Origin of the sequence: Corynebacterium nasorum (assembly GCF_022347325.1) — a bacterium.
Classification (GTDB): Bacteria; Actinomycetota; Actinomycetes; order Mycobacteriales; family Mycobacteriaceae; genus Corynebacterium; species Corynebacterium kefirresidentii.
In genome coordinates this window covers 171,339-220,430 of record NZ_JAKRDU010000003.1, presented here as the reverse complement: position 1 = coordinate 220,430, position 49,092 = coordinate 171,339, and the positions used below count along the sequence as shown (strand labels likewise).

General features: G+C 59.0%; 49 protein-coding genes (1 of these 49 cut by a window edge). 19 read left to right on the top strand and 30 right to left on the bottom strand.

Going from position 1 to position 49,092, the window contains the following annotated elements; translation table 11 throughout:
- Positions 1–109: 109 nt before the first annotated feature.
- Positions 110–2,032, bottom strand: a complete 1,923-nt coding sequence (gene dnaG / locus MHK05_RS04705) for a DNA primase (RefSeq protein WP_239205146.1) — start codon at positions 2,030–2,032, stop codon at positions 110–112.
- Between the two features lie 211 nt (positions 2,033–2,243).
- On the opposite strand from dnaG, the gene MHK05_RS04700 reads away from it, so the two are divergent.
- Entirely contained in the window at positions 2,244–2,705 is a 462-nt protein-coding gene (locus MHK05_RS04700; RefSeq protein WP_239205144.1) for a guanyl-specific ribonuclease, read from the top strand.
- A 2-nt stretch (positions 2,706–2,707) separates the two neighbouring features.
- Positions 2,708–2,941, top strand: coding sequence for a barstar family protein (locus MHK05_RS04695; protein ID WP_239205142.1), 234 nt, complete (start codon positions 2,708–2,710; stop codon positions 2,939–2,941).
- 150 nt (positions 2,942–3,091) lie between these two features.
- Here MHK05_RS04695 and MHK05_RS04690 read toward each other — a convergent pair whose 3' ends face one another.
- The 4 genes from MHK05_RS04690 to MHK05_RS04680 form a co-directional block, all read right to left on the bottom strand.
- Complete coding sequence (locus MHK05_RS04690) at positions 3,092–4,384, bottom strand: deoxyguanosinetriphosphate triphosphohydrolase (RefSeq protein ID WP_239205140.1); 1,293 nt, start codon at positions 4,382–4,384, stop codon at positions 3,092–3,094.
- A gap of 50 nt (positions 4,385–4,434) precedes the next feature.
- Positions 4,435–6,198, bottom strand: a complete 1,764-nt coding sequence (locus tag MHK05_RS04685; protein ID WP_239205138.1) for an FtsX-like permease family protein — start codon at positions 6,196–6,198, stop codon at positions 4,435–4,437.
- A complete protein-coding gene (locus tag MHK05_RS11900; protein WP_366918322.1) occupies positions 6,195–6,767 on the bottom strand; it encodes an ABC transporter ATP-binding protein in 573 nt (190 codons plus the stop codon). The genes MHK05_RS04685 and MHK05_RS11900 overlap by 4 nt, the downstream gene beginning before the upstream one ends.
- A gap of 202 nt (positions 6,768–6,969) precedes the next feature.
- The gene (locus MHK05_RS04680; RefSeq protein ID WP_239205136.1) at positions 6,970–7,557 is read right to left on the bottom strand and encodes a YdcF family protein; all 588 of its coding nucleotides are present in this window, start codon (positions 7,555–7,557) and stop codon (positions 6,970–6,972) included.
- 54 nt (positions 7,558–7,611) lie between these two features.
- On the opposite strand from MHK05_RS04680, the gene MHK05_RS04675 reads away from it, so the two are divergent.
- On the top strand, positions 7,612–9,636 hold the full coding sequence (locus MHK05_RS04675) for a TPM domain-containing protein (protein ID WP_239205134.1): 2,025 nt from the start codon (positions 7,612–7,614) through the stop codon (positions 9,634–9,636).
- 60 nt (positions 9,637–9,696) lie between these two features.
- Here the strand turns inward: MHK05_RS04675 and MHK05_RS04670 are convergent, their stop codons facing one another.
- Genes MHK05_RS04670 through MHK05_RS04660 form a run of 3 tightly spaced genes read right to left on the bottom strand, consistent with a single transcriptional unit; the run spans position 9,697 to position 12,034 of the window.
- A complete protein-coding gene (locus MHK05_RS04670; RefSeq protein WP_239205132.1) occupies positions 9,697–10,143 on the bottom strand; it encodes a hypothetical protein in 447 nt (148 codons plus the stop codon).
- On the bottom strand, positions 10,143–10,652 hold the full coding sequence (locus MHK05_RS04665; RefSeq protein ID WP_239205130.1) for a hypothetical protein: 510 nt from the start codon (positions 10,650–10,652) through the stop codon (positions 10,143–10,145). Before MHK05_RS04665 ends, MHK05_RS04670 begins: the two co-directional genes overlap by 1 nt.
- Before the next feature lie 2 nt (positions 10,653–10,654).
- The gene (locus tag MHK05_RS04660) at positions 10,655–12,034 is read right to left on the bottom strand and encodes a glycine--tRNA ligase (protein WP_239205128.1); all 1,380 of its coding nucleotides are present in this window, start codon (positions 12,032–12,034) and stop codon (positions 10,655–10,657) included.
- A gap of 184 nt (positions 12,035–12,218) precedes the next feature.
- On the opposite strand from MHK05_RS04660, the gene MHK05_RS04655 reads away from it, so the two are divergent.
- A complete protein-coding gene (locus MHK05_RS04655; RefSeq protein WP_049361562.1) occupies positions 12,219–12,509 on the top strand; it encodes an ArsR/SmtB family transcription factor in 291 nt (96 codons plus the stop codon).
- Positions 12,510–12,579: 70 nt separating this feature from the next.
- The gene (locus tag MHK05_RS04650; protein WP_049361563.1) at positions 12,580–12,999 is read left to right on the top strand and encodes a Fur family transcriptional regulator; all 420 of its coding nucleotides are present in this window, start codon (positions 12,580–12,582) and stop codon (positions 12,997–12,999) included.
- Between the two features lie 110 nt (positions 13,000–13,109).
- On the opposite strand, the gene MHK05_RS04645 is transcribed toward MHK05_RS04650, so the two are convergent.
- The gene (locus MHK05_RS04645) at positions 13,110–13,772 is read right to left on the bottom strand and encodes a CPBP family intramembrane glutamic endopeptidase (RefSeq protein WP_239205126.1); all 663 of its coding nucleotides are present in this window, start codon (positions 13,770–13,772) and stop codon (positions 13,110–13,112) included.
- 138 nt (positions 13,773–13,910) lie between these two features.
- Here MHK05_RS04645 and MHK05_RS04640 point away from each other — a divergent pair, with 138 nt between their 5' ends.
- Complete coding sequence (locus MHK05_RS04640) at positions 13,911–14,360, top strand: hypothetical protein (RefSeq protein WP_239205124.1); 450 nt, start codon at positions 13,911–13,913, stop codon at positions 14,358–14,360.
- Positions 14,361–14,363: 3 nt separating this feature from the next.
- Positions 14,364–14,558, top strand: coding sequence for a type II toxin-antitoxin system RelB family anti-toxin (gene relB / locus MHK05_RS04635; RefSeq protein WP_239205122.1), 195 nt, complete (start codon positions 14,364–14,366; stop codon positions 14,556–14,558).
- A gap of 24 nt (positions 14,559–14,582) precedes the next feature.
- On the opposite strand, the gene MHK05_RS04630 is transcribed toward relB, so the two are convergent.
- The 4 genes from MHK05_RS04630 to MHK05_RS04615 form a co-directional block, all read right to left on the bottom strand.
- Positions 14,583–15,338, bottom strand: coding sequence for an isoprenyl transferase (locus tag MHK05_RS04630; RefSeq protein ID WP_259825551.1), 756 nt, complete (start codon positions 15,336–15,338; stop codon positions 14,583–14,585).
- Positions 15,339–15,348: 10 nt separating this feature from the next.
- The gene (gene recO, locus MHK05_RS04625; RefSeq protein WP_049361567.1) at positions 15,349–16,065 is read right to left on the bottom strand and encodes a DNA repair protein RecO; all 717 of its coding nucleotides are present in this window, start codon (positions 16,063–16,065) and stop codon (positions 15,349–15,351) included.
- 6 nt (positions 16,066–16,071) lie between these two features.
- Positions 16,072–17,109 (bottom strand): GTPase Era, encoded by a 1,038-nt coding sequence (gene era / locus MHK05_RS04620; protein ID WP_200288786.1) that lies wholly within the window; start codon positions 17,107–17,109, stop codon positions 16,072–16,074.
- A 182-nt stretch (positions 17,110–17,291) separates the two neighbouring features.
- Positions 17,292–17,438, bottom strand: a complete 147-nt coding sequence (locus tag MHK05_RS04615) for a hypothetical protein (protein WP_239205120.1) — start codon at positions 17,436–17,438, stop codon at positions 17,292–17,294.
- Here MHK05_RS04615 and MHK05_RS04610 point away from each other — a divergent pair.
- Positions 17,437–17,820, top strand: a complete 384-nt coding sequence (locus MHK05_RS04610; protein ID WP_239205118.1) for a hypothetical protein — start codon at positions 17,437–17,439, stop codon at positions 17,818–17,820. The two genes, MHK05_RS04615 and MHK05_RS04610, sit on opposite strands and share 2 nt — an antisense overlap.
- A gap of 75 nt (positions 17,821–17,895) precedes the next feature.
- Here MHK05_RS04610 and MHK05_RS04605 read toward each other — a convergent pair whose 3' ends face one another.
- The 8 genes from MHK05_RS04605 to hemW all read right to left on the bottom strand — a co-directional run bounded on the left by MHK05_RS04605 (position 17,896) and on the right by hemW (position 25,937).
- Positions 17,896–18,912: a formamidase gene (locus MHK05_RS04605; RefSeq protein WP_200288784.1), complete on the bottom strand. Its 1,017-nt coding sequence runs from the start codon at positions 18,910–18,912 to the stop codon at positions 17,896–17,898.
- A 276-nt stretch (positions 18,913–19,188) separates the two neighbouring features.
- Positions 19,189–20,037: a pyridoxal kinase PdxY gene (gene pdxY / locus MHK05_RS04600; RefSeq protein WP_200288783.1), complete on the bottom strand. Its 849-nt coding sequence runs from the start codon at positions 20,035–20,037 to the stop codon at positions 19,189–19,191.
- Between the two features lie 51 nt (positions 20,038–20,088).
- Positions 20,089–20,706, bottom strand: coding sequence for an rRNA maturation RNase YbeY (gene ybeY, locus MHK05_RS04595; protein WP_200288782.1), 618 nt, complete (start codon positions 20,704–20,706; stop codon positions 20,089–20,091).
- Positions 20,703–21,683, bottom strand: a complete 981-nt coding sequence (locus tag MHK05_RS04590; RefSeq protein ID WP_239205116.1) for a PhoH family protein — start codon at positions 21,681–21,683, stop codon at positions 20,703–20,705. The genes ybeY and MHK05_RS04590 overlap by 4 nt, the downstream gene beginning before the upstream one ends.
- 23 nt (positions 21,684–21,706) lie before the next feature.
- On the bottom strand, positions 21,707–22,468 hold the full coding sequence (locus MHK05_RS04585; protein ID WP_239205114.1) for a 16S rRNA (uracil(1498)-N(3))-methyltransferase: 762 nt from the start codon (positions 22,466–22,468) through the stop codon (positions 21,707–21,709).
- Entirely contained in the window at positions 22,468–23,619 is a 1,152-nt protein-coding gene (gene dnaJ / locus MHK05_RS04580; RefSeq protein WP_200288779.1) for a molecular chaperone DnaJ, read from the bottom strand. Before dnaJ ends, MHK05_RS04585 begins: the two co-directional genes overlap by 1 nt.
- Positions 23,620–23,688: 69 nt before the next feature.
- On the bottom strand, positions 23,689–24,738 hold the full coding sequence (hrcA, locus tag MHK05_RS04575; protein WP_239205112.1) for a heat-inducible transcriptional repressor HrcA: 1,050 nt from the start codon (positions 24,736–24,738) through the stop codon (positions 23,689–23,691).
- 59 nt (positions 24,739–24,797) lie between these two features.
- Positions 24,798–25,937 (bottom strand): radical SAM family heme chaperone HemW, encoded by a 1,140-nt coding sequence (hemW, locus tag MHK05_RS04570; RefSeq protein WP_239205110.1) that lies wholly within the window; start codon positions 25,935–25,937, stop codon positions 24,798–24,800.
- 147 nt (positions 25,938–26,084) lie between these two features.
- Here hemW and MHK05_RS04565 point away from each other — a divergent pair, with 147 nt between their 5' ends.
- The 3 genes from MHK05_RS04565 to MHK05_RS04555 all read left to right on the top strand — a co-directional run bounded on the left by MHK05_RS04565 (position 26,085) and on the right by MHK05_RS04555 (position 29,629).
- Positions 26,085–27,479, top strand: coding sequence for a hemolysin family protein (locus MHK05_RS04565; RefSeq protein WP_239205108.1), 1,395 nt, complete (start codon positions 26,085–26,087; stop codon positions 27,477–27,479).
- On the top strand, positions 27,479–28,537 hold the full coding sequence (locus MHK05_RS04560) for a CNNM domain-containing protein (protein ID WP_239205106.1): 1,059 nt from the start codon (positions 27,479–27,481) through the stop codon (positions 28,535–28,537). Before MHK05_RS04565 ends, MHK05_RS04560 begins: the two co-directional genes overlap by 1 nt.
- A 219-nt stretch (positions 28,538–28,756) precedes the next feature.
- Positions 28,757–29,629 carry a hypothetical protein gene (locus MHK05_RS04555; RefSeq protein ID WP_239205104.1) on the top strand — a complete coding sequence of 291 codons (873 nt, stop codon included), beginning with the start codon at positions 28,757–28,759 and terminating at the stop codon, positions 29,627–29,629.
- Between the two features lie 241 nt (positions 29,630–29,870).
- On the opposite strand, the gene MHK05_RS04550 is transcribed toward MHK05_RS04555, so the two are convergent.
- The 3 genes from MHK05_RS04550 to MHK05_RS04540 all read right to left on the bottom strand — a co-directional run bounded on the left by MHK05_RS04550 (position 29,871) and on the right by MHK05_RS04540 (position 34,524).
- Complete coding sequence (locus tag MHK05_RS04550; RefSeq protein ID WP_239205102.1) at positions 29,871–31,394, bottom strand: hypothetical protein; 1,524 nt, start codon at positions 31,392–31,394, stop codon at positions 29,871–29,873.
- A 365-nt stretch (positions 31,395–31,759) separates the two neighbouring features.
- Positions 31,760–32,440 (bottom strand): hypothetical protein, encoded by a 681-nt coding sequence (locus tag MHK05_RS04545; RefSeq protein WP_086588326.1) that lies wholly within the window; start codon positions 32,438–32,440, stop codon positions 31,760–31,762.
- Between the two features lie 251 nt (positions 32,441–32,691).
- On the bottom strand, positions 32,692–34,524 hold the full coding sequence (locus tag MHK05_RS04540) for an AMP-dependent synthetase/ligase (protein WP_239205100.1): 1,833 nt from the start codon (positions 34,522–34,524) through the stop codon (positions 32,692–32,694).
- A gap of 94 nt (positions 34,525–34,618) precedes the next feature.
- Here MHK05_RS04540 and malQ point away from each other — a divergent pair, with 94 nt between their 5' ends.
- Positions 34,619–36,742 carry a 4-alpha-glucanotransferase gene (gene malQ / locus MHK05_RS04535; protein WP_239205098.1) on the top strand — a complete coding sequence of 708 codons (2,124 nt, stop codon included), beginning with the start codon at positions 34,619–34,621 and terminating at the stop codon, positions 36,740–36,742.
- Positions 36,743–36,792: 50 nt separating this feature from the next.
- Here the strand turns inward: malQ and MHK05_RS04530 are convergent, their stop codons facing one another.
- Together MHK05_RS04530 and MHK05_RS04525 are read right to left on the bottom strand one after the other, a co-directional pair.
- Positions 36,793–37,032 (bottom strand): hypothetical protein, encoded by a 240-nt coding sequence (locus tag MHK05_RS04530; protein WP_239205096.1) that lies wholly within the window; start codon positions 37,030–37,032, stop codon positions 36,793–36,795.
- A complete protein-coding gene (locus MHK05_RS04525; RefSeq protein ID WP_049361586.1) occupies positions 37,025–37,240 on the bottom strand; it encodes a hypothetical protein in 216 nt (71 codons plus the stop codon). Before MHK05_RS04525 ends, MHK05_RS04530 begins: the two co-directional genes overlap by 8 nt.
- A 38-nt stretch (positions 37,241–37,278) precedes the next feature.
- Here MHK05_RS04525 and MHK05_RS04520 point away from each other — a divergent pair, with 38 nt between their 5' ends.
- Complete coding sequence (locus MHK05_RS04520) at positions 37,279–38,577, top strand: carboxylesterase family protein (protein WP_239205094.1); 1,299 nt, start codon at positions 37,279–37,281, stop codon at positions 38,575–38,577.
- Here MHK05_RS04520 and idi read toward each other — a convergent pair whose 3' ends face one another.
- Entirely contained in the window at positions 38,578–39,114 is a 537-nt protein-coding gene (idi, locus tag MHK05_RS04515) for an isopentenyl-diphosphate Delta-isomerase (RefSeq protein ID WP_239205092.1), read from the bottom strand.
- Complete coding sequence (locus tag MHK05_RS04510) at positions 39,111–39,659, bottom strand: hypothetical protein (protein WP_239205090.1); 549 nt, start codon at positions 39,657–39,659, stop codon at positions 39,111–39,113. The genes idi and MHK05_RS04510 overlap by 4 nt, the downstream gene beginning before the upstream one ends.
- A gap of 181 nt (positions 39,660–39,840) precedes the next feature.
- On the opposite strand from MHK05_RS04510, the gene MHK05_RS04505 reads away from it, so the two are divergent.
- The 3 genes from MHK05_RS04505 (at position 39,841) to brnQ (ending at position 44,558) form a co-directional block, all read left to right on the top strand.
- A complete protein-coding gene (locus MHK05_RS04505) occupies positions 39,841–41,730 on the top strand; it encodes an ABC transporter ATP-binding protein (RefSeq protein WP_239205088.1) in 1,890 nt (629 codons plus the stop codon).
- Positions 41,731–41,821: 91 nt separating this feature from the next.
- The gene (locus MHK05_RS04500) at positions 41,822–42,952 is read left to right on the top strand and encodes a MalY/PatB family protein (protein WP_239205086.1); all 1,131 of its coding nucleotides are present in this window, start codon (positions 41,822–41,824) and stop codon (positions 42,950–42,952) included.
- A gap of 205 nt (positions 42,953–43,157) precedes the next feature.
- Positions 43,158–44,558: a branched-chain amino acid transport system II carrier protein gene (brnQ, locus tag MHK05_RS04495; protein WP_239205084.1), complete on the top strand. Its 1,401-nt coding sequence runs from the start codon at positions 43,158–43,160 to the stop codon at positions 44,556–44,558.
- Positions 44,559–44,872: 314 nt separating this feature from the next.
- Here the strand turns inward: brnQ and MHK05_RS04490 are convergent, their stop codons facing one another.
- Positions 44,873–45,706, bottom strand: coding sequence for a DUF1266 domain-containing protein (locus MHK05_RS04490; protein ID WP_239205082.1), 834 nt, complete (start codon positions 45,704–45,706; stop codon positions 44,873–44,875).
- 133 nt (positions 45,707–45,839) lie between these two features.
- On the opposite strand from MHK05_RS04490, the gene MHK05_RS04485 reads away from it, so the two are divergent.
- The 3 genes from MHK05_RS04485 to MHK05_RS04475 all read left to right on the top strand — a co-directional run bounded on the left by MHK05_RS04485 (position 45,840) and on the right by MHK05_RS04475 (position 48,980).
- Positions 45,840–46,400, top strand: coding sequence for a hypothetical protein (locus MHK05_RS04485; RefSeq protein WP_239205080.1), 561 nt, complete (start codon positions 45,840–45,842; stop codon positions 46,398–46,400).
- A complete protein-coding gene (locus MHK05_RS04480) occupies positions 46,400–47,221 on the top strand; it encodes a flagellar basal body-associated FliL family protein (protein ID WP_239205078.1) in 822 nt (273 codons plus the stop codon). Before MHK05_RS04485 ends, MHK05_RS04480 begins: the two co-directional genes overlap by 1 nt.
- Positions 47,222–47,960: 739 nt before the next feature.
- On the top strand, positions 47,961–48,980 hold the full coding sequence (locus MHK05_RS04475) for an LLM class flavin-dependent oxidoreductase (protein ID WP_239205076.1): 1,020 nt from the start codon (positions 47,961–47,963) through the stop codon (positions 48,978–48,980).
- On the opposite strand, the gene MHK05_RS04470 is transcribed toward MHK05_RS04475, so the two are convergent.
- A protein-coding gene (locus MHK05_RS04470) for a hypothetical protein (protein ID WP_239205074.1) crosses the window boundary here: on the bottom strand, positions 48,977–49,092 show its final stretch. The gene runs 421 nt beyond the window's last position; the window shows 116 of its 537 coding nt (coding positions 422–537); the start codon falls outside the window, past its right edge; it ends in the stop codon at positions 48,977–48,979. The genes MHK05_RS04475 and MHK05_RS04470 overlap by 4 nt on opposite strands.

Sequence of the window (49,092 nt, the reverse complement as noted above, 5' to 3'; positions counted from 1 at the left end):
TGAACTACCAGCCCGAACCAACGACGCAAACCGCGCCACAACAACAGAATCCGGAACCCATTTCGACTCCACACAATCACCTAACCCATGTCAGGTGTTTCCACGACCACTAGAAATCAAGAGGCGTGCCGCGGAAGGCGCGGTCATTGAGATCGCGACGGGCTTGCTCTAAAGCGACGAGGTCAGCAAAAAGCGAGTTATAGCTAGCCTCATCATCAGAGGGACGCATGCGGCCAAGACGAGCCTTCAGCTGGGCAATTTGATCTCCCACCACGGTTTCTTGCAGGCGGGAAAGCACGGAGTCAGCGTATTTTTCGGGGCCGACGTCGGTTGGCAAAATGGCCTCTACGGCAAGCTCCGAGACGAAGTTGCGGCCGGTGAGATCCTGCATTTCCCCGGCCACCGCGGCGATCCACTCCACGGCCGGCATGGTGGCGCCCTGAGCTGCGCCACCCACGGTAGAAATGGCTTGGCGCACGAGGCGGTAGGCGTCGTTGGTATAGGCGTCGGCAGTAATGCCATCGAAATAGGAACCTGCCACCTGCGGCATCTGCAAGGCCAGCTTGAGGGCCTCGCGCTGAGGCCACAGGTGGGTCTCCTTCGGGCTCGGCGGATGGATCATCGGCACGTCCTGCTGTGCCGGCTGCTGCTTCGCATTGTCGAAGCGACGAATGGTGGGCTTTTCGGCTTTCTTGGGCTTGCGTGCCTCCGCGCGCACCTGCCGGAGAACCTCTTCCGGATCCGGCCAGCCCACCCAACCTGCTAGACGCCGGGCATATTCACGCTGCAAAGGTTGATCACGGATCTGTGCGACCACGGGTACCGCGCGGCGCAGGGCCTGCAGGCGCCCCTCGGCGCTGTCAATGCTGTATTCCGCGATGACGGACTGGATAACGAACTCGAACATGGGGATGCGGTCCGCGATGAGCTCGCGCACGGCGGCATCGCCTTTGTGCAGACGCAGATCGCACGGATCCATGCCGTCGGGCGCTACGGAGACAAAGGATTGACCGGTGAACTTTTGCTCGCCGTCAAAGGCGCGCATGGCGGCCTTCTGCCCTGCCTCATCGCCGTCAAAGGTATAGATGAGCTCGCCATTGAAGTAGGAATCATCCAGCATGAGTCGGCGCAGCACCTGCAGGTGCTCGCCGCCAAAGGCGGTACCACAGGAAGCAACAGCGGTCTTGACGCCTGCGGCATACATGGCCATGACATCCGTGTAGCCTTCTACCACCACGGCTTGGTGGTTTTCGGCGATATTGCGCTTGGCCAAATCGAGGCCAAAGAGCACCTTGGACTTGCGGTAGAGCATGGTCTCAGAGGTGTTCATGTACTTGCCGAGCTTGTCGTCGTCGAAAAGCTTGCGGGCGCCAAAGCCAATGACGTTGCCGGAAAGGTCCTTAATCGGCCACAGCAAACGACGATGGAAGCGGTCGATGGGACCACGCTTGCCCATCTTGGAAATGCCAGCTGCTTCCAGCTCTTCAAAGGAAAAGCCTAGGCGCAGCAGGTGTTTGGTAGCCGTATCCCATCCCTCTGGGGCATAGCCGCACTCGAAGTCATAGATGACCTCGCGGGAAAAACCGCGATCCAGCAGGAAATCGCGGGCTGTAGCCGCTTGTGGGGTCTCCAACTGCTGGCGGTAAAACTCGTGGGCGGCTTTATTGGCAGCGATGAGGCGCTGCCGCGTGCCCGGCTTCTCATTGCGCGCGCCCGTAGAACCGCCCTGGTAGTTGATGTGATAGCCGATCTTCTGCGCTACCGCTTCAACCGCTTCTGGGAAGGAGACCTGCTCCATTTCCATCAGGAAGCTGAATACATCGCCACCCTTGCCGGTGGAAAAGCAGTGGTAGTAGCCGCGCTGCGGGCGCACGTGAAAGGACGGAGTCTTTTCATCCTTGAAGGGGCTAAGGCCCTTAAGCGAATCGTGCCCGGCGGGCTTGAGCTGCACGTACTCGCCGACGATTTCTTCTAAAGGCGCGCGTTCACGGATAGCTTGGATATCGCTGTCCGGAATTCTGCCTTTTGCCATGCGTACAGACTACCCCGCGCGCGGTGGGAACGCTTAACTGCCTAGGACAGGAAGGTGCCCTTCGCCAGGGTTCACAGTTTGGGCGCAAATTACCCTCTGTTGGGGTACTTTACCCACGCTGTTACCTACCCCCGTGACGGGGGAATTTTTGACCTCTCTATTGGCCCAGGGCGATTTATACTTTTAGCGCCGCACCTGCAACAATAAAGGTATGCCCAAGTCCAAAGCGTCCAAGAAATCGCTCCCCGTTGCCCTCGGTGGCCTTGCGCTTGTCGTCGTAGCAAGCTACTTCGGCTTCGATCTCGGCGGCGATGGTGATTCCGCTGCTTCCTCCACTTCTGAGTCGACCCAAGCGGCCGCGACTGGCGACGCCGATACCTGCACGATGTCTTCCCTACCCGCCGAGGCCAAAGACACCGCAGACGATATCTTGGCCGGTGGCACCTACGACTACCCGGATAATGACAACGCCCGCTTTGGCAATTACGAGGGCCGGCTGCCCCAGCAGGACAAGAATTACTACCGCGAATACACGGTAGAAACCCCCGGCAGACACAACCGCGGCGCCCGCCGCATTATCACCGGTGGCGGCAGCGAGACCGACCCAGACGTGTGGTACTACACCGATGACCACTATGAAAGCTTCTGTTCTATTCCGGACGCAGAGGAGTAATCATGCGACGCATCCTCATTACTGAACACATCCGCACCCGCGCGGACTTCTTTAACGCACTCGGCCGCACCCGCGGCTGCGAAGACTGCAGCCCGCGCAACCTCGATGACCTAGCGGATTTCCTACGCGAGCAGCGCACCAGCGTCATCGTTGCCTCCAATATGGATATCGAAGGCGAGGACCTAGCGGCGGTAGCTAGCGTGCTCGAGGACCAAGGTGTCGCGTTGGTGCGCTAGCGACTCGGGCCCTGGGGTTGGAGCTGAGGCGTTAGGTCCATAGATATGAGGCCGAATTGAGGGTTTTGAGCTCTCAATTCGGCCTTTTCGCGCTCAGATCGGCCTGATGACTCTCGACCTAACTCTAGCGCGGTGGTGGGCAAGCCAGGTTTAGCTGAGGAACCCAGACAGCTCCGCACTCCGGCGGGCCAAGCGCTCGAGGCGAGACTCGGTCATAGACGCAATTTGGTCAATGATGGCGCGGTCGCGGGCGGCGTCAGTTTCGGCTTGCTCCCACCACAGCCGGAAGGTGGCATCGAGGGAGCCAGGGGCGCCGGCGACAAGGTAATCGTAGACGCGGTAGATGCGCTCGCGTTGACGGTCCTGGCGGGCAAGGTGGGCGGGCTCATCCATGACATAGAGGACCGCGATGGTTTTAAGCAGCTTGACCTCGGCCTCGGCTTTTTTAGGCACGACGAGGTCACCGTGCATGCGGCCAAGGGTATTGGAGGCGATGAGCTCGGCATTGGCTTCGCTGGTGGCACCGACGGTCGCGCCGACATAGCGGCCTACGAGCTCAGAGGTCATCTTCTTCAAATTGGCATAGTCGCGCAAGGAGTAATCAAAATCGCCGATGGCGTTGATGACGCTTAAGTTGCGCAGGCTATCGGCCGCCTCCAAGAGCTCATCGGCGGTGCCGCCAAAAGCTTTAGCGCCCTTTTCTGCCAGCTGGGCTAGCTCAACTAGGTCCCACAGAACATTGAGGGAGATGCGCCGGGAAATAATGCCGTCTTCCACATCATGCACGGAGTAGGCGATGTCATCGGACCAGTCCATGACCTGAGCTTCGATGCATTTGCGATTATCGCTATGGCCCTCACGCAGCCACTCGAGCAGATCCGCGTCCTCGTCATAAGCACCGTATTTGCGGTTGGCGCTGCCATCGGGATTGGTTTTGGTCCAGGGGTATTTGCAGGCACCGTCGAGGGCGGCGCGGGTGAGGTTGAGGCCGAAGCTGCGCGGCACGCCGCTGGCATCGTCCACGATGATCTTGGGCTCTAGGCGGGTGAGGATGCGCAGGGTCTGCGCGTTTCCTTCAAAGCCGTTGAGGGCGACCTCATTGAGTGCGTTTTCGCCATTGTGCCCATAGGGCGGGTGGCCGATGTCATGGGTAAGCCCCGCCATATCGCATAGATCAGGATCGAGTCCGAGTCCAGCACCGATGCTCCGCGCAATTTGGCCCACCTCCAGCGAGTGGGTCAGACGGGTGCGTGGAGTATCGCCATCGCGCGGCCCGACGACCTGAGTTTTATCGGCCAGACGCCGCAAGGCTGCCGAGTGCAGCACGCGGGCGCGGTCACGGGCAAAGACGCCGCGATGTTCTTCCACGGTATGGAAGGCTGAGCCCTTCGGCTTTTCATCGGCCAGGCGGGCGAAGTCGGCGGCGGAATAAGAATAGGACACGACCCAAGCATATTCCGTGAACTGGCCTTTTGGGTGAGCAACGTGGCCGCCTAGTTTTTAGCAGGCCGCGGGCCTTTCACAAAGTTGCTGCCCACCGCTGCCAGGCCCACAACCACCACCAAGAAAAATATGAGTCCAAATGGGACATCCGGAAAGTGCAATACAAGTTTATGCGCTATATAAGAGTCCATATACGTGCTCAGTAGAGCAGCTGCTCCTAGCGACAAAGCCAACGCAAAAGCCGAAGGCAAACAATTGGCCAATTTCCTGTTTCTGTGCGCTTCTGCAACTGAGACGCCTTGTTCCCAAATGGTTTTAGTGAAGCGGATAAGCCGACCTTGTTGTGCTAAGGCCAGTCCGAAGATGAGAACTGCTCCCCCAACAATCACATAGGCAAACAACGGAATAAATTCGCTTGTACCGGTACCGTTTGGACCGTAAAGCAACGTTGAAGGTAGGTTTTCTGCCCATTGCTGAGCGCCTACAACCTCCATCGCTTGGCTGTCGCTCAATTCCACTTGCTTCGAAAAAATGGCTACAGCATAACCTTCGTCTTGCCTTTCGCCCGTTCCCCAAGAAGGATCTGCTTCAGAATTAAAGGTTTTATCCCATGGCCGCATCCACGTTTGGTCAAACGGCGATCGGGGTTCCGTCTCAACTACCTCTCGGTCATTAACCAAGGAACTTACTGTTCCGTCCCGATCTTCTACCAGCGCAAAGACAGCGCCTTCTTCCATGGTGGAAGGTTGGAGCTCTTCCGAGTCTTGGTCAGCAGGCACCCAGCTAAGAACTCCTAGGCAATCTGCGGCGTGATCCTGACAAATGTTTTGGGCAGTGGATGTGCTGATAGTTTGTTCATCCTGCGGCGACCCTACATACACGTTCTTCACATTGTCAGCTAATTCTTCCCGTGCTGAGTAGAGTGCCGAATCATTCGCAATAAAAGGAATGATGGGAAACAAGATAAAAATACAAGAGACCCGCAATATGGTGGTGGCGATAAAAGATCGCGCATATCGGACTCCCAAAATCGGAGGATTCCATCCCCCAAACTTGAGGGAGAGGTATTCGGCGGAATATAAGACAACCGCGTAGACAAATACAGAGGCAGCACTCACCAAGAAGGGCACGCAGTAGACGAAAATAAACGGCCACCTACTAGATGGATCCGCTTGGGGCATCGCCACAAATCCCACTAGCAATACAACACAGGCTGCTATCCCCAGCGGATATCGAAGGAGTTCTGCAGCCCGCGGATTCCTTGGAGTTGGATCTATGCGAGTTGGGCCTTGGCTCAAATCCTCCAAAACTCTCGTTTCCTGTTGGAAAGGAACGAAGCTCAGACAAACGATAGCGCACCATGAGATCACAGCGACGAGTAGTGGTGAAGGGAGTCCTTGAGGAAGATCAATGCCAAAACCCGAATACAGAACCAGGAAGATTGGCTTCATCAGCACTGGAACCAGAACTGCGCTAACTATTGAAAAGAAAAAATAAACCGTAAGTAGCTCAAGGAATAGCACTCGGCGAATTCGTTTTAATGTTAACCCAAATAAACGAAGCGCCTCATAGTGGTGGCGCCTCCCCTCCACCACATGCCTAAAGCAGTATTTGAGCGCCAGAGCAAAGGGAATGATCGATATGAAAGCCGAATACATCAGCCCCATTGACATAGATTCGGCTACCTTGTCCGCCGCTACTGTGGAGACTAACAGACAGACAAAGAAGAAAAGCACAAACGAGGTAGCTAGTAACGGGATACTCTCCACAAAAGTGCTCTTACGGATCCTCGCTTCCACAGCGCGAAAATTCATTGGTTTACCCCGAGTTCCAAAACCTGATCACAAAACTGCGCTAAACGATCATCGTGGGAAACTACCAAGGCGATTGCGTGGTTTCTTACTGTGTAATTATGCAGATATCGCAACACTGAATATGTGTTGTCCTCATCCAAGGCACTCGTCGGTTCGTCTGCGAAAACGAGTTGGGGCTTTTTGGACATTGCAGTTGCTATGGCCGCGCGTTGGCGTTGTCCCCCTGAAAGCTCGTGCGGTAGAGAGGCTCCGTATTCACTCATATTGAGTTGAGCTAGCAAAGAGCTATTAGCGTCCGAGTCCGCAGTGGCTCCGCTTAGCCCTTGTGCGAAGGAAAGGTTTTCGTCGATTGTCAAACAGGGCACTACGCCGGAATCTTGAAACACTATTCCCATCGATTTAGCTCGAAGCCTATCTCTATTTCGAGCAGAAGAGCTCCATAAATCATGTCCGAAAATACTGACGGTTCCTGATGTTGGCTTCTGGAGTCCAGAGATAACGCGAAGCAGCGTGGATTTGCCGGACCCAGAGGCGCCTCGAATCCAAGTGAGGGTACCTGGCTCATGCACAGAGTCGATAGAGAATAGCGGGCTACTTTTCCTGCTTAGCTTTACAGACAGGTTCTCCAGTTTTAACACGCTTTCCTCCTGAGGCTTCGTAGCATTTCAGCGCTGACCAACATGGCTCGGTGTTATTTCCTGATGTAGTGGAAAAGAAACCCTTCTCCCCTAGAAATGCATCGGCAGCTTAAAAAATATCATGCGATGCTTCTTATCGCCGGGGAAAAGAATCCCTATCTTCCTGCTCAATCGTCTGATGCCGCAGCTTCTGATTCGGGCGCAACACCCGCTCCACGCGGTAGAACCCATTGCGCAGTGCGGCGGCACCGCGCGGGGGCAAAAGTCCTGCTACCAGCGCGTAGGCCACGCCACCGGTTTCGTGGGCAAGATAGCGCCACCAGGGTGTGGAAAAGCGTGCGGCAGGGTAATACGGCGTGCCGGATACGGTGGCTTTTAGTCCTTCCTGGCGGGCGATGAGTGCGGTGCGCAGGCGGTGGAGGGGATCGGTGATGATGGTGGCGTCGGCAAGCGCGAAGGCTTCCTTGACCGCCTTCAGGGAGCTGCGGGTATCCATCCCCTCCTCCACCGCGTGGACGGTCAGGTGCGGGAAATGCTCGCGCAGAAAGGTGCGGCCGACGCCGGCCTCGGTAAACCTATCGCCGGGCAGCTTGCCGCCCACGGTAATGACTTCCAGGCCCACGGCCGTGGCTAGCTCGCCGGCGTGGCGCAGGCGTCCGGCAAGGATGCGGGAGGGCCGGCCGTCATATTGGGCGGTGCCTAAAACAATTACGTACTTCACTGCCCCATTACACTACCCGCCGAAGAGCTAAGTGGAGCCGGTAAAGTGGTGGGCATGAATTTGAGTGCACGTTTGGGCCGCGCGGCCATCGCCGCTTTCATCTTGGGCTGCACCTCCATCGGTGCGGGGCCTGCCTTTGCCGCTGAAAACACCATCGTGGCGCAAGGCACCGGTACGGCCACCCTCACGGAGAAGGTTACCGATGACGCGGGCGTTTTAAGCACCCAAGAAAAGGCTGAGCTGAGAGAAAAGATTGGCCAGCTGCAAAAGGATGAGCACCGGGTCCTCTTTGTCTACATCACCAATAAGCTAGATACGGATCCGGAAAGCTATGCCGCCCAAGTGGTCAAGGACAAGGGGGAAAACTCTGCGGTGTATGTCCTGTCCGTCGATGACCGCAAAATGGGCGTGCAGACCGGCAAAGCTTGGCCCAAAGGCCGGCTCGACCAGATGTATGACGCTGCCTATGACAAGCTGACCAGCGATGAGTACGGTGCTTCCGCCCTCGCGCTTGCCGACGCCGCCCTGGGCAACACCAGCAGCTCCAACTCTTCCGATTCTTCCGGCCTAGCGTGGCTGGGCGGTGGCGCGGCCGCCATTGTCGCCGCCGGTGGCGGAATCATGTACTACTCCCGCCGCAATACTAAGAAGAATAAGGCGCAAACGCTCGAGTCGGCCCGCGAAATCGCCCCGGGCGATACCGATCAGCTCAACCGTTTGTCACTTGAGACCTTGGACCAGTTGGCGCAGGAAGAGTTGGTCTCGACCGATGAGTCCATTCGCCGCGGCAAGGAGGAGCTCAATATCGCGCTTTCGGAGTTTGGTCCAGAGCGCGTGCGCCCGTTTACCAAGGCGATGAACCACTCTACTTCTACCCTGCAAAAGGCCTTCCACCTACGCCAGCGCCTCGATGATGCCGTTCCGGAGTCCCCGGCCGAACGGCGCCAGATGCTCGTGGACATCGTCTCTTCCTGTGGTCAGGCCGATGATGCCCTGGATGCGCAGGCCGCGGAATTTGCCCAGATGCGCGACCTACTTATCCACTCCGATGAGAAACTGGACGAGCTCACCCAGCGCACTGTGGGCCTGCGCGCCCGCCTACCGGAGGCCGAATCCACGTTGGCTCGGTTGAAAGGCAACTATGACGAGCACGTTTTGTCCTCCATTGCCGATAACCCGGAGCTTGCCGCCGCTTCGCTTGATGAAGCAGAAAAACTGCTAGAAAAGGCCCGCGGGGTCCAGGCCCAGCCGGCCGGTCAGCAGGGCCCGCTGGTGGGGCTCATCCGCGATAGTGAACATGCCTGCGCGATGACGGATCGCCTAATTTCCGGCGTGGAAAACGCGGAGGAGAATATCGCCACCGCCCGCGCTAACCTCGAGTCCCTCATTGCCGAAGTCGAAGGCGAAATCGACGAAGCCCGCGAGCTCGAGCGCCAAGGCAAGGCGCAGGGAACCACGGCGGATTGGAACGCGCTCGAGGAACTGCTCGGTCGCGCTGGCTCCGCAGTCACTGAGGCCAAGGCCCAAGGCCAGCAGGATCCATTGGGCCAGCACACCGCACTTACTTCTATTGACACGCAGCTGGATGAGGCGCTTGACCGCGTGCGGGAAAAGACCTCCACCCACGCGCGCCAACTTGATCTCTTCCGCCAGCAGATTTCCGTGGCGGAATCTAATATCCAGGCTGCGGAGGACCTCATTTCCTCCCGCGGGCGCATCATCGGCTCGGGCGCACGCACCGCGCTTGCCGACGCCAAACGTCTCCACGCCCAAGCCCTCCACACCGAGCGCAGCGATATCCGCGCCGCCCTGCAGTCCTCCCGCGAAGCGGTAGCCGCGGCCCAGGCAGCGCTGCAGCGCGCCAAGGATGACATCGACGAACACCGTCGCCGCCAGCAGCGCCAGCAGATGGGCAACGCGGCCGGCAATATCGTCACCGGTATGGTCCTGGGCCAAATGCTCGGCGGCGGCCGCGGCTTTGGTGGCGGTTTCGGAGGCGGCGGCTTTGGTGGAGGCAGCTTTGGCGGCGGAGACTTCGGCGGCGGCGACGGAGGCGGCTTCCGCGGCGGCTCCGTCTAGCCGAGCAAAGGCCGCCCCGTCTCACTCTCCGTGGGCGGCGCCTTCGTTGATTGCGCCGGACTAGGTGCGCAGGGTGCGCGGGGTGGCGTCGAGAAGCGCGCAGGCATAGCTCAAAAACATGGCGTCTAGCTCCGGAAGCTCGCCGACGCCCACGCTCACGCGGAGGCCCGCGCCGGCCGGGGCGGTGCTGGCAACCTCGGCGCCCGAGCGGCGAGCTACGATGCGGCGCTCGCGGCGGAAGGGGTTGCGGCGTTCTAGCAGGTACTCGCGCTCCCCGCAGGCCGCACGCAGGCGGGTGACGGTAATCCCGGCCTGGGAGACCGAGAAATCCTCGCCCACCGCGGTCCGCGCGCGCAAGAAGAAGCGCGGGGAGGAAGAATCCAGCGAGGATTCTAGGGAAAGGCGCTCCCCGCCCGCTGTGATGAGCACACCGTCGCGCACGAAAGCCAGTTGCTCCCCTGCGGCGTTGGTGAGCGCATCCGCGCGCCAAGTCCACTGCGCAGTCATTAGAAGATGAACAGCGCGAGGATGGCAGCGATGGAGGCGAGGACCAAGGTGATGATCCATGCCCAGGCCTTGCCTTGAGTATTGGCATCAAGGATGACGCGGGTAAACCAGCTCAAGCCGGCGACTTCGGCGGTGGTGAGTCCTTCGGCATCGTGCTCGAATTCGAGGATGGACTTGCGCACCCCAGAGTTGCGGGAGGAGAACTGGCCTACCTTGTCATCATCGACATCATCGATGATCCAGTCGCCGCTATTTTCATTAACGAAGTGAAAAGTGCGGCCGTTAAGCGATGCCTCTAGGCGCTTATCGCGGCCGGGGCGGCCTGCGAGGCGGTAGATGGAGCCATCGGCAAGCGTGGCAGAGGCGCCTAGATCACTGACCTCGGTGCGCCAGAAGTGGCTGTCGACCTCCGCGGAATGCTCCGAGAATACGCCCAGCTGCTCCGGGCCGTCTTCGGCCAAGAGCACGGGTTTTGCGCGGTCAGAGCGATCCCAGCTGGTGTAATGCATCCCTAGCACCCAATCAGGCGAGCGGCGAGGTAGGCCTCGAGGTCATCGAGCTTCACGCGCTCCTGCTCCATCGAGTCGCGCTCGCGCACAGTTACGGCATCATCATCGAGGGTGTCGAAGTCGAAGGTGACGCAGAACGGGGTACCGATCTCATCCTGGCGGCGGTAGCGGCGGCCGATGGCGCCGGAGACGTCAAAGTCCACGTTCCAATAAGCGCGCAGCTTATCGGCCAGCTTGCGGGCAGGCTCAGAAAGTTCTTCCTTCTTCGACAGCGGAAGTACGGCTACCTTGATCGGCGCTAGGCGGCGGTCCAAACGCAGAACCACGCGCTTATCGGTGCCGCCCTTGGCGTTCGGGGCTTCTTCCTCGTCATAGGCATCCACCAAGAAGGCCATCATGGAACGGCCCAGGCCGGCAGCCGGCTCGATGACGTACGGGGTCCAGCGCTCGTCATTGGCCTGGTCATAGTAGGACAGGTCCTCGCCCGAGCCCTTGGCGTGTACGGACAGGTCATAGTCCGTGCGGTTGGCCACGCCTTCCAGCTCGCCCCACTTGGAGCCCTTGAAGCCAAAGGCGTACTCCACGTCCACGGTGCGCTTGGAATAGTGGGAGAGCTTTTCCTTCGGGTGCTCGTATAGGCGCAGGTTTTCTTCCTTGATGCCCAGATCTACGTACCAGTTGTAGCGGTCATCAATCCAGTACTGGTGCCACTCTTCGTCCTCGCCTGGCTTAACGAAGAACTCCATCTCCATCTGCTCGAACTCGCGGGTACGGAAGATGAAGTTACCTGGGGTGATCTCATTGCGGAAGGACTTGCCAATATTCGCAATGCCAAACGGTGGCTTCATGCGCGAGGAGGTCATCACGTTCTTGAAGTTGACGAAGATGCCCTGTGCGGTCTCCGGACGCAGGTAGTGCAGGCCCTGCTCGTCATCGACTGGCCCCAGGAAGGTCTTGAGCAGGCCGGAAAAGGCCTTTGGCTCGGTCCAGTCGCCCGGCTGACCGGTTTCCGGGTCATTGATATCTGCCAGTCCGTTTTCTGGCTCGTGGCCGTGCTTTTCCTCATAAGCTTCAATGAGGTGGTCGGCGCGGTAGCGCTTGCCCGTGTGGCGGGATTCCACCAGCGGGTCAGAGAACACCTCAACGTGACCGGAAGATACCCAGACCTGGCGCGGCTGGATGACGGAGGTATCTACACCCACAACGTCTGCGCGGGACTGGACCATGTGGCGCCACCACTGGCGCTTGATGTTCTCTTTCAGTTCCACACCAAGAGGGCCGTAGTCCCACGCGGAGCGGGAACCGCCGTAAATTTCACCTGCCTGGTAGACCAAGCCGCGGCGCTTACACAGGTTTACAACGGTATCGATGACGGATGCCATAAGTTTTCGGACTCCTCTGGTAGGGGACAGTCTTGACAATCTCGTTCAGTCTAACCCGTAGCACTCTCCTGCGGTGGGATTGGGGCATGAATTTAATTTGAAATATATACAAGCTATTGCACACATCGGGTAATATAAGGGTGACCGACAGGTAATAGGTATTTAATTGAAGGTGACATTCCCTATGACGACCACTGATACGGCGATTAATACTTCTGCGGCTGCCGGCGTGATCGCTGCCCTCGATTCGCCCCTACGCATCGCCATCATCTCCCGCTTGGCTGAGCGCGATCACTTTGTACACGAGATCGTTAAAGCCACCGGCAAGTCCCAGCCGCTCATTAGCCAGCACCTGCGCGTCCTCAAGCAAGCGGGCATTGTTGACTCCGAGCGCAGCGGGCGCGAGGTGACCTACTCACTCATTGCGCCGCAGGTATTGGACTTGCTTGCCGACGCCGCAAGGATCGCCTCCTAGCCCTTCCCTCCTTGCATATAAAGCCGCCCGACTATGCAGTTGTTGAAAAAGAATTGATAATATAATGGTCATGGCTTTACACGACAGTATTCCCAAACTAGGAGCGCGCAATACCAAGCAGCGCACCGCAGTCGTCGAGGTGCTGCGGGATATGGAGAAATTCGCCTCCGCCAAGGAGATCTATCACGAACTCCAGGAGCGGGAGGAAAAGGTGGGTCTGACAACCGTGTACCGCACCCTGCAGTCCCTAACCGATATCGATGCAGTGGACGCGCTCCACATGCCCAATGGCGAAACCCTCTACCGCCATTGCGAGACCGACGCCCATCACCACCACTTGGTATGCACCAAGTGTGGCCGCACCGAGGAAATCGACGGTGGCCCCATTGAAAAGTGGGCGACCTCCGTGGCCAAGGAGTACGGCTTCGAGCTCACCGGCCACGATGCCGAGGTCTTTGGCATCTGCAGCAACTGCGCCGCTTCCGCCTAAGCATCCCCACTCCGCCTAGTGAAGCCGCTCCTCCCCTAGCCCCAGTCTCCACTCCGGAGCCTGGGGTTTTCTTGCGCGGCCCGACTGTGGCAGCGCCTTCCACGCCAAGACTATAGCGCCGAGACCGCAATCAACTGCACGACCACATTATTGACCAAGTGCACAATAAAGCCTGCGCGCAGCGAATTGTGGAAGCGGGTCACTAGCGCGCACCCCATCCCCAGAAAAGTCGCATACACAATGACCGGCGGCGCAATATGGGCGACACCAAACAACAACGAGCTGAGGATCACGCTGGCAAAGGCTGGGACGCTGCGATCTAGATACCCCATCAGCAAGCGGCGAAACACAATCTCTTCCGCCAGCGGCGCCAGCAAGAGATAGCACGCCAAAGACACGACGACCATAACACCGCGCCCATCAGCTGCAGATGTATTGTCCGAGGGCGATATCCCCAACAGTGGCCCCACAATCGCGGCTGCGACCCCCGCCGCCAGAATCACAAGGGGCACCTGCCACAGCAAGTGCCAACCACGCCTACCCAAAGGCAGAAAGCCCAGGCCAATCCCCCGATGCTTGAGGTAGTACACCAACGCAGCCGTCGGCACCGCCACCGAAAGAGCAAGCGCAGCGGGCATAATCGTGCCCAGTCCGCCCGCAGCCAAGCCAGACTTCATCATGACAAAAACTGTCACTACCAATAAAACATCCATGGCACTGATGGCCACGATTCCGATAAGTGCGTCTTTTAGTCTGATGTCGTCTTCTGCCATGCCTCCACCCTAAAAGGCTGCCACTCATCCTTAAGAACGAATCTCACCCAAGAAGTAAAGCACCCTTTACAGTAAAGGACGCTTCACATAAGATGAGTGTCAAGCACGCTTTACAACCACTTATTTCAGGAGGCCTCCTTGCAGACCACCCGCTTTGGCCGCCCCAAGTTTGGTGGCACCCAAACCAAACTCCTCACACTATCCGTTGCGGCTGGCGCGGGCCTCGCTGCAGCCGCCGGCGCCATCGTGGCCGCATTCGTACACGATGATTCGCCGCTACTAGCGTTTGCCGTGTACGCACTGTGCCTATTTCCTGTTGCTACGGCGGCTAGCTGGGGATTCATGGTGGATCGGTCCACCATCCGCGGAGCAACACCCGATCCGGAAAACTCCATCGAATCCCATTGGTATTCGCAGGCCTCCGAAAACACCTTGCACGCCATGCTCCTGGGCATCGGTGGCTTGGGCGTTGTCTCTACTTTTTGGGATTTCCACGTTTCGGGCTCCATGCTCACGCTCATCCTAGGAGTCTTTGTCACCGGAACCTTTGGCATTAGCTACTTTGCCCACAAGCGGGCAGCGAGTTAAACCATGGACAACCGGCTCAAAGAGATTCGCGAGAGCCAAGGTCTCTCGCAGCAAGGATTGGCCACCGAGCTAGGCGTATCGCGCCAAACGGTCATCAGTATTGAAAAGGGGCGCTACGATCCTTCGCTCCCCCTCGCATTTCAGATCGCGCGCCACTTTTCCTGCCGAATCGAGGACATCTTTATCCCCGAGGTATAAAGCACACCACTTTGGTGCTGCGCGTTACTTCTTAACGCCACCGAAGCGGCGGTCGCGCCGCGCGTATTCCTCGATGGCGGCAAAAAGGTCCTCCGGAGTGAAATCCGGGAAGAGCTTATCCTGGTAAATCATCTCCGCATAAGCCGACTGCCACAGTAGGAAGTTGGAGGTGCGCTTCTCTCCGGACGGGCGCAGGAAGAGATCGACATCTGGCATGCCCGGGTCATAGAGATGCTGTGCGATGGTTTCTTCCTTAATATCGCGCGGGGTGAGCTCGCCGGCTGCAACCTGCTTGGCGATGTCCCGAAAACCATCCACCAGCTCTGCCCTACCGCCGTAGTTCACGCACATGGCCAAGGTCATCTTGGTGTTATCCTTGGTCAGCTCTTGGGCGGCCTCGAGCTCCTTAATCACTGAGCGCCATAGGCGCGGGCGGCGCCCAGCCCACACCACGCGCACGCCCCGCTCGTTGAGCCACTCGCGCTGGCGGCGCAGCACGTCGCGGTTAAAGCCCATAAGGAACCGGACCTCCTCGGGGCTGCGGCGCCAATTCTCCGTAGAGAAGGCATATGCCGAAAGATAAGGAACGCCGGCGGCCAGGCAGGCATCGACGACGTCAAGAAGCACGGCTTCGCCGCGCCTATGCCCCTCGGTGCGCTTCATGCCCTTCTCTTGGGCCCAGCGGCCATTGCCGTCCATAACCAGCGCAATATGGCGCGGCATGAACTCATCCGGGATATTCGGCGGGGTCAAAGTGCGGTTCGGGTCTGGCGTAATCACGGGCTATATTCTACTGCTCCATTACCTGCAATGCGGAAACATTGCGCTCCATGTGCCACTGCAGGTGCGCCCGCGCTAGGCGATGCCCCTCCTGCTTTTGCGCATTCGTGGGATTCGTCGGGTAGTTATGCGCTAAAAGCCACAGGTGATGCAGCGTTTCCGGATCCACCTCGGCTGCACCCGGCGGCCGGCATTCGTGGCACGCCGCCCCGCCAACTGCCGGGTGAAAGGCGTGGTGCGGGCCGGGCCGGTTGCACTGGGCACAGTTGAAAAGGCTCGGCGCCCAACCGGCATGCGCCATCGCCTGCAGCAAGAAGGCATCCAGAGTCATGGTTGGGTCCGCAGTTTGCAGCCGCTCCAAGGTCGCGGTGACGGATTCGTAGAGGTAGGGGTCATGGGCTGCGTCGGCAAAAGCCAGGCGCTCGGCTGACTCCAGCACCGCGCAGGCCGCCGTGTAACGCTCATAGTCCTCGATGAGGCGCGCGCCAAAGTAATCCACCGTATCCGCTTGGGAAATGGTGGCTAGGTTCTTGCCCACGTACAGCTGAACATCAAGGTTAACGAAGAGCTGCAGGCGTGAGCCAAAGCGCGACTTGGCACGGCGCACGCCCTTGGCCACCGCGCGCACGAGGCCGTGATCGCGGGTGAGTAGGACAATGACGCGATCGGCCTCACCAAAATCGTAGGTGCGGATGACCACTGCGCGGTCACGATAGTTCTCGCGCATAGTGGTTTAAAACCCGAGCCTACCCAGCGACTTCGGGTCAGACTGCCAATTTTTCAGCACTTTAATGCGCAAGTCTAGGTATACGTTCTGGCCCAGCAACTCGATGATTTCTTTGCGAGCATTGCCCACAATGCGGCGGAAGCGCAGGCCATCCTTGCCTTCGATAATGCGCTTTTGGCCAGGCCGCTCCAAATACAAAATGGCGTGGATATCCAGCACACCCTCACGGGTGCGCGATGGCAACATCTCATCCACCTGCACCGCCACCGAGTGCGGCAGCTCCGCCTTCAAGCCGGATAATGCAGCCTCACGAATGAGTTCCTCGATGCGCTTTTCCTGGCCTTCATCGGTGATGTGATCATCTGGGTAGAACTTCGGGCCTTCTGGCAGGTGATCCACGATGACCTGCACCAGCTCATCAAGCTGTACACCTTCCTTGGAGGACACCGGGATGACTACCGCATTCGGGTCATCTTGGGAAAGTAGCTCGTGCAGGGCCAAAAGCTGTGCGCCTACCTGGTCTTTGCTGGCTTTATCCAGTTTGGTGACGATGCCGATGATCGGCGTCTTCGGCGCAATGGAGCGCACGTTGTCCAGGATCCAGCGGTCACCCGGGCCAATCTTCTCATCGGCCGGGATGGTCAGGCCAATGACATCCACATCGGCGTAGGTATCCTTGACTACCTCATTGAGGCGCTCACCCAACAGGGTGCGCGGGCGGTGTAGGCCCGGCGTATCCACGACGATTACTTGGGCATCTTCGCGGTGTACCAAGCCACGGATGGTGTGGCGGGTGGTCTCCGGCTGGTCAGCCGTAATCGCAATCTTCTGACCTACCAGGGCATTGGTCAGCGTCGATTTACCGGTATTCGGGCGGCCGACAAAGGACACGAAGCCGGAACGGAATCCTTCCGGGGTGTCGGTGTACTGCGAATAGTCAAGCGGGGCGGCCGCATTCTCGGCGCCTTCCGGCACGGCATCATCGGGGTCTTCTGGAAGACCCTCGAATGCCGCATCAAACTGTGCATCAAAATCAGAACTCATTACCCGCAATAATAGCCCACAGAGCCAAAATCTCCGATTAGTTCACGGCCAATTTCTACCAGCGGTACAGAATAGGGCTAATCTATGGAGAAACCTCTTCTCCCCAGCACAAACCGTGCTGCCTCCCCGGAAAGGCTCCTCCATGCCCCGCACCTCTCCTACGCTCATTTTGAGCGCTGCTCTTACCCTCTTCCTCTCCGCCTGCTCCTCCCCGATTCCGAGCCATCAGCAGAGACGAGCACTACCTCTGCGACGACCTCTTCTTCGTCCGCCACCAGCTCTTCGAGTACGGCCTCTTCTGCCACTACCAGCAGCAGCGAAGAGAGCATGTCTGAAGAACCTGCAAATAGCGTAGCTCCCGAGCCGGAGACCCAGGCCCAGGCTGCAGTAGCGGAGCCGGAATTGCTGTATTGCGATCCGGGAAACCTGACCATCCTCGGTACATTTTCTGACGGCACGCAAAGGCCCACGGATCTGTGTGACACACCCGCACACCGCCGAGCTGCACGCGCAGAAGGAGTGTGCGGAAACCCCAGCGGCCGATACGAATTTCCTGAGGAATATGCAGAGCTGTGCCATTATGATCCGCCCGAGTACCAGTCTGATGGGTCGGACTGGTCAAATTCACCGAACGAGTCGATTCCTGGTTACGATTCGCCTGAGACCACTACCTTTTCCGGCGCTGCTGAATCTGAATCGCCCGAATACTAAAGGGCAGCTTCCGTCCGCCTAAAAGCCCTGCGCCCGTCGAAACGGGTGCAGGGCTTAGGTGTGTTTTAGCGGCGCTTACTTAAACTCGTCCGGCAGCGGGCCAAGCTGCGGGCCGTCCGGGTAGTACTTCCAACCGTCCTTGATGCGGACGTCGTCAGCCCAAGGAAGCTTGTATTCACCCTTGGCCAGGTCCTCGACCCAGGTGAGATAGTTTTCGGTCTTGCCGCCGGGGTAGCCAACGTAGCCGCGGTTGCCCAGGTTGAAGATGTTGTTTTCAAGGCCCCAGTTGATGCGCGCCTTATCGGCCAGTTCTGGGAAGATTTCAGCGGTGACGATTTCACCGGGGTTGCGGTGACCCTCAGAAATCATGTGGCCATCGTAGTTGCAGACGTTGCCCTCACCGAAGTAGTAGAAGGTGTTGTCATAGCCAGCCAGGTTCACCGAAGCAGTGAACATGAGGTTCTGGAAGGCATTGGTCTTATTAGTCATGATCCACTGATCCTGGGTCTGCGTGGAGTAGCCAGAAATGCGGATATAGACATTGGCGCCCTTATAAGCGGCCTCGCGTGCCAGCTCGGGGAACATGCCATCGTGGCAGATATTCACGGCGAGCTTGGAACCCTTGGGACCGTCACATACCGGCATACCCAAATCGCCTGGGTACCACGGTTCGATAGGAGTCCATGGCTGGAGCTTGCGGTAGTGCAGCGCAATTTCGCCATCGGAGTTGATGATGATGGCGGTATTAAATGGTGGCTTTCCTTCCTCATGGTTGGGCTCCATGATGGAGAAGACGCCCCAAACGTCATTTTCCTTACAAGCCTGCTTGAACTGATCTACCTTGGGATCATCGAGACCAATGAGGAATTCATCATAGGACCAAATCTTGGTGTTGAGACCGGAGGAAGAATATTCCGGAAAGACAATGAGATCGAGGTCTGGGTAGCCCGCCTTGGTGGAGGCGACCATGCGACAGATTTCATCCACGCTGGCTTGGACGTCCTCTGGGGTGTTAACCACGGGGACGGGGTACTGAATGAGTGCCATCAAAAGGCCGTCGGGAGAGGCGCTGATGCTTCCGGTACTAGACATGGTGAGCTCCTTCTACTTGATGAGAACGTGACTTCCGCCATATTAATAGGGCATAATGCGCCATACCACTTTTAAGCAGGCGTGGGTGTCTCATATGAGAGACTCGGAAAGTAATACAAGGAGCAGATAAAGAAAGCCGAGCTGAGGCTGCATCCTCAGCTCGGCCAAATCAAGCTAGACCTAGCGTGGCATTACGCCGCAGTGTTGCGCTAGGCAACCTAACCTCTCACTGGATAGGGTCCGCAACAATGGGCTTTCCGTAGAGATTGCCCAGGCCTAAAGCTCCTCCGCGTGGAACTGCATGCGCGGGTGTGCGAATACATCCTGAGACTGGATGAGCTGAAGCTCAGCAGTCTCGGCCTCGTAGGTGTTTTCCAGCAGGTCGTAGACAGAGGAGGCGGTGCGGCGCAAGGACTCCTTAACGTCGCTGGTCTCGGTGTAGTGGCCGGTAAACAAGGCGGCGGTGACATCGCCGGAGCCGTTACGCTTAAACGGCAATAGTGGCGTGGACACTAGGAAGGCGCGGTCGCCGTCAACGGCGAGCATCTCAATCTGGCCCTCTGGGGTCTCGGGACGCTTGACGGAGGTAACCAGAACGGTCTTTGGACCGATTTCCTGCGCCTTCTTCACCGCGGCGAGGGTCTGATCGAGGGTACCGACCTCGGAATCGGTGAGGTAGCCCAGCTCAAATTGGTTGGGGGTGATGATATCGGCAACGGGCACAACGCGGTCACGCAGCAGCGGCGGGATCTCATCGGAGACAAAGCAACCGGACTTAGCATTGCCCATTACAGGATCGCAGGCGTAAAGCGCCTTGGGGTTAGCGGCCTTAATGCGGCGGACGGTTTCCACGATGGCGTCGGCAATGTCGGCGCCGCCCTGGTAGCCAGACAGAATGGCGTCAATCTGTGGGAAGGCACCGCGCTTTTCAATGCCATCGATAATGGAGGTGACATCGCTGGCCGGAATCATCGGCCCGCCCCAGTCACCGTAGCCAGTGTGGTTGGAGAAATTCACCGTGTGGACCGGCCATACTTCATGGCCGGCGCGCTGCAGAGGAAAGACGGCCGCAGAGTTGCCAACGTGGCCGTAGGTGACGTGGGACTGGATGGAAAGGATAGTCATAGGTTTCCATTGTGCTACGCGGCGCACGCGCTCACAAAAGAAAGCGAAAAATTATTCTTCCGGGCGATCTTGTGGTTCTCCCACCGCAGGGATGCCCCCACCAGGAACCTGCTTGTCCAGGTTGGCGCGTTCGGCGGCATCGGGAAAAGCCTTCGGCCCGGAAGGCTTGGGCTGATAAGCCACGCCACGATCGGCCACATCGTCGTACCAATCCGCAAGCAGCTCGTTTTGGCGGCCGAACATTTCCTTTTCCTCGGCCGGAGTGGAGTGGTCATAGCCCAGCAGGTGCAGGCAGCCGTGGACCGTAAGCAGGGCAAGCTCGTGACCTAGGGAGTGCCCAGCGGCATCGGCCTGGCGCAATGCGAATTCGGGGCACAACACAATATCGCCCAACATGGCCGGGCCTGGATCGGCGGCATCCGGGCGGCCGCCACCAGCAATCGCACCGGGGGTGAGCTCATCCATGGGGAAGCTCATGACATCAGTAGGGCCCTCCAGATCCATCCAGCGCACGTGGAGATCCTCGATAGTCTTCAAATCCACGCAGGTAATTGTGCACTCGGCATCGGGGTTGATGTCCATGGCGCCGAAGGCATAAGAAGCGACGTCAATCAGCATCTCCTCGTTGACGCCCTCGAAGCCGGATTCATTGAGAAACTCGATACTCATTCCATTCCCTCGTATTCTGCGGCTTTCTTATTATCAAAGGTCTCATAGGCATTGACGATGCGCCCGACCAGCTGGTGGCGCACCACGTCTTTCGCTCCCAAGTCCGCAAAGTGAATATCCTCCACGTTGCGCAGGATGCGGCGCACGATGCGCAGGCCGGAGACCTGGCCATGTGGGAGGTCTACCTGGGATATGTCACCGGTGACCACGATCTTGGAGCCAAAGCCCAAGCGGGTGAGGAACATTTTCATCTGCGCGGGCGTGGTGTTTTGAGCTTCATCAAGGATGACAAACGCATCGTTCAATGTGCGGCCGCGCATATAAGCCAACGGAGCGACCTCGATGATGCCGGCCTCCATGAGCTTAGGGATCATCTCTGGATCGAGCATGTCCCGCAGGGCGTCGTATAGCGGGCGCAGGTACGGATCAATCTTGTCATTGAGCGTGCCCGGCAAAAAGCCCAGCTTCTCCCCTGCCTCCACAGCCGGGCGGGTGAGAATAATGCGCGAGACCTGCTTGGTTTGCAGAGCCTGCACCGCCTTGGCTACCGCGAGGTAGGTCTTGCCGGAACCGGCCGGGCCGATACCAAAGACCACCGTATTATCGTCGATGGCCTGCACGTATTCGGACTGGCCCACCGTCTTTGGGCGGACGGCCTTGCCACGGCGCTTGACGATGTCCGCCGCCAGCGCCGCCGAAACCGACTGCGGCGCCTCTACCGCCACCATGTCCATCGTGTGCTTGACCGTATCGGTGGATACGGCGTGGCCACGGCGGGCGATGGCTTCGAGCTCGTCGAGGATCTTCGCGGCGCGGGCCACCTCATAATCGGGACCGGTGATAGTAACGACATTGCCGCGGGCAAAAAGGTCCGCATCCAGGCGGTTATTGAGCACGCGCAAGTTATCGTCCGCGCTACCCAGCACGATGCTGACGTAGGCGGAATCTAGCTCACATTTCTTCGTGATGATAGGCACGTGCTTTAGGCTACCAGCGCCGGCTACCACCGCTGGGTGCGCATGCCGATTGCCGCCAGCGCCACCATTGCCGCGCTGGCTGTGCGCAGCACCTCCGGGCCGAGCTTGATAGGCGTGGCGCCGGCCTCCTTGAGGCGATCGAGCTCGGCGTCACCGATGCCGCCCTCGGGGCCGACGAGCAGAACGACATCGTCTGCGAGCGTGACATCCTTGATGGAGGCGGTGGCTTCTTCATGCAGGACAAGCACGGTGGGTGCAGACGCCGAATCGCCGGCGGCACGGTCGCGGCTGAGTTCTTGGACGAGCTGCGGGGTGGTCAGCGGGCCGCGCACCTGGGGGATGCGGGCGCGGCGGGATTGCTTGGCCGCAGAATCTGCGGCCGCCTGCCACTTGGCCACCGCTTTGGGTGCCTTCTTGCCGTCCCATTTGGCCACGCAGCGGTCTGCCTGCCAAGCAATGATTTCATCGGCGCCGGCTTGGGTGGCCAGATCCACGGCGAGCTCGGCACGCTCGGACTTCGGGATGGCCTGCACCACGGTCACCCGCGGGGCGAGAGCAGGTGCGGTGTCGATGGATTCGACTAGCCCTTCCAGGGAGTCCTTACCCGAGGTGGCGGTGATGGTGAGGGTGAGGCGGATACCGGTGCCGTCGATAAGCTCGAGGCGCTCGCCCTCCCCCATGCGCTTGACCGTCACGGCGTGGCGGGCCTCCGGGCCGGAGAAGCTGAAGGCCTCGCCGGTGCGCGCGGCGGAAAGGTCCGGGTGGATGAAGACGGGGAGCGACATTAGCGGCGGAACTTATCGCGGATGCGGCTGAAAAAGGATTCCTCCTGGCCATCGCCGGTGGTGCGCACGCGCGCGCCCTCGTCGCGGGAGTTGCGAATCTTCTCCAGGGACTCGCGGGTCTTGCGGTCCAGGTCCTTTGGCACGACGACGTCCACATGGGCAAAGAGGTTGCCAAAGCCATCGGTGCGCAGGCGGGGCATGCCGGCACCGTCGACCTTGATGGACTCGCCCGGCTGGGTGCCTGGTTCGATATCGATGGTGAGCTCTTCGCCATTGAGCTGGTCGATGGTGAAGTTGGTGCCCAAGGCTGCGTCAATCATCGGCACGCGCACGGTGAGGTTCAAGTCATCGGCATTGCGCTGGAAGACGGGGTGCTCCTCCGTGTGGACCTCAACATAGAGGTCACCGGCTGGGCCGCCGCCGTGGCCGACCTCGCCCTGGGACGCCATGCGGATGCGCATGCCGTCGTTGATGCCGGCCGGGATATTAACGGTAATATCGCGACGCTTCTTCACGCGGCCGTCGCCGGCGCAGTGGTTGCATGGATCGGTGATGACCTCGCCAAAGCCCTGGCACTTCGGGCACGGGCGGGTGGTCATCACGTTGCCCAAGAAGCTGCGCTGCATCTCCTGGATTTCGCCCATGCCATTGCAATTATCGCAAGTAACCGGCTTGGACTTGGACTCAGAGCCGGTGCCGCCGCAGGTATCACACAGCACGGCGGTATCCACGGTGACCTTCTTCTTCAAGCCGGTATAGGCCTCTTCCAAGGTAATGCGAGTGCGCAGCAGGGCATCATTGCCCGGTTGGACGCGGGACTTCGGGCCGCGGGAGCCGCCAGCACCGCCGCCAAAGAACTCGGCGAAGATATCGCCGAGGCCGCCGCCACCGAAGCCGCCAAATCCACCCGCACCGGCGCCACCGCCGCCTTGTTCCATGGGGTCGCCGCCCATGTCCACGATCTGGCGCTTTTGCGGATCCAGTAGGACCTCCTGAGCCAGCGCGGCATCGCGGAACTTCTCAGCCGCGGTTTCATCATCCGGGTTTAGATCCGGGTGATACTTGCGGGCCATTTTGCGGTAAGCCTTCTTAATCTCCTGGTCAGTTGCGTTTTTATCAACACCGAGGATGCCGTAATAGTCACGAGCCACTGTAAGAGATATTCCTTCTAATTCGTCTTGTTGGGGTTAACTTGAAAAAATAATGCGCGGCCAGCTAGTTTACTCGCACTGCTCGCCGGCCAAAATTTCGCTCACATACCGTGCAACGGCAGAGACCTTAGAGATTGTTCCCGAGTAATCCATAAAGGTAGGCCCCACCACGCCAAGGCCGCCGAGCGTGGCCACCTCATCGCCGGTGCCGAGACCATAGCCCGTGGCCACAACGGAGGCTTGGCGCAACTGGTCTTCTTCGTTTTCCTCGCCGATGACCACGGAGACGTTGCCTAGATCCGGCACACGGGCAAGCAGCTTGAGGACGACGACCTGTTCTTCCAACGCCTCAATAATCTTGGGTAAACCTTCCGGAAACTCGCGGGCCACGCGCGTCAGGTTGGAGGCACCGGCCATAATCAGCCGGTCGGAGGGCTGCTCCACTAGGGTCTCGATGAGCGTGGTGGCCACCTTGAGCACATGGTGGCGGATATCCAAGGGAGCGTCATCGACGAGGTGGGCAAGTTCCACGGAGGCGTCGGTAAGCGTCTTGCCTACCAGCGCACTATTGACGATGTCACGCAGGCGGAAGGTCTGGTCCTGGTCAATGATTTCATCGAGCTCCACATTGCGCTGGTCCACGCGGCCGTTATCGGTAATAAGCACCAGCAGCAGGCGCACCGGGGACAGCGCCACAACCTCGCAGTGCTTAACACGCGAGACCTTGAGGTTGGGCAGCTGGACGACGGCCGCCTGCTTTGTCACCTGCGCCAATAGCTGCACCGAGCGACGCAGCACGTCTTCCAAGTCCACGCCGCCTTCCAAAAAACTGAGCATCGCGCGGCGCTCCGGGGTCGAAAGCGGCTTGACCTCATGGAGGGAGTCGACAAAATGGCGGTAGCCCTGCTGGGTGGGCACGCGGCCGGAGCTGGCGTGCTGTTGGGCGATAAGACCCTGGGATTCCAGCACGGCCATGTCATTGCGAATCGTGGCCGAAGAAACACCTAACTGGTAGCGCTCCAGCAGCGTTTTAGAACCGACCGGTTCTTGGGAGGCAATATAGTCCGCCACGATGGCGCGCAGGACTTCCTTGCGGCGGGCATCGGTTGAGGTAGACACGTTGTCACTCCTATTCGCTTGGCTCTTTCACGTGCTTTCGAGTTTAGCTGGGACGAGGTTTAGGATTCTTCGGCGACGAGGAGATCGGTGATGATGCCATCGGCCAGCAAGCGGCCGGGCTTGGTGATGCGTACGCGTTCGCCGGCACGCTCGAGCAGTCCGCGGCCTATAAAGCGCTCGAGGGCGGGAGCGGCGTGGGCATCGAGCCAGGTCTCCGGGATGCCCTCGCGCAGGCGCAGGCCGAGCATGATCTTTTCCATGTGGCGGTCGGCCTCAGTGAGCGCTTCGGTTTCCTTAATGGGCAGCTCACCGCGGCCAAGGGCGTCGATATAGCGCGAGGGGTGCTTGACGTTAAAGAAACGCTCATTGCCCAGGTGTGAGTGGGCGCCGGGGCCTGCGCCCCACCAATTGCCATCTACCCAGTAGATGCGGTTGTGCTCGCACTCGCCACCAGGCTTGGACCAATTGGACACCTCGTACCACTCAAATCCTTCCGCTTCGAGGGTGGTAGAAATCATCTCATAGCGCCGGGCCAGCACGTCCTCATCAGGGGCGGGCAAGATGCCTTTGTTGACCTTGCGGGCCATGCGGGTGCCGTCTTCAACAATGAGCGAGTAAGCGCTGACGTGGTCCACACCGGTGTCTAATACGCGGTCTAGCGTTTCGCGTACATTGTCATCCGTTTCGGTGGGCGTGCCATAAATCATGTCCAGGTTGACGTGCTCGAAGCCAGCGGCGCGGGCCTCGCGAGCGGCGGCGAAGGCGCGGCCGGGGGTGTGAGCGCGTTCTAGGACTTGGAGAACGCCGCGGGAAGCGGACTGCATGCCAAGGCTGATGCGGGTATAGCCGGCGTCGGCAAGCTGGGCAAAATACTCGGGAGAGGTGGACTCCGGGTTGGATTCGGTGGTGACCTCCGCCCCTGGTTCCAAGCCGAAGGTGGAGCGGACGGTGTTGAGGATCCGGGTCAGCCCCTGCCCGCCCAGCAAAGAAGGCGTGCCGCCGCCAATGAAGACGGTCTCGGCCGGGCGGCCTACGCGCGCGGCCGCCAACTCCAGCTCGCGGTCCAAGGCATCCAGATAAGGCCCGGTGAGATCGCGCGGGCTGCCGAGCTCTCCTGGGGTATAGGTGTTGAAATCGCAATACCCGCAACGAGTGGCGCAGAAAGGAACGTGGATATACAGCCCGAAGGGTTCAGTCATGGATAAAACCCTAATAGGGCGGGAACAAAATGGCCGAAAGGGGGGTTAAGCATGTAGTATGTTTGCATCTTCCCAAGTAGAAAGGCACCCTCAGTGGAACCTCCCAGTCGATGTCCCTACCTCTTTCTAGGCGGTGGGGAGTAAATCATGTTATCGGCTATTTTGATGATCCTGGCCGGATTTGTAGTCATCGGCCTCATCATCGTCGCGAATGCATACTTCGTGGCCCAGGAATTTTCTTTTATGTCCGTGGACCGCACACAGCTGCGGTCCCAGGCTGCTGAGGGGGATAAGACGGCGCAGCGCGCGCTGGCTATTACCCAGCAGACCTCCTTCATGCTCTCCGGCGCGCAGCTTGGTATTACGATTACCGGCCTGCTCATCGGCTATGTGGCCGAGCCGCTCGTGGGCCAAGGACTGGGCGTCCTGCTCGGCGGCGTTGGTGTGCCGAGCGCAGTGTCTATTACCGTGGGCACCATCCTGGCGCTTTTCATCTCCACGATTGCAACCATGCTCTTCGCGGAGCTTTTCCCCAAGAACTACACCATCGCCGCTCCTATGAAGACGGCGCGCTGGCTGGCCTCCTCCACGCAGCTTTACCTGCGGCTATTCGGCTGGCTCATCCACTTCTTTGAGTACTCTTCCAATGCCATCCTCAAGGTTTTTGGCATTGAACCGGTAGAAGACGTAGACTCCTCCGCCACCGCCGATGACTTGGAATCCATCGTGGATTCCTCCCATGAGGCCGGCGATCTGGATGAGAATACTTATATGGTGCTCGACCGCCTGCTGGATTTCCCTGAGCACGACGTAGAGCACGCCATGATCCCGCGCTCCCGCGTGGACGTCATTGACCCGGACACCACCCTTGGTGAGGTTCGCGAGATGATGTCGTCCGATCACACCCGCTACCCCGTCATCGATGACGAACATAACCCGGTGGGCGTGGTGCATCTTATCGACGTGCTGGGAAGCGACCTTCCCGCCGCCACCAAGGCCACCAGCATCATGCAGGACCCCGTCGTGGTACCCGAGCTGATGCCGCTACCAGATGTCGTGGAAGAACTGCGCGATAGCGAGCAAAAGATGGCCTGCGTCATCGATGAATACGGCGGCTTCGTAGGCATCGTGACCATGGAGGACTTGGCCGAGGAAATCTTGGGCGATGTCACCGATGAGCACGATATCGCAGAAACCGAGGAAATCACCGAGCAGGACGATTCCCACTGGGTGGTAGATGGCGATACGCCCATTGATGAAATCGAGCGCGCCATCGGCCACGACCTGCCTGAGGGCGACTTCGAAACCGTCGCTGGCCTCGTCATCGCCCACTCCGGCGCGTTGCCAGAGGTCGGTGAGGAACACGCCATTCAGCTCGAGGCCGAGCCCGATGATTGGGTGGACCACGATGAGGCGCCCGTGCGCTCTATCCGCCTGCGCGTGCAAGAGGTGGACCGCCACGTGCCCTCCGTCCTTGCCATCGAGCTGGTGGAGGATTACCCCGACCAGTCCGATGATGACGATGAGAAGGAGGATGCATAATGACCGAATCTTGGTGGTTTAACCTCCTCGTTACCCTACTTATCATCGCCGCTTCCGGCTTCTTTGTGATTATCGAGTTCTCCTTGATGGGCGCTCGCCGCCACCGTTTGGAAGAGTATGCGGAAAATTCCCGTACTGCCCGGGCCGGCCTGCGCTCGCTCAATGAACTGACCATCATGCTTGCCGGCGCGCAGCTGGGCATTACCGCCGCTACCTTCGTGCTGGGTGCTGTGACCAAACCGTGGGTCCACCACCTGCTCATGGCCCCGCTAAAAGCTGTGGGACTACCACTGGGCATTGCCGATGTCGCTAGCTTTATCCTCGCCCTCTTCGTCGTCACCTTCCTTCACCTAGTGCTGGGTGAGATGGCGCCGAAGTCTTGGGCGATCGCACACCCTGAAACCGCACTGCAGGTCATCGCAGTTCCCGCGCGCGGCTTCGTGTGGATCTTCCGCCCGCTGCTGAAATGGATCAATGTCATGGCCAATAAGCTCGTGGCCATGGCGGGCGAAGAGCCCGTCGATCGTGCCGGTGCGGCCGGCTACGATGCCGAGACCCTGCGTACCTTGGTCGAGCATTCCCGCGAAACCGGCGCATTGGATGATGACTCCGCCAACCAGATTTCCGATGTCATCGAGTTGGAAAACTCCACCGTTGGCGCCATGGCCCGCGCCCATGGCTCCGAGGTAGTGCCCCTGCCTTCCGACGCCACCGTGGACGATCTCCAGGACCTCGTCGTGCGCAAGAACATCATGCGCGTACTGGTCTTTCCTAAGGACTCCCGCGTTCCCCGCGTAGTCCACGTGCGCGATACCTTGCTGGCAGCTCCGGAGACCCCGGTCCTCGAGTTCTCCCGCCCCGCCCTGTCCGTGTCTTCTTCTACTACCGTGCAAAAGACCTTGGACCATATGCGGGCCCGCAACGAGCAGCTCGTCATGGTGGGTAAGGCCGATAAGGACAATGCCGTGTGGATCCTTACCTGGGATGACATCATGGGCCAGCTGTGGCCGCAGATTACCGAGCAGCTAGACAAGGTCACCCCTCCCCCGGCCGTCTAAGTCCCGCTCGTCCCCGCCCTCGCCCGCCCCTTTTTGCCGGCGCGGGCTTTCCTATTTCCCGCCCTCGCGCAAGTGCAGCCTCTCCACCTTGTGGACAAGTTCGCCCCTGCTTACCCCAGCAGCCACTTTGAGCACTTGACCATCTCAGCCTCCTCGTTATCCACAAGCCCGGCCGTTACTTCCTCGCGCCGGCCAGAAGCGTGTCCTTTGCTTAAAGGCATGACAACACCACTGACCAATATCGATTCCATCCGCGCTAACCACCCCACCTTTTGGACCGACCTGAAAAACGGCACCTACCTTAAGCTCGCACCGCGCATCGCTGTCCGGCGCGATCACTATCATTGCCTCGATTTCCCGTCCCAACTGCGCCTGCGCGCCATTGCCGCCGCTCGCAGTGCCTATACCGCAGTACTCATCTCCAAATCCGCCGCCCGAGTACATGGCCTGTGGGTCATCGCCACGGCCGAGGAACAGATTGAGATGGCACTTCCCACCAATACGCTCCCCCACAAAGACCGCCGCCACCCCGAGCGCATCTACCGCAAGGCTTCCCTGCCTGAACCTGTCCTCGTGGACGGCACCCGCTGTGTTTCCAAAGCCCGGGCGGTTATCGATATCGCCCGCTACCACGGCTTCCGCGATGGCCTCATCGCTGCGGACTCGGCGCTACGCGCCGGGGTAAGCCGGGAAGAACTCACTCAAGAATTCGCCGGCATGGGAAGAGTACGCAATAGCCGCATCGTCCGCGCTGTGATCCACCATGCCTCTGAGCTTTCCCGTTCTCCATATGAGTCCTTTGCCCGCGCCCTTATCATTGAGGCTGATTTCCCGTGGCCTATTTTCTTCAAAGCACAGTTCAAAGCTCTTCCCGGCATCACGACCGCTCTGTGTATCAACAACGCCTACCTCGTTGACATCGTCTCGACGAAGGCGCTGCCCCACCAACGCGAGCGTCACCAGCTCCTACGAAAGGCGGGATTCACCGTCCTTTGTTATTCCCCGAGACAGCTCGTCGACCACCCCGACCGTTTTCTGTCCGACCTCACCGCCACCGTCTCCGCTGGGCAGAAGGCCGCCCGTTCCGCTTAAGTCCGCGGTTTCTACCTGCCGCCACATCTGACTTCCTCTCCCCTATCTTTCCCTCCCCTGCCATTCGCGCTCACCGGCAGCACTTTCGCGACGAAATCTGCCGCGCCGGTGAGCGCGAAGGGAGGGTGCGAGAATATTTCTCGGGATGCGACGCAACAATGACTACAGATCGAAAGAGCCTCCCCGAGAACATGCTCGTGGAGGCTTTACCGATTCCAGCTAAAGACCTAAGAGAATGGTCTTACTGGTTGATGCGCCATGGGACGCTGTTCTTCGGCAGCATACCGTGGGTGTAGAGGTAGTCAACGGCAGACAGGATGCCCAGTACCGTGCCGCCGCCTACGAGTGCCGCAAGGAAAGAGAAGCCGGCTACGGAAGATAGGTCTGCGTCCTTACCATCCTTGCCGTTGATACCGTCGCGACCATCGCGTCCGTCACGGCCGTCGCGGCCATCGCGGCCGTCGCGGCCGTCCTGGCCATCTACGCCATCCTGGCCATCCTTGCCGGGAACAACGACAGCCTCGCTGGTAGAAGGCTCGGTGGACTCCTCAGGAGTGGTTTCTTCTGTGGTAGGCTCCTCGGACTCTTCGGATTCTTCAGAAGTCGGCTCTTCCGCGGAAGTTTCCTCAGCAGAGGTCTCTTCGGTGGAGGTTTCTTGTGCGGACTCGGAAGGGGTGGTCTCTTCAGAGGTAGCTTCTTCGGATGCTGGTGCCTCAGAAGTGGTTTCCTCGGAGGAAGGTTCCTCGGAAGGATCGACCTCGGCAGGCTGATCCTTGGTCTTCTTGCCGTTGAGCATATCGGAGCACAGCTGGCCGGCCGGAGCATTAACGGCCGCCAGATCGGAAGCTGCGGTGGAGATATTGTTCAGGGAGTCTTCGATGCTCTTCTGCTGATCCTTGCTCAGCTTCAGGTCGCCAGCGACGTTCGCACCTGGAACCAAGCCGGCGATGGTAACGGCTGCATTAAAGAGCTTCAAGATAACCTTGGTTCCCTTGCCAAAGGTACCGTCTGCGAACTTGAGCAGGCCGGATACGGTCTTCTTAGCGGCATCCGGGTTGTTCATATCAACATCGGCATCGGCATTATCGATACGTCCGATGGCCATGCCCTGGGCACGGGAAAGGTCCCAGGTAACGGTCTTGTCTTTCTCGCCTTCCTTGACCAGCTTGGCAATGCCATCCCAGGTCTTACCGGAAATCTTATCGATGAAATCGGCCGGAACCAGGTCACCGACTACCGGGATGATTTCCCAGACGGTCTTGATAATCTTCTCGCCGCCATCGTAGAAGGCCTTAGCTAGGGCAAGCTTGAGGTCGAGCAGGTTGCCTTCCTTTTCAGGGGCATCAGTCACCTCACAGACCAGCTGGTCCTTCTTTTCGTCTTTAACCACCTTGACGTTCACGTCGCCATTGGAGGCCTCGGTCTGTGCGAGCTCATCAAGAGAGGTCGGCCTTGCAGGCTTCTCGGGGGCCGGAGTCTCGGTGGCTTCCTCGGCACCATCTACAGCATATGGGGTGATGGAATCGGCGGCATCGTCTTCCGCGTCGAGTTCTTTCATCGCCTTATCGCCGGCGTTGTTTTTCTCGAGCAGATTGCCTTCTTCATCGAATTCGATGCCATTGAGGCTTACGGTATCGTCGGTGGTCTTTTCTTCGACGAAGGTAGTGTCCTCGGCAGCGACGGCGGTAGGAACAACGGTAATCGAAGAGAAGGTGGCTACGGCCACTGCGCTGGCAATGAGGCGAGAAGTTCGGCGTGCGCCCATGGTTTGACTCCCTGTAGATATGGTTGAAGAATTTAATTGCGCGCGCCGCGTGTGGATGATGCTAGGGCACGGCGTTCGCGTGGACGGAAAATACCTTACAGCGCACTAAGAGTATTTTCTACTTAAATTTTAAGGGTGACCTAGCAACAACATCGCTGGCCACAGGACCAACCAGCTGAACAGGCATAACGTGGACCATCTGAAACGGCTGTTAACCTAAAATTCTCCTAAATGCCTACCCGAATTGGGGCAGATCCCTCCGGAAATCCACGCATAAATCCACTGGAAACTTCAACGGCCACCGAGAGAGGGAATCTCGGTGGCCGTGAACATCCCCTTGTCTAAAACAAGGAAGCCTCAATAATTTATGCAGTTGTAGCCCGGCGAGCCGCCTCGCGCTTGGCGCGAACCTTTTCCACCACCGCCGCTACGCGGGCACGCTCCTCCAAGAACTGCGGCGGGTTATGCCCTCGCATCGTGCGCACATAGGCCGGGTGGGTATCAAGCACCGTGTGCTTCCACGCTTGCACCGCGATGAGGGCGGACTCGCCGGTGCGCTTGTACAGGTGCGGCAGGGAGACCATGTCGAGGTTGCGGGCCACGGCGTCGGTTTGCGCAAGCACGTACTCGACTACCTCGCGCAGGTAATCCGCCACGGCCTGGGTACGGTAACGCAGGGACTGGGCCAGCTCGTGCACCACAATGGGCTTGGAGATGGGGAATCGCTCATCCAGCAGGCGCGGGGTGAGTTGTTCCGGCTCTTCCACGTCGTTCACACCGGAAGAAGCGGCGGAAATCGTGCCGGAGCGCACGCCGGAAACCAATGCTTGGCGCAGGCCCATCAGCTCGCCTACACACCGGCCGGAATCAACGCGAGCATCTTCGACGATATCGCCCAGCTCAGCCAGGCAATCCATGCACAGCTCTTCGTCCCAATCCTCGATGGCTTCAATGAGGTGCTCGAGATATTCTGCGACTTCGTCGCCGATATTATAAATCTCTTGCGTAAGCTCGCGGTGGCGCAGCTCGGCGGCGATTTTGTGCATTGGCTTCGAGCCACTCCTTCCACGGTCCCATTTCTAACCTCTAGTAGAGGTTGAGGTTTGCTGTAACGCTTCACGACTCTATGCGAGATCCACCGCCACGGGCGCGCGACACTCCGAAGCCATTCACAGGTTTATGGCAGGTTCGCCCGCCCAGAGCAGAGGGCGGCGGGGTGAGCTGCACAAGGGGCGTCGCCAAGCAGGGCAAAAAGAAACACCCGAGGACATGTCCTCGGGTGTACCCATCGCACAGACTAGCGCTTGTACAAATGCTCAATGGCCGCGGCATAACGCTGCGCTACCACGTTGCGCTTGACCTTCATGGTGGGGGTCAGCTCATTTTCTTCCTCAGTAAGGTCAGACTCAAGGATGTAGAACTTCTTGATGCCCTCCGCGTGGGAGACGGTGGCATTGACTTGGTTGATGGCGTCCTGCAACTCCGCGCGCAGGGTGGGGTCGGTGGCTAGCTCACGCATCGAGCGGTTTTCCGGAATATTGTGGTCCAGCTTCCAGCGCTTCAAAATATCCGGATCCAGGGTCAGCAGCACGCCGACAAAAGGCTTGCCATCGCCTACCACCATGGCCTGGGAGATAAGCGGGTGCCCGCGCAGGATATCCTCCATTGGGCCGGGCGAAACATTCTTGCCGCCGGCCGTAACAATCAGATCCTTCTTGCGGCCGGTAATAACGAGCTTGCCGTCTTCATCAATCTCGCCCAAGTCACCGGTGTTGTACCAACCATCCTCGAGGGCTTCGGCCGTTGCCTCCGGGTTATTCCAGTAACCGTGGAAGACGATATCGCCCTTGATGCAGATTTCGCCTTCATCATTGATGCGGAAGGTCACGCCACCCATGGGCGGGCCGACGGTGCCGATGGACTGGTCCACAAAGTCCACCGCGGCCGCGGCGGCGACCTCGGTGAGGCCGTAGCCCTCATAGACCGGGATACCAATGCCGCGGTACCAGTGCAGCAGGTCATGGCCCATGGCGGAGCCGCCGGTAATGCAGTAGTTCACGTTGCCGCCCACGCCCTTACGGATGGTGGAATAGACCAGCTTGTCAAAGACCTTGTGCTTGGCCTTCAGCAGGCGATCCGGGCCCTCCGGCTTGTCCAAAGCCTTGGAGTATTCGATGGCGACCTTTTCGGACTGCTCAAAGAGCAGGGTCTTGATGCCAGAATCGGCGGCCTTAGCAGCGGCAGAATTGCGCACCTTTTCAAAGACGCGCGGCACACCCAAAATGACGTTCGGGCGGGAGCGGGCGAACTCGATGGAAATGGTGGAAAAGTCCGACCAGTGGTTCTGGGAGGCACCGCGCATGGCCACCGCAATGGATACCGCGCGGGCAAAGACGTGCGCCAGTGGCAGGAAGGTCAAGGTATGGCTGCCCGGGACGGCAAAGATACCAATGGGATTGGTGCACAGGCCGCGGGTCTGGGCCAGCCAATTGCGGTGGGTGAGGATGCAGCCCTTGGGGCGGCCGGTGGTACCCGAGGTATAAACCAGGGAGGCCAGGTCATCGGTGGAAGTGGCCTTGATGCGGGCGTAGACCTCCTCCGCGGCCACGCCGCGGCCCTCGAACTTGAGGGTGTCAATGGCAGAGGAGTTGATTTCCAATACGCGGCGCAGCTGCGAAGGAGAGCCCTTAAGGTTGGGCTCGCCATCTTCTTGCAAAACCAGGTTTTCTACCAGTTCGGAGTGCTCGCGGGTTTCTGTAATGGCCAGCACTGCGCCGGAGTCCTCAATAATCCAACGCACCTGGGAGGCGGAGGAAGATGGGTAGACCGGCACGGAGGCGGCTCCCGCGGCCCAGATGGCAAAATCCAAAAGGGACCACTCATAGCGGGTAGCAGAGATGAGAGCGACGCGGTCCCCCTGCTGCACGCCAAGGGCGATAAGCCCTTGGGCTACTTCAAAGACCTCATCGATGAATTCTTTGCCCGTTACATTGACCCACTCGTAATTTGCTGGGCGGGTAAACATGACGCCGTGCGGACGCTTCTTCACGGTGTCCATCAAGGCGGTCAGGCAGGTTTCGCCCGGCTCGATAGTAAATTGCGCCGGGGTATGCACTTCTTGCAGGGTCACGCGGTGTCCTTTCGAACAGCTAATTATTAATCTCCGCCTACTGTACCAATCTGTTTCGCAGCAGGCGCGTTGCACCCGTGGCACAATGTGGCCTGTGACTACCCGCGACTTGCTTGAAGAACTCGCTCAGCGCCACGGCGTGGCCACCAGCTATACCTCCCAGTCTGGTTTCCCCGTCCACGTTGCTGAAGACACTATTACCTATACCCTGCGCGCTTTGGGCGTGGCCATCGATGACAATCCGGACGATGCGGCGCTAACGCAGCTGCTTTACGACGACTACCTCACCCGCTCCTCCCAGCCCCTTCCCCACTGCGTCGTCGCACCCCAGGGTCAGGAGCGCGGGTTCGTTGTCCATGTACACGCCGGCGCTGCCGCCAACGTACACATCGAATTGGAAGAAGGCGGCACCCGTGAGGTCTACCAAGATCGCAACGACGCCCCAGACGCAGACGTCGATGGCACGCTATGGGGCGAGGCCAGCTTCCATATCCCTGGCGATCTGCCGCTGGGCTATCACGAGCTGGTGCTGGAGTCAGAGGGCATCGGCAAGCATGCCTGCTCGCTGATTATTACCCCGGCGCGCCTCACCACGGCCGATGAGTTTGTCGAGCACCCGATTAGCGGCGTGATGGCGCAGCTTTATTCGGTGCGCTCGGAGTCTTCTTGGGGAATAGGTGATTTCCAGGATTTGGGGCAGCTGGCTGAAACGCTCGCGCCGCACGCGGACTTTTTGCTGGTCAACCCGCTGCATGCGGCCGAGCCGTTGCCGCCGATTGAGGATTCTCCTTACCTGCCCACCACGCGGCATTTTATCAACCCGCTCTACCTGCACATCGAATCCATCCCGGAGCTCAAGCTGTTGCCGGAGGACTTACAAGATGATGTGCGCGAACTGGCCGAAGAGTTTCGCCAGCGCAACCGCAGCGCGGAGGAGATTGAGCGCGACACCATTTTTGAGGCCAAGCTGCAGGTGCTGCGCGAGCTTTTTAATTACCAGCCCACTCCGGAGCGCGAAGAGGCCTTCGTGCGCTACGCCCGCGAAGAGGGCCGTGGCCTGCGCGATTTCGCTGCCTGGTGCGCGCAGCAGGATGCCGCAGCGCAATCGGGCCAGCGCCATGCCGAGGGCTTGGATACGGACAAGCTCACGCGTTTTTATTCTTGGCTGCAGTTCCTGTGCGATGAGCAGCTGGCCGCCGCCCAACAGCGTGCGCTCGATGCCGGCATGCGCCTAGGCCTGGTCACTGACCTGGCGGTGGGCGTGCACCCGGGTGGCGCCGACGCGGTAAATCTCACCGAATACTTGGCACCGCAGTGCTCGGTAGGCGCTCCGCCGGATGACTATAACCAGCAAGGCCAGGATTGGTCGCAGCCGCCGTGGCACCCGCAGCGCTTGGCCGCCGCCGGCTATGCCCCGTGGCGGGAGATGCTTTCCACCGTGCTGCGCCATGCCGGCGGCGTGCGCGTGGACCACATCTTAGGGCTTTTCCGCCTGTACTGGATCCCGCGCATGGCCAGCCCGCTGACGGGCACCTATGTCTCTTATGATTTTGAGGCCATGGTGGGCATCTTGGCTCTGGAAGCGCAACGCGCTGGTGCCGTGGTCATTGGTGAAGACCTCGGCACGGTAGAGCCGTGGGTACAAGACGTACTCGCCCAGAAGGCGGTCCTGGGTACATCCATCGTGTGGTTTGAACACGACGATGATGACTACTCCCCGCTGCCGCAGGAGAAATACCGCCAGCTGGCGCTGTCCTCAGTCAATACGCACGATCTGCCGCCGACCTTGGCCTACCTGCGCGGCGATCATATTTCGCTACGCGCGCACCTAGGCGTGCTTACCCGCTCGGTGGAAGAAGAGCAGCGCGATGACATCGAGTGGCAGGCCCGCGTACTCGCAACCGTGGCGGACCGTGGCCTCTTGCCACAGCGCGATTACCTCGTAGATCCGGCAGAGCGCGCTTCTCGCGGCGCGGAGGAGGATATAAGCGAAGCGCTGCATCGCTATATCGTAGGTACACCTTCGGCTCTTGCGTGCACCAGCTTGGTGGACATGGTGGGTGATGTGCGGGCACAAAATCAGCCGGGTACCACGCACGATTTTTATCCCAATTGGTGCGTGCCGCTATGTGATACCAACGGCGCTCCCCTGCTCATTGAGGATCTTCCTAGTCTGGAATTCTTCCAGCGCTTAGAGGCCACCAGCCGGAAAGCATAAAGCGGAAGGCCTAACGCTGGGCCTAGGCGCTGGTGCGGGGTGGAGCAGGTTTAGGTCCACAGGCCGATCAGTGCGACGACGATGACCAGCGATATCATCGTCCACAAGGTGAGCGAGACGCGGGATTTGGGCAGGGCGCGCTTGCGCTTTCCGGGCTGTTGACCAGGCGTGGCCGCCGAGGTAGAAGACTGGCCGGCGCGCTTGGCTTCGGGGTCCCAAAGTCCCTCGCGGGGGTTAGCGCGCAGCTCGGCGCGCTCTTGCCGTGCGCGCTCGATATTTTCCTCAGCCATGGTGGTCTACTTTAGTGCTGTGGCTGCGTTGCTGGGAAATCATGCGTTTGCCTCGGTTGGCTATGTAGTCGACCACCCACATCAGGCACCACGCTACGACCACCATGAGCGGCACGGCGATGGCCACCACGATGACCATTTGAATCCACACGGGCGCCTGCACCAACAATTGCGATAGCGTGCTGCCCAAGCTCGTCAACCACTCCATGGCTACTTATCCTACTTGCTCGCGGTAGTCTGGCTGACATGTCGAGCGCCCAGATTCCTGTTACCGTCGCCACCGCTTCCGGCCGGATCACCGGCGTACGCCGAGATGGCCTGCACTATTTCCATTCGGTGCGCTATTGCAACATCCCCAGCCCCTACTCTCCTGCCGAGCCATATGATCGCAGCGTCGATCAGGATGCCCGCGAGCCGCACCCAGAAGATATTGCTTTGTCCATTACCACTCCTGCCGATGCCAACGACTGCCCTGTGGTGGTCTATGTTCACGGCGGGCGCTACGAGCACGGATCGCACGAGGATCCGCGGCTTTCGGGGACAAAGAATGCCCGTCACGGTGTAATCCAGGTCAACGTGGGTTATCGGGTCGGTTTGGCTGGTTTCGCACGCTTTGACGGCGATGAGGCGGACCGCTACCGCGGCATCGATGACTGCCTCCTAGCTTTGGAATGGCTGCAGCACAATATCGAGGCCTTTGGTGGCGATAAAACCAATATCACCTTGGTAGGCCAATCCGCTGGGGCGGCAATAAGCTTGTGGCTCGCACGCCGCGATCACTTCCGGGGCGGCTTCCGCCGCGTGCTGGCGCTGTCACCGGTATTCCCGCGCGACCGCTTCGAGCACCGCGTCACCGACCTGCGCAAAGCTCTAGGCGTGCCGGTCACGCACCAGGCTCTAGAAAAAATGGACCCAGAATCGCTGGCCAAAGGGTATGCCAAATTCCGCAAGAAATATCGCTTCGATGTCGCGTTGGGCCCCGCGCCACTGCGGGCCGAAGAACTGGCGGATATCCCTATCGTGGTGACATCTACCCGCGATGAGTTCTATGACATGCCCCAAGCCCAGCGCATTGACAAGATGGCCCTGGCGGGCTTTATTACCAGCTATCTTTCGCCCAAGTTTGGGATTTCGCAGGGGCGCTTCAAGCAGTGGCGGCAACTGGCGCATTATGTGGATCCGCAGCGGCCGATGGGCCGGCTCATCGGTGATGCCGCAGTGCGCCGTTGGACCGCCCAGGTAGCCGAGTATGCTCCAGGACCTACGTGGATGATGGAATTTACCCGCACTAATGCCCCCGCAGTGCACTGCGCCGAGCTCGGCCCACTTTTTGGCGGCAATGGTAGCGAAGGGGAAAACAACGCCCCCGCCGAAGCGCTCAACGAGTGGCTACGCCATTTTGCCACCACGGGTGAGCCCGGATTCCCCAGCTATGGCGATGACCACCAGGTGCTGGAATTTGACCTCGATACGGGCGAGCGTCGCCTAGCCTATGCCACCTTGGACTATGTGGCCGCGGCCTTTTATAACGACGAGGAGCTGTAATTACAGCGCAGCACGCAGCTTTTCGTCCGCTAGCTCATCAATCATCCACGGACTAAAGACACCAGGCATGGCATCGGCGGCAGCAAAAAGCCGGGCCGGCTCGACCCACTGGTAGGAATCTACTTCCTCGGGATTGGGCTCCCACTGCGCATCGGGGGCAAGCTCGACGGTAAATACCGGGCAGATTTCGTTTTCTACCGTGCCTGAAGAATCCACCGCGCGATAAGAAAAATCCGGCAGGATTAGCCGCGGGGCGGATAGATCTGAAGGCGCGATGCCTAGCTCAAAGGAGGCGCGGCGCAGTACCGCAGCCGTATTCTCCTCGCCGGGAGCGGGGTGGCCGCAAAAGGCATTGGTCCACACGCCAGGCCAGGTGAGTTTGCTCAGCGCGCGGCGCGTGACTAGCACCTTGCCGCCGCAGGTTAGCCAGGCGGAGAAGGCAAAGTGCAGCGGGGTATCGGAGGTATGAACTTCGGCCTTGGGAGCGGTGCCGATGGGTTCGCCCGCGGCAGAGGCCAAGACTACAAGTTCCGTCATAGATTAAGGTCTCCTACCCAGGTCACGTTGCCTACGTGGAGGCGGGCATTCCACAGGTTGCCAGGAGTAACGTCGTAGCGGTATTGCAGATTCACCGAGGCACCCGCTCCCAACGGGTGGTCGAGTCCTGGTGGCTCCACATCCGGGGCAGACTGCTCGTCATAGGGCAAGGAATTAATCTTGGCCCAGCCACCATTGCCGTCGGCGCGCTCGAGGGTGGGATCTTCAAAGGCGTCGACCGGCAAGGGAACGTCGTTTTCATTCTTCAGCAGGATGGTCACTACGGAGCCGCCGGAATTGTTATCGGAATACACTCCCTGCAGTTCCCAGCTCACGCCCAAGCCCTTATCCTTTACCGGCTCGGCAAGGTTAGAAGTGACCTCTTTGTCATCGGTGTCCTTGGCCTCGTACGGGGCTTCTTCGGAGCTGGAGACGGTGATATTGTCCCCGAGCCCTGTTTCTTCCGGCTGGAGAACACTACATCCGGTCAGGGTCACGGCGAGAGCGCTGACCACGCCTGCGCCGAGTATGTGAGATTTTTTCACCGTGGATGGATCCTTTGCACGCGAAGATTGTTGTATTTCTGCACAAGTACCTTAGCCTAATCTTTCCGGAACTTAGGCATTTACTCCCGTGAACCCCGCATGTGGCATACTAGGCAGTCGCTTAAATCTCCCCTCCCCTAAAATCGCGCACTACCCGCCTTTTTGAATTGAGTGTGGCTTTATGAATTCCATCTTGCGCATTACTCGCAGTGCTTCTGCCCTGTGGCCCTATTACTTGGGCGTGCTACTAGCTGCCACGGTCACCGCAGTCCTAGCACTGATATCGCCCTTTTTGACGCGCCACGCTACCGATACGATCGTAGAGGCGCTGCAGACGGACGCCCCGGCCGGCGATGCACTGCGCACAGTGCTGTTATTGGCTGTGGCGCTTTTTCTTGCCGACGCCGCCAATGCCCTCTTCCGCAATATTGGTGGCTACATCGGCGATGTCATGGTCTCGCGCCTGCGCGAGATTTTGTCTACCCGCTACTTTGCCAAGCTGCTCGCCCTCCCGCAGGGCTATTACGATAACCAGGTCACCGGCACGATTATCGCCCGGTTGGATCGCTCGATTGCCAATATCACGCAGTTCGTGCAGTCCTTTGCCAATAACTTCTTCACGATGATCATTCAAACCCTCGCGGTATTAGCCATTACCGCGTGGTTCTACTGGCCGCTGGCCATCCTGCTGGCCCTCCTCTTCCCGGTATATATGTGGCTCACGGCGCTGACCTCGAAGCGCTGGCAGAAATTTGAGGCCATTAAAAATGAGAATATTGACCAGGCTAATGGACGCTTTGCCGAGGTCATAGGCCAGGTCAAGGTGGCCAAGTCCTTTGTGAGCGAGACCCGCGAGCTCTTCCACTTTGCTACGCGCTACCGCACCGTGGTGGATACCACTAAGCCGCAATCGCGCTGGTGGCACATGATGGATACCTTCCGCGGTCTGGCCATGGCGTTTATCTTCCTAGGTATCTACGGCGTTATCTTCTGGCGCACGCTGGAGGGGCATTTTTCCTTGGGCGATATGGTCATGTTGCTGCAGATGGTCTCCAGTGCGAAGCAGCCGGTCTTTATGATGAGCTGGATTGTCGATACCGCCCAGCGCGCAATAGCCGGTTCGAAGGACTACTTCAAGGTAATGGAAGAAGAGCTCGAGCCCACCGCCCCGCGCGAACTGGTGGCCGCCACCACTGGTTCGCATACCCCGCAGCTGGATCTCACGCCGGTTCGCCCGCTGGAGCCTACACCCGGCGCGCCGGTGTTTTCCTTTGAGCACGTTTCCTTCGCCTATGAGGAGGGAAAACCCGTGGTGGAGGATATTTCCTTCGCGGCCGCTGAGGGCCATAAGGTAGCGCTCGTGGGCGAGTCCGGCGGCGGCAAGTCGACCTTGGTGAACCTGCTTTTGGGCCTATACCACCCCTCAGAGGGGCACCTCGATGTGCTAGGCCACCGGGTAGACGATCTCACTGCTTCGCGCCTGCGCGCCTCGGTGGGCGTGGTCTTCCAGGAGTCTTATCTTTTCTCCGGCACCATTCGCGAAAATATCGCCTACGGCAAGCCGGGTGCCACGGAGGAAGAAATCGTGGACGTCGCCAAGCGCGCCAATGCCCATGAGTTTATCCAGGCTTTCCCGGATGGCTATGACACCGTTATTGGTGAGCGCGGTCTGAAGCTTTCCGGTGGGCAGAAGCAGCGCGTCTCCGTTGCCCGCGCCATGCTGAAAGACGCCCCCATTTTGGTATTGGACGAGGCCACCTCGGCGCTTGATACCAAGTCCGAGCGCGCCGTGCAGGCCGGCTTGGATGAGCTGATGAAGGACCGCACCACGCTCATTATTGCCCACCGGCTGTCCACCATTGCGGACGTCGATACCATCATCACCTTGGACCGCGGCCGCATCGATGAGATGGGCTCGCCGGCCGAGCTGGCGCAGTCCGGCGGTATCTATGCTGAACTGCTCAAACTCACTCAATCCACCTCGGCCGCAGACCGCCGCAGGTTGAAAAAATATGGCTTTGTCTCCGGCCACGCCTCCGAATCCGAGGAGGAAGAGGAGGCAGATGTCTAGGAGCCTGCACCGTTCAGGGAAGATAAGCCAGTTGAATAAAAGCGCATAAATGCGCTGGGGTGGCCGCGGGCTTCACGTTATGGTTGTGGCCATGGAGTTTCCTAGCCTAGAAGAATTGCAAGCCCGCGGAACCCGCAAGTGGACCGTCTTCGAAGAAGATGTGTTGCCACTGTGGATTGCGGAGTCCGACTTCCCCACCGCGCCCGCCATCAAGAAGGCGTTGGAAGAAATGGTGGATAGGGAAACCTTCGGCTATACCCCAGCACCCAAGGCCTCAGGACTGCGCGAGGCTGTAGCTAATTTCTATGACACACGCTATGGCTGGCGCCCCAACCCGGAGCACATTTTCTGGATTGGGGATGTAGTGCGGGGTCTTTTGCTAGGAGTGCAGTACTTTACCCGCGAAGGTTCCCCGGTCATCGTGCCAGTGCCTTCCTACCCTCCGCTGCTGGAGCTGCCGCGCACCGCTGGCCGCGAAAAGATCGAGACCAGCCTAGAGCTCGATGATATTGAGCGCGCCTTCCAGCAGGGCGCTGGCTCTATTTTGCTAGCCAACCCTTATAACCCACTCGGCCGTGTCTTGGACGAGGACTACCTCACCGGCTTGGTAGAACTGGCGGAAAGATATGATGCCCGCATCCTGGCCGATGAAATCCATGCCCCGCTGGTCTATGAGGGGCGGCATATCCCGGTGGCGTCGCTGAGCGCGGCGGCTGCCGAGCGCACCATCACGGTAACCGCTACTTCCAAGGCTTTTAATACTGCCGGGCTAAAGTGCGCGCAGATTATTTTCTCCAATACGTCCGATGTACACACGTGGAATGGCCTTACTGGGGTGGCCAAGGATGGCACGGGCACCTTGGGTGTGCTTGCTGCGGAGACTGCCTACCGCGAGTGCGGCGACTTCCTCGATGAAGAAATAGCGTACCTGCGGCAGACCCGCGATTGGTTGGTGGAGGAGCTGCCACAGCGCATCCCTGGTTTAAAGACCAGCAAGCCGGAGGCCACCTACCTGCTGTGGTTGGACTTTGCTGATACCGCCATCGGCGGCAATCCACAGCCGGCCAAATGGCTGCGGGAGAATGCGAAGGTCGCGCTCAATGAGGGCGATACCTTTGGCACCGGCGGTCCGGGACATGCGCGGTTGAATTTCTCTACCTCGCGCGAGATTTTGGAGGAGGCACTCGACCGCATGGAGCGTGCCTTCGCCGCACTCGATTAAGCCGGCCCGGCTGGGTCAACCATGTATTCTGCGTCACCCCCACACTTTGATTTCTCACCATGTGGGCGGTAATGTCTCATTACACGAACAGGCGTGACCCGCCACCTCGGACCACGAAGACGCACCCCACCCTGCCACCACCCCTCGGCAGATTGGGGAAAGCTTCCTCGCATTCTAGCTGTACATGGAAAATTAAGGAGCCACCATGGCTACCCCAGTCGCGTCAAGCACTGCAAAGCCCGTCGCCACCATCGTAATTGCGTCGCTAATGCTGTTTTCGATGTTCTTCGGCGCCGGCAACCTCATCTTCCCACCCATGGTGGGAGTTTCGGCCGGCACCAATTTTTGGCCTGCCGTCCTCGGCTTCCTCGCCGCCGGCGTGCTCCTTCCGGTCCTAGCCATTGTCGCCGTCTCCATTTCGGGCCGCTCCGTGCGCGACCTGAGCTCCAACGGCGGCGCGCTTTTCGGCCTCGTCTTTTCTGTAATGGCCTACCTTGCCATCGGCGCGTTCTACGCCCTGCCGCGCACCGGCGCCGTTTCCATGGAAACCGCCATCACCCCACTGCTGGGCTGGGAGGGAACCATGGCCAATGGCATCTTCAATGCGGTCTTTTTCCTCATCGCCCTAGCACTGTCCTGGAAGCCGAACTCCATTATCGATACCTTGGGTAAGTTCCTCACCCCGGCTTTGGTGGCGTTGTTGGTTATCCTCATCGCCTTGGCAGCTTTCAACAATCCCCGCGATCCCCAGACCCCTACTGCGGACTATACTTCTTCCCCCATGGTCACCGGCCTTTTTGAGGGCTATAACACCATGGATGCCATTGCGGGTCTGGCCTTTTCCATCGTCATTGTCGGTGCTTTACGTTCCAAGGGCTTTAAGACCAAGAAGTCCTTGATCAATGGCACCATCACCGCCGCTCTGGTTGCTGGCGCTTTGCTGGCCGCTATCTATCTGGGCTTGGCGTGGGTAGGCCAAACCATTCCCAATGGCCAGTCCTATGAGTCTGGAGCGCCCCTGCTTGCCGACGCCGCAAATCTCACCATGGGCACCATCGGCCAGGTCGTCTTCTCCGCCATCGTCATCCTGGCCTGCATGACCACCGCGGTGGGCCTTATCACCTCCACCTCTGCCTTCTTCGAAATGCTGCTGCCCAAGGTCAAGTACCACGTCTGGGCCTGCCTCTTTACCGCACTGTCCATTCTCTTTGCCTTCCAGGGGCTGGAGACGGTGCTGTCCATTGCAGTGCCCTTCATTACTTTCCTGTATCCACCAGCTATTTCCCTTATCTTCCTCACCCTGATCCAGCCAGTGGTGAAAAAGTCCGTGGTCTTTTATTGGACCTACCGTTTGGCACTGTGGGTATCGGTGCTGTGGTCGGCCTTGTCCGTTATCGCAGCTCAGGGCTGGGGAACCGACGCGCTCGATCCCCTCTTGAGCTTGGCTCCTGGCCAGTCCGTAGACCTCGGCTGGATCGTCCCTACCGCCATCGCGGCAGTCATCGGCCTCGTTGCCGATATCGCCACCAAGGCAGGCGAGAAGCACGAGGCCGCCAACCCACCGGCAACAGAGCCGGCGGAGGCCGACGCCCTCGCTGAGGCTTAGTCTTTTATTCCTGCCCTACCCCCCACTGTGGCGTATGCACCCAGGCCCCGCGGTCGAGGAGATTCCAAGGCGGCTTCGCGCGGCCTCGGGGTGTAGGGACAGTGTGCGCCGCTGATGTCCTCAGTGGGTTTGGATTATGAGCGCCCCGTCCACAGTAGGTTTAACAATCACGGCGTCCGCTTGGTAGTTGCCGACTACATCGCGCGTTCGACACCGATGTCGAGGCGCTTGTCAAGGCGCTGACCGCCTCTGAGCTCGGGGCCAAACTCGTGCCACCGGTGGCTGCTACCGCCACCCAAGACAGTGGCAACAAGCTAGCGCAGTTCGTCTAAGGATGAAAATGGCTCCTCGGTCGAGCTGCCATGCAAGGGCACGCGTACCCAAGGCGATTTGCTTTTGGCGAGTAGCTCGGTGAAACGTTCTGTTTGTTTCTTCATCGCCGCGGCGACGTCGAGCTCGCCATCACATGCCCAGATCATTCTTCCCCACCAGAAGCTCGCGGCGACGTCGGCCCACGAGACGAAGTGGTGCTGTAGCGCCGCCACGGCCCTATCTGAAATCTGCAGAAACTCTTCTGGCGAGATCCATCCCAACTCCGTTGCTGGTCCACCGACGTTGTGAACTCGGATAATGTCCCATGCACGAGTAGTCGTGGGGAGTGCCGGAGCTGTTGCCGAGACAAAGCTTTCCGAACGCAATAACCGAACGAGATGACGGAACTTATGTTCTGCGCCGCGCGTATCTACACCCGTTCCAGCGAAGAAATCTTTGAGAAACTCGACCTTTTCCTCGATTTCCGCCGCAAGTTCGCGTTCTGGAACATCCTTCACGGCGTAAGCAAGCGGTAATAGAAAATCATTTTCCACATGCTGGCCACCCGCGAGGAAATGATCAGTAGCCTGATGAGCCTCCTGCACACCGGTTACCCCATAGCTTTGCTCAAGGAATTCTTTGTACTGCTCAGCCGTCACCTTGCCGATCTCCTTACCCCCTAACGGAGTCGCAAACGATTTATTTTCCTTATACACCATCCCCCACGAGTGACGGCGCACCTCATCTGCACTCGGCTCCGGTTCCGGCCATGGGAATTTGGCAAGCATGTAGTGCGTAGAATCATCAAACTTTGCTGACGTGAACGTTGGGCTCATAACCCAACAAAGTACCGAGAATTTAACCTAGAGTCAGTGGATCCTCCGAGAGTACCCCCATATTTGGGTTATTTTATGTGCTAATTTGACAGTCCCAAGTCACAAATTTAGTTGGATTGTTAACCTCGATTGCATGACAGACCCCCAAACCGCATTGACCGACCGACCAGACCTCGGTGCTGCACTTGAACGTGCCGGCGATTCCGAGATCTTGCGCGCTGCCGCCGTGGCCGTTGTGGAAGGCCTTGGTGTCGACGAGATCGTGCTGGAAGCCGCCACTACGAAAGCCAGTGGGGTGGACGGTGCCGCTTTTGTCACCAACCGAAGGATTCTAGTATCCAGCAACAAAAAAGACCCATCTCATTTTGAATTTCTTGAGCTTGACAACCTCGGAAACGTCATTGCCCTGCCTTACGAAGGCGGTTGGGCCGTCGTGGCACAGCTCTACGCCACGTACAAAGTGTGGAGTGGTTTCACTGAAAAAGCGGCAGAGCGTATGCAGTTTGCTGCCCAGTGGGCCCTGACAGCAGGCAGGGAAGCACGGACGGAAGCCTCGCGCTCGGTGTCTTCCACGGACCTCTTCAAACGATGGAAGGAAAACAAGAATCGACTCAATCGCAATAGCTTAGAAGAGCATGTTGAGTCGATGCGTTCCCTATATTCCGACATTGATTCACGGTGGTGGACTGAATAATGAACCGACTTGCATACCCCGGTTCGCCCGACCGGCTTAATGGGGCAGAAGATACGTCACACATCAAGCGCTCCTCATCGAAAGCGGAGAATACCTATCGCTTATACATCGAGCACGGGTCGTTGCCAAGTAAAGGTGCGTCTCCAGCGACTGCGACAGGCGCTCGCGGCAATGGCGGGTCGTCAGGTCTCAGCACCAAGAAGCAGCTATTGCTTCTTCCGGTAGTGATAGCCGTCATCGTGATGTTAGCGATTGCCTATTTTGCAGCCAAAGACGCGCTCTCTGGTTCCAAATCCGAGGAGTCCGCTCCTCCGGAACAGCCCGCTGCTGACGCACCCGCTGATTCCGGTTTCGCCAACGATAGCGCTAATAACGAGACCGGAGAAAATACCACGGGCGACACGCTGAGCGACCTTACTCCTGCTGACCAAGTTCCCGAACCGATTGCTGACTTCGCGAAGTACTGCACGGACTATGACGTGCAATTTAACTACTACGGTGCGGACGGTTCACCTGCTCCAATGGCGAAGGGTTTTAACTGTGGCGTGGATACTGCGAAGGCACCTGAGGTCGGCTTCGTACTCTTTACCGATGATCCTTCCGCCACCGACGCCGTTCGTGACGGCAAGCCTATCCTCGATACCGTTGAGATTCCGGCAGAATCAACGCGCGGATCAACGTTCAAGGCCCAAAAATTAGAGTCTTTCACGACCGTCGCGGAAATCCTCCCAGATAATCAGGGAATTGTTGAGTACACGATCCAAAGCAACGACCCTGAGGTGGCAAAGAAAGTGCTAGTTAACCTCGGCGTGGCCAAGTAGAAATATGCTTACCCACGCTCGTAGGAACAGCCCATTACGTTGTTAGCAGTTCCCCCTTGGGGCACCGAAGATTCATAGCCTGTCCACCCGATTGGGCAGGCTATGTTTTTCCGTTCCCCCGTCCGAAAAGGACAGTGGAACTAGTCACTGGCTTCGGTATGGCTTAATGCTATCCCCGTTTGAAAATGCTCCGGGGCGACATAATCAAACTGCTAATAGGAACCTGACCCAGCCTAGGCGGCAAAAGGTCTCACAGTCCATCTGGATGCCAGTACCAAGCTTGTCTAGCCAACCCCAGCGATGAAGACAAAGAAGACAAAAGACACAACGCTGCAGTCATCGCACTCGCACGCCGACGCCTAAAATTTTTCACCATGCTGCGAAACGGCGAGCCCTACCACGTCTTCTCCATAATCCAGGAAGCCGCAGCAGCGTAGAACAAACAGAACCTCACCTCAAGCCGATTGTGCAGCAAACCCAATCAGCTCTTCAAGGTGCCCGAAAAGAACATCCACAAGGCAAAGCAGTAACCCTTCACGCCCTCACCCACGGAGTCGACAACCTATATAGGAACACACACTCCGCACCTCACCACGGTGCCGAGGCGCAAGGGATTTTTATGCCAACAGGTCCCGGCGGCGATGCGGTATAGCCCCGCCCGGAATAGTCCTGTGGCGCGTACCGTTGGAAGAAGAGAACTTAGACAGGATTTACCGAAAGCAAAAGGAAGGCTCTCCCCGTGACCGAACGCGCGCATCTTTCCGTCTTGGACTTCTGCACCATTTATGAGGGCGAGACCCCAGCACAATCCATCGCCCGCTCCGTGCAATTGGCACAGGAAGCAGAAAAGCTGGGCTATTCTCGCATGTGGTACACCGAGCACCACAATATGAAGTCCATCATGTCTTCTTCCCCGGCCGTGCTCATCGCCCATATCGGCGCAAAGACTGAGCGCATTCGCTTGGGCTCCGGCGGAGTGATGCTGCCTAACCACTCCCCTTATGTCATCGCCGAGCAATTCGGCACTTTGGAGGAGATGTATCCCAAGCGCATCGACTTAGGCGTAGGCCGCGCACCCGGCACGGATATGAATACCCTGGGCCGCGCCCTGCGCCGCGACGCCCACTCTGCCGAACGCTTCCCCGAAGACGTCAAAGAGCTCAACTCCTATCTCGAGGGCAAGTCTTATATCCCGGGGGTCAGCGCTGTTCCAGGTGCTAATACCAACGTGCCGATCTATATTTTGGGCTCGTCCATGTTTGGCGCTTCGCTAGCCGCCAAGCTCGGCCTGCCTTATGCCTTTGCTTCTCACTTTGCCCCGCAGCACCTCGAGCAGGCTACCACCTACTACCGCGAGAACTTCCAGCCTTCCGAGCGCTTCAGCAAGCCCTACCTCATCGCCGGAGTCAACGTCACCGCCGCCGAGACCACCCAACGGGCGCAGGAGGAATACGAGCGCGTGTGTTTCAACCGCGTCAAGGCCTTCGCCGGCCGCGGCAAGCACCTCACCGATGAGCAGGTGGAGCAGATTATCGGTTCTTACCAGGGCCAGCAGATCCTAGACATGCTGAAGTATTCCGCCGTCGGCACTGCCGATGAGGTGGCAAACTACCTCGAGACCTTCCAAGAGCACGCTAAGGCCGATGAGCTGATGGTTTCCTTGCAGTCCAGCTCACACGAGGAAGTAATCAAGAATATGCAGCTGCTCGCGCAGGGCTGGCAGCTCGATCCGGCACGCGTAGCCGGCACCCCGAGCTAGCCTTCGGCCCTTAGGTGGCCTAGGTGGTCAATGGGGACCTCGGGGAACCGTTCCCGGAGTTTTCCCTCGAGCTCCCGCGGCCCCAGGTTCGCCTGTTCCGGCAGTCGCACCG

Bases quoted from the DNA above. Each gene is read 5' to 3' on its own strand.
- idi (WP_239205092.1), bottom strand. From the start codon at position 39,114: ATGACGGAACTTGTAGTCTTGGCCTCTGCCGCGGGCGAACCCATCGGC.
- MHK05_RS04695 (WP_239205142.1), top strand. From the start codon at position 2,708: ATGCGACGCATCCTCATTACTGAACACATCCGCACCCGCGCGGACTTC.
- MHK05_RS04645 (WP_239205126.1), bottom strand. From the start codon at position 13,772: ATGGCAGAAGACGACATCAGACTAAAAGACGCACTTATCGGAATCGTG.
- MHK05_RS04650 (WP_049361563.1), top strand. From the start codon at position 12,580: ATGGCTTTACACGACAGTATTCCCAAACTAGGAGCGCGCAATACCAAG.
- MHK05_RS04530 (WP_239205096.1), bottom strand. From the start codon at position 37,032: ATGGCTGAGGAAAATATCGAGCGCGCACGGCAAGAGCGCGCCGAGCTG.
- MHK05_RS04610 (WP_239205118.1), top strand. From the start codon at position 17,437: ATGTCTGAAGAACCTGCAAATAGCGTAGCTCCCGAGCCGGAGACCCAG.
- MHK05_RS04585 (WP_239205114.1), bottom strand. From the start codon at position 22,468: ATGTCGCTCCCCGTCTTCATCCACCCGGACCTTTCCGCCGCGCGCACC.
- MHK05_RS04480 (WP_239205078.1), top strand. From the start codon at position 46,400: ATGAACCGACTTGCATACCCCGGTTCGCCCGACCGGCTTAATGGGGCA.
- MHK05_RS04675 (WP_239205134.1), top strand. From the start codon at position 7,612: ATGAATTTGAGTGCACGTTTGGGCCGCGCGGCCATCGCCGCTTTCATC.
- pdxY (WP_200288783.1), bottom strand. From the start codon at position 20,037: ATGACTATCCTTTCCATCCAGTCCCACGTCACCTACGGCCACGTTGGC.
- MHK05_RS04660 (WP_239205128.1), bottom strand. From the start codon at position 12,034: ATGGCATCCGTCATCGATACCGTTGTAAACCTGTGTAAGCGCCGCGGC.
- dnaG (WP_239205146.1), bottom strand. From the start codon at position 2,032: ATGGCAAAAGGCAGAATTCCGGACAGCGATATCCAAGCTATCCGTGAA.
- MHK05_RS04505 (WP_239205088.1), top strand. From the start codon at position 39,841: ATGAATTCCATCTTGCGCATTACTCGCAGTGCTTCTGCCCTGTGGCCC.
- MHK05_RS04685 (WP_239205138.1), bottom strand. From the start codon at position 6,198: ATGAATTTTCGCGCTGTGGAAGCGAGGATCCGTAAGAGCACTTTTGTG.
- MHK05_RS04560 (WP_239205106.1), top strand. From the start codon at position 27,479: ATGACCGAATCTTGGTGGTTTAACCTCCTCGTTACCCTACTTATCATC.
- MHK05_RS04655 (WP_049361562.1), top strand. From the start codon at position 12,219: ATGACGACCACTGATACGGCGATTAATACTTCTGCGGCTGCCGGCGTG.
- recO (WP_049361567.1), bottom strand. From the start codon at position 16,065: ATGCGCGAGAACTATCGTGACCGCGCAGTGGTCATCCGCACCTACGAT.
- MHK05_RS04550 (WP_239205102.1), bottom strand. From the start codon at position 31,394: ATGGGCGCACGCCGAACTTCTCGCCTCATTGCCAGCGCAGTGGCCGTA.
- MHK05_RS04545 (WP_086588326.1), bottom strand. From the start codon at position 32,440: ATGCACAAAATCGCCGCCGAGCTGCGCCACCGCGAGCTTACGCAAGAG.
- MHK05_RS04500 (WP_239205086.1), top strand. From the start codon at position 41,822: ATGGAGTTTCCTAGCCTAGAAGAATTGCAAGCCCGCGGAACCCGCAAG.
- MHK05_RS04565 (WP_239205108.1), top strand. From the start codon at position 26,085: ATGTTATCGGCTATTTTGATGATCCTGGCCGGATTTGTAGTCATCGGC.
- brnQ (WP_239205084.1), top strand. From the start codon at position 43,158: ATGGCTACCCCAGTCGCGTCAAGCACTGCAAAGCCCGTCGCCACCATC.
- MHK05_RS04615 (WP_239205120.1), bottom strand. From the start codon at position 17,438: ATGCTCTCTTCGCTGCTGCTGGTAGTGGCAGAAGAGGCCGTACTCGAA.
- MHK05_RS04490 (WP_239205082.1), bottom strand. From the start codon at position 45,706: ATGAGCCCAACGTTCACGTCAGCAAAGTTTGATGATTCTACGCACTAC.
- ybeY (WP_200288782.1), bottom strand. From the start codon at position 20,706: ATGAGTATCGAGTTTCTCAATGAATCCGGCTTCGAGGGCGTCAACGAG.
- era (WP_200288786.1), bottom strand. From the start codon at position 17,109: ATGAGTTCTGATTTTGATGCACAGTTTGATGCGGCATTCGAGGGTCTT.
- MHK05_RS04700 (WP_239205144.1), top strand. From the start codon at position 2,244: ATGCCCAAGTCCAAAGCGTCCAAGAAATCGCTCCCCGTTGCCCTCGGT.
- MHK05_RS04665 (WP_239205130.1), bottom strand. From the start codon at position 10,652: ATGCATTACACCAGCTGGGATCGCTCTGACCGCGCAAAACCCGTGCTC.
- MHK05_RS04485 (WP_239205080.1), top strand. From the start codon at position 45,840: ATGACAGACCCCCAAACCGCATTGACCGACCGACCAGACCTCGGTGCT.
- MHK05_RS04520 (WP_239205094.1), top strand. From the start codon at position 37,279: ATGTCGAGCGCCCAGATTCCTGTTACCGTCGCCACCGCTTCCGGCCGG.
- MHK05_RS04605 (WP_200288784.1), bottom strand. From the start codon at position 18,912: ATGTCTAGTACCGGAAGCATCAGCGCCTCTCCCGACGGCCTTTTGATG.
- MHK05_RS04555 (WP_239205104.1), top strand. From the start codon at position 28,757: ATGACAACACCACTGACCAATATCGATTCCATCCGCGCTAACCACCCC.
- hemW (WP_239205110.1), bottom strand. From the start codon at position 25,937: ATGACTGAACCCTTCGGGCTGTATATCCACGTTCCTTTCTGCGCCACT.
- relB (WP_239205122.1), top strand. From the start codon at position 14,364: ATGGACAACCGGCTCAAAGAGATTCGCGAGAGCCAAGGTCTCTCGCAG.
- MHK05_RS04525 (WP_049361586.1), bottom strand. From the start codon at position 37,240: ATGGAGTGGTTGACGAGCTTGGGCAGCACGCTATCGCAATTGTTGGTG.
- MHK05_RS04670 (WP_239205132.1), bottom strand. From the start codon at position 10,143: ATGACTGCGCAGTGGACTTGGCGCGCGGATGCGCTCACCAACGCCGCA.